55 protein-coding genes, 1 tRNA gene, 2 pseudogenes and 1 riboswitch (2 of these 59 cut by a window edge) are annotated in these 55,411 nt (G+C 70.0%); of the genes and pseudogenes, 29 read left to right on the forward strand and 29 right to left on the reverse strand.

Features of this window, described 5'->3' with window-relative positions; translation table 11 throughout:
• The 3 genes in view from ABZS61_RS21405 to ABZS61_RS21415 are tightly spaced (at most 25 nt apart) and all read left to right on the forward strand, a layout consistent with a single transcriptional unit that may run on beyond the window.
• Positions 1-828, forward strand: the 3' portion of a protein-coding gene (locus ABZS61_RS21405) for a HAMP domain-containing sensor histidine kinase (RefSeq protein WP_356423399.1). 765 nt of this gene lie to the left of the window's left edge; the window shows 828 of its 1,593 coding nt (coding positions 766-1,593); its start codon lies beyond the left edge, outside the window; its stop codon occupies positions 826-828.
• Between the two features lie 25 nt (positions 829-853).
• A complete protein-coding gene (locus tag ABZS61_RS21410) occupies positions 854-2,158 on the forward strand; it encodes a bifunctional glycosyltransferase family 2/GtrA family protein (protein WP_356423402.1) in 1,305 nt (434 codons plus the stop codon).
• Positions 2,155-4,389: a glycosyltransferase family 39 protein gene (locus tag ABZS61_RS21415; RefSeq protein WP_356423405.1), complete on the forward strand. Its 2,235-nt coding sequence runs from the start codon at positions 2,155-2,157 to the stop codon at positions 4,387-4,389. The genes ABZS61_RS21410 and ABZS61_RS21415 overlap by 4 nt, the downstream gene beginning before the upstream one ends.
• Here ABZS61_RS21415 and ABZS61_RS21420 read toward each other — a convergent pair.
• Positions 4,368-5,237, reverse strand: a complete 870-nt coding sequence (locus tag ABZS61_RS21420) for an endonuclease/exonuclease/phosphatase family protein (protein WP_356423408.1) — start codon at positions 5,235-5,237, stop codon at positions 4,368-4,370. The two genes, ABZS61_RS21415 and ABZS61_RS21420, sit on opposite strands and share 22 nt — an antisense overlap.
• A 165-nt stretch (positions 5,238-5,402) precedes the next feature.
• On the opposite strand from ABZS61_RS21420, the gene ABZS61_RS21425 reads away from it, so the two are divergent.
• Both ABZS61_RS21425 and ABZS61_RS21430 read left to right on the forward strand, forming a co-directional pair.
• Positions 5,403-6,950: an MFS transporter gene (locus ABZS61_RS21425; RefSeq protein ID WP_356423412.1), complete on the forward strand. Its 1,548-nt coding sequence runs from the start codon at positions 5,403-5,405 to the stop codon at positions 6,948-6,950.
• A 108-nt stretch (positions 6,951-7,058) separates the two neighbouring features.
• Entirely contained in the window at positions 7,059-7,829 is a 771-nt protein-coding gene (locus ABZS61_RS21430; RefSeq protein ID WP_356423415.1) for a TetR/AcrR family transcriptional regulator, read from the forward strand.
• Positions 7,830-7,838: 9 nt separating this feature from the next.
• On the opposite strand, the gene ABZS61_RS21435 is transcribed toward ABZS61_RS21430, so the two are convergent.
• From ABZS61_RS21435 to ABZS61_RS21455, 5 genes are all read right to left on the reverse strand, one after another.
• Positions 7,839-8,795, reverse strand: coding sequence for an NAD(P)-dependent oxidoreductase (locus ABZS61_RS21435; RefSeq protein WP_356423418.1), 957 nt, complete (start codon positions 8,793-8,795; stop codon positions 7,839-7,841).
• A gap of 11 nt (positions 8,796-8,806) precedes the next feature.
• A complete protein-coding gene (locus ABZS61_RS21440) occupies positions 8,807-9,277 on the reverse strand; it encodes a PPOX class F420-dependent oxidoreductase (RefSeq protein ID WP_356423421.1) in 471 nt (156 codons plus the stop codon).
• 10 nt (positions 9,278-9,287) lie between these two features.
• Complete coding sequence (locus ABZS61_RS21445; RefSeq protein WP_356423424.1) at positions 9,288-10,103, reverse strand: YceI family protein; 816 nt, start codon at positions 10,101-10,103, stop codon at positions 9,288-9,290.
• Between the two features lie 180 nt (positions 10,104-10,283).
• Positions 10,284-12,782, reverse strand: coding sequence for an MFS transporter (locus ABZS61_RS21450; RefSeq protein WP_356423427.1), 2,499 nt, complete (start codon positions 12,780-12,782; stop codon positions 10,284-10,286).
• A 23-nt stretch (positions 12,783-12,805) separates the two neighbouring features.
• Complete coding sequence (locus ABZS61_RS21455; RefSeq protein ID WP_356423430.1) at positions 12,806-13,318, reverse strand: MarR family winged helix-turn-helix transcriptional regulator; 513 nt, start codon at positions 13,316-13,318, stop codon at positions 12,806-12,808.
• Positions 13,319-13,712: 394 nt separating this feature from the next.
• Here ABZS61_RS21455 and ABZS61_RS21460 point away from each other — a divergent pair, with 394 nt between their 5' ends.
• Positions 13,713-13,928 (forward strand): hypothetical protein, encoded by a 216-nt coding sequence (locus tag ABZS61_RS21460; RefSeq protein ID WP_356423432.1) that lies wholly within the window; start codon positions 13,713-13,715, stop codon positions 13,926-13,928.
• 294 nt (positions 13,929-14,222) lie between these two features.
• Here the strand turns inward: ABZS61_RS21460 and ABZS61_RS21465 are convergent, their stop codons facing one another.
• The 8 genes from ABZS61_RS21465 to ABZS61_RS21500 form a co-directional block, all read right to left on the reverse strand.
• On the reverse strand, positions 14,223-15,089 hold the full coding sequence (locus ABZS61_RS21465) for an RNA polymerase sigma factor SigF (protein WP_329208907.1): 867 nt from the start codon (positions 15,087-15,089) through the stop codon (positions 14,223-14,225).
• A gap of 234 nt (positions 15,090-15,323) precedes the next feature.
• Entirely contained in the window at positions 15,324-16,181 is an 858-nt protein-coding gene (locus ABZS61_RS21470; RefSeq protein WP_329208905.1) for an RNA polymerase sigma factor SigF, read from the reverse strand.
• Between the two features lie 188 nt (positions 16,182-16,369).
• Positions 16,370-16,663 carry a Dabb family protein gene (locus tag ABZS61_RS21475; RefSeq protein ID WP_351182305.1) on the reverse strand — a complete coding sequence of 98 codons (294 nt, stop codon included), beginning with the start codon at positions 16,661-16,663 and terminating at the stop codon, positions 16,370-16,372.
• 10 nt (positions 16,664-16,673) lie between these two features.
• Positions 16,674-16,838, reverse strand: coding sequence for a hypothetical protein (locus tag ABZS61_RS21480; protein ID WP_164494166.1), 165 nt, complete (start codon positions 16,836-16,838; stop codon positions 16,674-16,676).
• 442 nt (positions 16,839-17,280) lie between these two features.
• Positions 17,281-17,365, reverse strand: a tRNA-Ser gene (locus ABZS61_RS21485).
• Between the two features lie 79 nt (positions 17,366-17,444).
• Entirely contained in the window at positions 17,445-17,873 is a 429-nt protein-coding gene (tadA, locus tag ABZS61_RS21490) for a tRNA adenosine(34) deaminase TadA (protein WP_356423719.1), read from the reverse strand.
• 81 nt (positions 17,874-17,954) lie between these two features.
• Positions 17,955-18,536, reverse strand: a complete 582-nt coding sequence (locus tag ABZS61_RS21495) for a hypothetical protein (protein WP_356423722.1) — start codon at positions 18,534-18,536, stop codon at positions 17,955-17,957.
• A gap of 218 nt (positions 18,537-18,754) precedes the next feature.
• Complete coding sequence (locus ABZS61_RS21500) at positions 18,755-19,003, reverse strand: hypothetical protein (RefSeq protein WP_329208900.1); 249 nt, start codon at positions 19,001-19,003, stop codon at positions 18,755-18,757.
• A gap of 103 nt (positions 19,004-19,106) precedes the next feature.
• Between ABZS61_RS21500 and upp the strand changes: the two genes are divergently transcribed.
• Complete coding sequence (upp, locus tag ABZS61_RS21505; protein WP_329208898.1) at positions 19,107-19,742, forward strand: uracil phosphoribosyltransferase; 636 nt, start codon at positions 19,107-19,109, stop codon at positions 19,740-19,742.
• A gap of 13 nt (positions 19,743-19,755) precedes the next feature.
• Here the strand turns inward: upp and ABZS61_RS21510 are convergent, their stop codons facing one another.
• Entirely contained in the window at positions 19,756-20,355 is a 600-nt protein-coding gene (locus ABZS61_RS21510) for a LytR C-terminal domain-containing protein (protein WP_356423725.1), read from the reverse strand.
• Between the two features lie 141 nt (positions 20,356-20,496).
• Complete coding sequence (locus ABZS61_RS21515; protein WP_003955420.1) at positions 20,497-20,793, reverse strand: type II toxin-antitoxin system VapB family antitoxin; 297 nt, start codon at positions 20,791-20,793, stop codon at positions 20,497-20,499.
• Positions 20,794-20,896: 103 nt separating this feature from the next.
• On the opposite strand from ABZS61_RS21515, the gene ABZS61_RS21520 reads away from it, so the two are divergent.
• Both ABZS61_RS21520 and ABZS61_RS21525 read left to right on the forward strand, forming a co-directional pair.
• Positions 20,897-21,076, forward strand: a complete 180-nt coding sequence (locus tag ABZS61_RS21520) for a hypothetical protein (RefSeq protein ID WP_356423437.1) — start codon at positions 20,897-20,899, stop codon at positions 21,074-21,076.
• A pseudogene (locus ABZS61_RS21525) lies at positions 21,022-21,738 on the forward strand (helicase HerA-like domain-containing protein); the annotation flags it as partial. The gene ABZS61_RS21520 and the pseudogene ABZS61_RS21525, both read left to right, overlap by 55 nt.
• A gap of 40 nt (positions 21,739-21,778) precedes the next feature.
• Here the strand turns inward: ABZS61_RS21525 and ABZS61_RS21530 are convergent.
• Both ABZS61_RS21530 and ABZS61_RS21535 read right to left on the reverse strand, forming a co-directional pair.
• On the reverse strand, positions 21,779-23,302 hold the full coding sequence (locus ABZS61_RS21530) for a M28 family metallopeptidase (protein WP_356423728.1): 1,524 nt from the start codon (positions 23,300-23,302) through the stop codon (positions 21,779-21,781).
• Positions 23,303-23,430: 128 nt separating this feature from the next.
• Positions 23,431-24,051 (reverse strand): HhH-GPD-type base excision DNA repair protein, encoded by a 621-nt coding sequence (locus tag ABZS61_RS21535; protein ID WP_356423439.1) that lies wholly within the window; start codon positions 24,049-24,051, stop codon positions 23,431-23,433.
• A gap of 119 nt (positions 24,052-24,170) precedes the next feature.
• Between ABZS61_RS21535 and ABZS61_RS21540 the strand changes: the two genes are divergently transcribed.
• Complete coding sequence (locus ABZS61_RS21540) at positions 24,171-24,944, forward strand: NAD(P)H-binding protein (protein WP_356423441.1); 774 nt, start codon at positions 24,171-24,173, stop codon at positions 24,942-24,944.
• 75 nt (positions 24,945-25,019) lie between these two features.
• Here ABZS61_RS21540 and ABZS61_RS21545 read toward each other — a convergent pair whose 3' ends face one another.
• From ABZS61_RS21545 to ABZS61_RS21555, 3 genes are all read right to left on the reverse strand, one after another.
• Complete coding sequence (locus tag ABZS61_RS21545) at positions 25,020-26,255, reverse strand: sigma-70 family RNA polymerase sigma factor (protein ID WP_356423443.1); 1,236 nt, start codon at positions 26,253-26,255, stop codon at positions 25,020-25,022.
• Between the two features lie 25 nt (positions 26,256-26,280).
• Positions 26,281-26,688: a YciI family protein gene (locus ABZS61_RS21550; protein WP_356423445.1), complete on the reverse strand. Its 408-nt coding sequence runs from the start codon at positions 26,686-26,688 to the stop codon at positions 26,281-26,283.
• A gap of 147 nt (positions 26,689-26,835) precedes the next feature.
• Positions 26,836-27,600 (reverse strand): sensor domain-containing protein, encoded by a 765-nt coding sequence (locus ABZS61_RS21555; protein WP_356423448.1) that lies wholly within the window; start codon positions 27,598-27,600, stop codon positions 26,836-26,838.
• A 224-nt stretch (positions 27,601-27,824) separates the two neighbouring features.
• On the opposite strand from ABZS61_RS21555, the gene cbiE reads away from it, so the two are divergent.
• On the forward strand, positions 27,825-29,114 hold the full coding sequence (gene cbiE / locus ABZS61_RS21560) for a precorrin-6y C5,15-methyltransferase (decarboxylating) subunit CbiE (RefSeq protein WP_356423451.1): 1,290 nt from the start codon (positions 27,825-27,827) through the stop codon (positions 29,112-29,114).
• Positions 29,111-29,860 carry a precorrin-4 C(11)-methyltransferase gene (cobM, locus tag ABZS61_RS21565; RefSeq protein WP_356423455.1) on the forward strand — a complete coding sequence of 250 codons (750 nt, stop codon included), beginning with the start codon at positions 29,111-29,113 and terminating at the stop codon, positions 29,858-29,860. Before cbiE ends, cobM begins: the two co-directional genes overlap by 4 nt.
• A gap of 42 nt (positions 29,861-29,902) precedes the next feature.
• Here cobM and ABZS61_RS21570 read toward each other — a convergent pair whose 3' ends face one another.
• Positions 29,903-31,021 (reverse strand): cobalt-precorrin-5B (C(1))-methyltransferase, encoded by a 1,119-nt coding sequence (locus ABZS61_RS21570; RefSeq protein ID WP_356423458.1) that lies wholly within the window; start codon positions 31,019-31,021, stop codon positions 29,903-29,905.
• 15 nt (positions 31,022-31,036) lie between these two features.
• Between ABZS61_RS21570 and ABZS61_RS21575 the strand changes: the two genes are divergently transcribed.
• Complete coding sequence (locus ABZS61_RS21575; RefSeq protein ID WP_356423461.1) at positions 31,037-31,837, forward strand: cobalt-precorrin-6A reductase; 801 nt, start codon at positions 31,037-31,039, stop codon at positions 31,835-31,837.
• Between the two features lie 5 nt (positions 31,838-31,842).
• Here the strand turns inward: ABZS61_RS21575 and ABZS61_RS21580 are convergent, their stop codons facing one another.
• From ABZS61_RS21580 to ABZS61_RS21595, 4 genes are all read right to left on the reverse strand, one after another.
• Positions 31,843-32,355: a DinB family protein gene (locus ABZS61_RS21580; RefSeq protein ID WP_356423464.1), complete on the reverse strand. Its 513-nt coding sequence runs from the start codon at positions 32,353-32,355 to the stop codon at positions 31,843-31,845.
• 92 nt (positions 32,356-32,447) lie between these two features.
• Complete coding sequence (gene cobJ, locus ABZS61_RS21585; RefSeq protein WP_356423467.1) at positions 32,448-33,962, reverse strand: precorrin-3B C(17)-methyltransferase; 1,515 nt, start codon at positions 33,960-33,962, stop codon at positions 32,448-32,450.
• Complete coding sequence (locus ABZS61_RS21590) at positions 33,959-34,585, reverse strand: precorrin-8X methylmutase (protein ID WP_356423470.1); 627 nt, start codon at positions 34,583-34,585, stop codon at positions 33,959-33,961. Before ABZS61_RS21590 ends, cobJ begins: the two co-directional genes overlap by 4 nt.
• Positions 34,586-34,652: 67 nt before the next feature.
• A complete protein-coding gene (locus tag ABZS61_RS21595) occupies positions 34,653-35,936 on the reverse strand; it encodes a cobalamin biosynthesis protein CobG (protein ID WP_356423474.1) in 1,284 nt (427 codons plus the stop codon).
• 326 nt (positions 35,937-36,262) lie between these two features.
• Positions 36,263-36,336, forward strand: a riboswitch (cobalamin riboswitch).
• A gap of 91 nt (positions 36,337-36,427) precedes the next feature.
• On the opposite strand from ABZS61_RS21595, the gene cobN reads away from it, so the two are divergent.
• The 3 genes from cobN (at position 36,428) to ABZS61_RS21610 (ending at position 41,443) form a co-directional block, all read left to right on the forward strand.
• The gene (gene cobN / locus ABZS61_RS21600; protein ID WP_356423477.1) at positions 36,428-40,030 is read left to right on the forward strand and encodes a cobaltochelatase subunit CobN; all 3,603 of its coding nucleotides are present in this window, start codon (positions 36,428-36,430) and stop codon (positions 40,028-40,030) included.
• Positions 40,031-40,108: 78 nt separating this feature from the next.
• A complete protein-coding gene (locus tag ABZS61_RS21605) occupies positions 40,109-40,867 on the forward strand; it encodes an IclR family transcriptional regulator C-terminal domain-containing protein (RefSeq protein ID WP_356423480.1) in 759 nt (252 codons plus the stop codon).
• Between the two features lie 144 nt (positions 40,868-41,011).
• Positions 41,012-41,443, forward strand: coding sequence for a DUF393 domain-containing protein (locus tag ABZS61_RS21610; RefSeq protein ID WP_356423483.1), 432 nt, complete (start codon positions 41,012-41,014; stop codon positions 41,441-41,443).
• Between the two features lie 258 nt (positions 41,444-41,701).
• On the opposite strand, the gene ABZS61_RS21615 is transcribed toward ABZS61_RS21610, so the two are convergent.
• Positions 41,702-42,286: a TetR family transcriptional regulator gene (locus tag ABZS61_RS21615; RefSeq protein WP_356423486.1), complete on the reverse strand. Its 585-nt coding sequence runs from the start codon at positions 42,284-42,286 to the stop codon at positions 41,702-41,704.
• Between the two features lie 142 nt (positions 42,287-42,428).
• On the opposite strand from ABZS61_RS21615, the gene ABZS61_RS21620 reads away from it, so the two are divergent.
• The 5 genes and pseudogenes from ABZS61_RS21620 to ABZS61_RS21640 all read left to right on the forward strand — a co-directional run bounded on the left by ABZS61_RS21620 (position 42,429) and on the right by ABZS61_RS21640 (position 48,107).
• On the forward strand, positions 42,429-42,986 hold the full coding sequence (locus tag ABZS61_RS21620) for a hypothetical protein (protein WP_356423489.1): 558 nt from the start codon (positions 42,429-42,431) through the stop codon (positions 42,984-42,986).
• A gap of 128 nt (positions 42,987-43,114) precedes the next feature.
• Positions 43,115-43,398, forward strand: a pseudogene (locus tag ABZS61_RS21625) (helix-turn-helix domain-containing protein).
• 631 nt (positions 43,399-44,029) lie between these two features.
• A complete protein-coding gene (locus ABZS61_RS21630) occupies positions 44,030-46,933 on the forward strand; it encodes a hypothetical protein (RefSeq protein WP_356423491.1) in 2,904 nt (967 codons plus the stop codon).
• A 218-nt stretch (positions 46,934-47,151) separates the two neighbouring features.
• Positions 47,152-47,538, forward strand: a complete 387-nt coding sequence (locus tag ABZS61_RS21635; protein ID WP_356423494.1) for a GntR family transcriptional regulator — start codon at positions 47,152-47,154, stop codon at positions 47,536-47,538.
• Complete coding sequence (locus ABZS61_RS21640) at positions 47,535-48,107, forward strand: HD domain-containing protein (RefSeq protein WP_356423496.1); 573 nt, start codon at positions 47,535-47,537, stop codon at positions 48,105-48,107. Before ABZS61_RS21635 ends, ABZS61_RS21640 begins: the two co-directional genes overlap by 4 nt.
• Here ABZS61_RS21640 and ABZS61_RS21645 read toward each other — a convergent pair.
• Positions 48,095-48,568 carry an NUDIX domain-containing protein gene (locus tag ABZS61_RS21645; RefSeq protein WP_356423499.1) on the reverse strand — a complete coding sequence of 158 codons (474 nt, stop codon included), beginning with the start codon at positions 48,566-48,568 and terminating at the stop codon, positions 48,095-48,097. The genes ABZS61_RS21640 and ABZS61_RS21645 overlap by 13 nt on opposite strands.
• A gap of 2 nt (positions 48,569-48,570) precedes the next feature.
• Positions 48,571-49,329 (reverse strand): helix-turn-helix transcriptional regulator, encoded by a 759-nt coding sequence (locus ABZS61_RS21650; protein ID WP_356423502.1) that lies wholly within the window; start codon positions 49,327-49,329, stop codon positions 48,571-48,573.
• A gap of 659 nt (positions 49,330-49,988) precedes the next feature.
• Between ABZS61_RS21650 and ABZS61_RS21655 the strand changes: the two genes are divergently transcribed.
• From ABZS61_RS21655 to ABZS61_RS21690, 8 genes are all read left to right on the forward strand, one after another.
• On the forward strand, positions 49,989-50,285 hold the full coding sequence (locus tag ABZS61_RS21655) for a hypothetical protein (protein ID WP_356423505.1): 297 nt from the start codon (positions 49,989-49,991) through the stop codon (positions 50,283-50,285).
• Complete coding sequence (locus ABZS61_RS21660; protein ID WP_356423508.1) at positions 50,282-51,289, forward strand: DUF2637 domain-containing protein; 1,008 nt, start codon at positions 50,282-50,284, stop codon at positions 51,287-51,289. Before ABZS61_RS21655 ends, ABZS61_RS21660 begins: the two co-directional genes overlap by 4 nt.
• A complete protein-coding gene (locus ABZS61_RS21665) occupies positions 51,286-51,933 on the forward strand; it encodes a GGDEF domain-containing protein (RefSeq protein WP_356423512.1) in 648 nt (215 codons plus the stop codon). Before ABZS61_RS21660 ends, ABZS61_RS21665 begins: the two co-directional genes overlap by 4 nt.
• 145 nt (positions 51,934-52,078) lie before the next feature.
• Positions 52,079-52,291, forward strand: a complete 213-nt coding sequence (locus ABZS61_RS21670) for a hypothetical protein (protein WP_356423515.1) — start codon at positions 52,079-52,081, stop codon at positions 52,289-52,291.
• Positions 52,292-52,385: 94 nt separating this feature from the next.
• On the forward strand, positions 52,386-54,608 hold the full coding sequence (locus tag ABZS61_RS21675; protein ID WP_356423518.1) for a cell division protein FtsK: 2,223 nt from the start codon (positions 52,386-52,388) through the stop codon (positions 54,606-54,608).
• A 139-nt stretch (positions 54,609-54,747) separates the two neighbouring features.
• Complete coding sequence (locus ABZS61_RS21680) at positions 54,748-54,999, forward strand: hypothetical protein (RefSeq protein WP_356423521.1); 252 nt, start codon at positions 54,748-54,750, stop codon at positions 54,997-54,999.
• A gap of 159 nt (positions 55,000-55,158) precedes the next feature.
• A complete protein-coding gene (locus tag ABZS61_RS21685) occupies positions 55,159-55,347 on the forward strand; it encodes a hypothetical protein (RefSeq protein WP_351165938.1) in 189 nt (62 codons plus the stop codon).
• 11 nt (positions 55,348-55,358) lie between these two features.
• Positions 55,359-55,411 carry the start of a hypothetical protein gene (locus tag ABZS61_RS21690; protein WP_356423525.1) on the forward strand. It continues 559 nt past the right edge of the window, so only the first 53 of its 612 coding nucleotides appear in the window; its start codon is at positions 55,359-55,361; its stop codon lies off the right edge, out of view.

Raw genomic sequence — 55,411 nt, forward strand, 5'->3', positions numbered from 1 at the left:
TCGGCCCTCAACCGGATGCTGGGGCACGTCGGTTCGGCCCTGGAAGCGCGGCAGAAGAGCGAGATGCGGGTGCGGCAGTTCGTCGCGGACGCCAGTCACGAGCTGCGGACCCCGCTCACCTCGATCCGCGGGTACGCCGAACTCACCCGGCGGGGACGGGAGTACGCCGGTCCCGACACCCGGCACGCCCTGGGGCGCATCGAGTCCGAGGCGGAACGGATGACGGGCATGGTGGAGGACCTGCTGCTCCTGGCCCGGCTCGACGCCGGCCGGCCGCTCTCGTACGAGAGCACCGATCTGTCACCGCTCGTCGTCGACGCGGTGAGCGACGCGGGCGTCGCGGGCCGGACCTCCGGGGGCATGGCGGGGCCCACGCACCACTGGCGGCTGGAACTGCCCGAGGTGCCCGCGACCGTACGCGTCGACCCGACCAGGATCCAGCAGGTGCTGGTCAATCTGCTGGCGAACGCCCGTACGCACACCCCGCCGGGGACCACGGTCACCGTCCGCGTACGGGAAGCACGCAGGGACCTGCCCTGGGTGACGCTGGAGGTCCAGGACAACGGGCCCGGCATCCCGGCCGGGCTGCAGCCGCACGTCTTCGAGAGGTTCGCGCGCGGCGACGCCTCGCGCTCCCGGAACGCCGGCTCGACGGGACTGGGGCTCGCCATCGTGCAGGCCGTCGTCGCCGCGCACGGCGGCCGGGCCGAGGTGCGGTCGGTGCCGGGGAACACGGTCTTCGCCGTCCACCTGCCCGCGGACGCCGTGTACGAGGGCGGCCCGGCCGCCGGCTCACAGCCGGACCACAGGCTCACCACACGGGTGTGACAGCGCGGTTGGCGAGTGTCGTGTCATGCGAACCGACACCCCTTGGAGCACCTTGCCGGCCCGGGAACATCTCCTGGCCGCAGCGGTCGACGCGGCCGGTGCTCCCGTACTCGACGTGGTGGTCCCCGTCCACAACGAGGAGAAGGACCTCGAGACCTGTGTGCTGCGCCTGCACGACCACCTGGCGCGAACGTTCCCGTACCGCTTCCGGATCACCGTCGCGGACAACGCGAGCACCGACCGTACGCCCCAGGTGGCGGCGCAGCTCGCGGCGCTGATCCCGGAAGTGCGGTCGTACCGGCTGGAGGAGAAGGGCCGGGGGCGGGCACTGCGCACCGTCTGGTCCCACTCGGACTCCCCGGTCCTCGCCTACATGGACGTCGACCTCTCGACGGACCTCAACGCCCTCCTGCCGCTGGTCGCCCCGCTGATCTCCGGCCACTCCGACCTGGCCATCGGCTCGCGTCTCGCGCGCAGTTCGCGCGTGGTGCGCGGCTCGAAGCGGGAGTTCATCTCGCGGGCCTACAACCTCATCCTGCGCTCCTCGCTGGCCGCCCGGTTCAGTGACGCGCAGTGCGGGTTCAAGGCGATCCGGCGTGAGGTCGCCCAGCGGCTGCTGCCGATGGTCGAGGACTCCGGATGGTTCTTCGACACCGAGATGCTGGTGCTCGCCGAGCGGGCCGGGCTGCGCATCCACGAGGTGCCGGTCGACTGGGTCGACGACCCGGACTCCACGGTGCACATCGTGAGGACGGCGACCGAAGACCTCAAGGGGGTCTGGCGGGTGGGCCGGGCGCTGGCCGTCGGCGCGCTGCCGCTGGACCGGCTGGCACGGCCGTTCGGGGACGACCCGCGCGACCGGGCCCTGCCCGGGGTGCCGGGCGGCCTGGCACGGCAACTGGTCGGCTTCTGTGTCGTGGGCGGGCTCTCCACGCTGTTCTACCTCGTCCTGTACTCCCTCTTCCGGCAGGGCGTGGGGCCGCAGTTCGCCAACGGGGCCGCGCTCCTGGTGTCCGCCGTCGCCAACACCGCAGCGAACCGGAGGCTCACCTTCGGCGTACGCGGCCGGGGCGGCGCCGTACGCCACCAGGCGCAGGGGCTCGTCGTCCTCGCCATCGGCCTCGCGCTCACCAGCGGCTCGCTCGCCGCACTGGGCACGGCGTCCGGAGCACCCTCGCACGGCACGGAACTCGCCGTGCTGATCGCGGCCAACCTCGCGGCGACGGTGCTGCGGTTTCTGCTCTTCCGCGCCTGGGTATTCCCGGACCGGCGCACGGACCACCAGGACGCCGGCAAGGCTCCCGCACACGAACTGAGGAACGTCCGATGACCGCCACGCACCCCGACCACCTCCCGGCCCCGCCGGACACCCCCGGGCCGCTCGCGCCACCGGCGGCGTCGGCCGCACGGCAGGGGCACGGCCGCCCGAAGGAGCCGCTGCTGCGCCGCGTCCGGCTGGGCAGGCCCGAGGATCCGCGCTGGGCACGGCCCGCCTTCCTCGGCATGCTGCTGGTGATCACGCTCGCGTACCTGTGGAACCTCAGCGCCTCCGGATACGCCAACTCCTTCTACTCGGCCGCCGTACAGGCCGGCAGTCAGAGCTGGAAGGCGTTCTTCTTCGGCTCGCTGGACTCCGCGAACGCCATCACCGTCGACAAGCCCCCGGCCACGCTCTGGCCGATGGCCCTGTCGGTGCGGATCTTCGGCCTCCACTCCTGGGCGATCCTCGCGCCCCAGGTGCTGATGGGCGTGGCCACGGCCGGTGTCCTGTACGCGGCCGTGCGCCGCCGGTTCAGCGCCGCCGCCGGGCTGATCACCATGGCGGTCTTCGCACTGACGCCGGTCGCCGCCCTGATGTTCCGCTTCAACAACCCGGACGCACTGCTCGCGCTGCTGATGACCGTCACGGTGTACTGCGTGCTGCGCGCCCTGGAGGGCGGCCGGACGACGTGGCTGGTCTGGGCGGGCGTGGCGGTCGGTCTCGCGTTCCTGTCGAAGACTTTGCAGGCGTTCCTGATCCTGCCGCCGCTGGCGGTCCTGTACGCGGTGTCCGCGCCCGTGTCCGTACGCAGGCGCTTCGGTCAGCTCGGCCTGTCCGCCCTCGCGACGGCCGTCGCGGGCGGCTGGTGGGTGGCGATCGTCGAGCTGTGGCCCGCCTCCTCGCGGCCCTACATCGGCGGCTCGCAGAACAACTCCTTCCTCGAACTCACCTTCGGCTACAACGGACTCGGCCGGATCAACGGCGAGGAGACCGGCAGTGTCGGCGGTGGCGGTGGCGGAGGCGGTGGCGGAGGCGGCGGCGGTGGCGGCGGCTGGGGCGAGACCGGCATCGGCCGGATGTTCAACTCCGAGATCGGCGGCCAGATCGCCTGGTTGCTGCCTGCCGCGCTGCTCCTGCTGGTCGCGGGAATCTGGCTGACCTGGCGGGCGAAGCGGAAAGACACGGCGCGTGCGGCATTCCTCGCCTGGGGCGGCTCGCTGCTGATGACGGCGTTCGTCTTCAGCTTCATGGCCGGGATCTTCCACCAGTACTACACCGTCGCCCTGGCGCCCTACGTCGCTGCGCTCGTCGGTATGGGGGCCACCGTCCTGTGGGAGGAGCGGACCAAGTGGTGGGCGGGAGCAGCGCTCGGCGGGACCGTCGCGGTGACGGCCCTCTGGTCGTACGTCCTGCTGGGGCGCACCCCGGACCACGTCCCGTGGCTGCGCTGGGCCGTACTGATCGGCGGCCTCGTGGGAGCGGTGGGTCTGCTGCTCGCCGCACGGCTGGGGCGAGTGCTCGCCCTGACCGCGGTGGGGCTGGGCCTGGCCGCGTCGCTCGCCGGGCCGACCGCGTACACGGTCAGCACGCTGAACACCGGGCACCAGGGCTCGATCGTCACCGCCGGACCGGCGGGCGGGAGCATGGGCGGCCCCGGTGGCGGTGGCGGCCGGGGCGGCGGCCCCGGCGGTGGCGACGGCGGTACCGGTGGGGGTCCCGGTGGCGGGACGCCTCCTGGGCAGGGCACGCAGCAGGGCGGTCAGGCTCCGGGCAACGCCCAGGGCGGCGGCTTCCCGGGCGGTGGCCTGCCGGGTCAGGGGCAGCCGGGCCAGGGGCAGCAGCAGGGGCAGAACGGCAGCCCGCAGGGCGGTATGCCCGGCGGTGCCACGGGTGAGCGCGGCACGGTCGGCGGTGGCGGCATGGGCGGGCTCCTGGGCGGTTCGTCCGTCGGCGCCGAGGCCGAGAAGCTCCTGGAGAAGGACGCCGACGACTACACCTGGGCCGCTGCGGCCATCGGCTCGCAGAACGCCGCGAGCTACCAGCTGGCCACCGGTGACCCGGTGATGGCGATCGGCGGCTTCAACGGCAGCGACCCGTCCCCCACGCTCGCCCAGTTCAAGGAGTACGTCGAGGACGGGAGGATCCACTACTTCGTCTCGAGCGGCGGTGGCGGCGGTGGCGGCATGGGCGGCAGCGGTGCCTCCTCCCAGATCTCGACGTGGGTGCAGGAGAACTTCGAGGAGGTCACGGCGGGCAGCGCGACCTTCTACGACCTCACTCAGCCGACGAGCGGGAGCTGACGCCGCAGTTCGAGATCGGCGACGACAGGGCGGTGGTCCGAGGCGAGCGTCTCGGCCACCGCCCCTTCGCGTACCCGCACGGCCCCGGCGCCGGACTTCGACACCGCCACGAAGTCGATCCGCTTCACCGGATCCTTGGCCGGGAAAGTCGGCGACCCCGGATCGGCGTCCGTCAGCTCCTGCCAGAGCGGGGCCAGTTCCGGCGCGTCCGGCTCCGCGTTGAAGTCGCCGAGGAGGATCTGCCGGGCGCCCCGGTCCTCGGCCATGATGCGCCGGGTGTCGGCGACCTGGGCGATGCGCACGGACGGGTCGGGCCGGTAGTCCAGATGCGTCACGTACACGTGCACGGGCAGCCCCCGCACCCGCAGCACCGCCTCGGCGAAGCCCGGCGCGGGCGCCGGGACCGGGTTCTGATCCTGGGTCGAGAGCCGCGTGATCTCGTGGTTCTCGGCGCTGGTGATCCGGTACCGGGACAGCACCGCCACCCCGTACTCACGCCGGGGTTCGCCGGGTGTCACCGGGTCGAGGCTGTAGATCGGTGCGAACGACACCTGCATGTGCAGCCGCCGGGCGAGCTCGCCCGCGAGGTCCCGCCACCCGCTGCGGGCGCCCCAGTGGGCGTCGACCTCCTGGAGGCCGATCACATCGGCGTCCAGTGCGCGCAGTTGGGCGGTCTGACGGTCCAGGTCGAAGACCTCGTCCATGCCCGCACCGGCATGGATGTTGTACGTCGCGACGCGGAGCGGGACCGCGTGCCCCTCCTCGGCGGCCCCCGCGGGCGGCGCGAGTGCGGCCACCGACAGGCCTGCAGCGATCAGTACACCCACCGTACGACGACGCACGTCCATGTCACTCCACTCGTATCCGCTCGACGCTTGTCAGGTCTGCGTCGACAGAGCTACCCGTCCCGACGCCGCGCGCAAACGAGTTGTACGCCGTACGGGAAGTGCCTTACGGTGTACGACGCCACACTCCCATACACCGTACAAGCGCACCGGAAACCAGGAGCCCGCATGACGGCGACCGCCGCCGAGCAGAACGATTCCGCCCCCCGGGGAGGCCATGCGCAGCGCTGGCTGATCCTCGGCGTCATCTGTCTCGCCCAGCTCACCGTGCTGCTCGACAACACCGTCCTGAACGTCGCGATCCCCTCCCTCACCACGGAACTGAACGCCTCCACCGCCGATGTGCAGTGGATGATCAACGCCTACTCGCTCGTCCAGTCGGGCCTGCTGCTCACGGCGGGCAGTGCCTCCGACCGCTACGGCCGCAAGAAGATGCTCGTCACCGGCCTCGTGCTGTTCGGAATCGGCTCGCTGGTGGCCGGACTCGCCCAGTCCTCCGGGCAACTGATCGCCGCCCGCGCGGGGATGGGCATCGGCGGCGCCCTGCTGATCACCACCACCCTGGCCGTCGTGGTGCAGATCTTCGACGACACCGAACGCGTCAAGGCGATCGGCATCTGGTCCACCGTCAACTCCCTCGGATTCGCCGTCGGTCCCCTCGTCGGCGGCGCGATGCTCGACCACTTCTGGTGGGGCGCGATCTTCCTGGTCAACATCCCCGTGGCGGTCATCGGCGTGATCGCCGTCGTCCGGCTCGTCCCCGAGTCCAAGAACCCCCGGGGCGACCGTCCCGACCTGCTGGGCGCACTGCTCTCCACCCTCGGCATGGGCGCCGTCGTGTACGCGATCATCTCCGGCCCGGAACACGGCTGGGGCTCCGGCCAGGTGCTGCTGACCGCCTTCACCGGGGTCGCCGTCCTCACCGGATTCGTCCTGTGGGAGCTCCACATCCCGTACCCGATGCTGGACATGCACTTCTTCCGGAACCAGAAGTTCATCGGCGCGGTCGCGGGCGCGATCCTGGTCGCCTTCGGGATGGGCGGCTCGCTCTTCCTGCTCACCCAGCACCTGCAGTTCGTGCTCGGGTACGGGCCGCTGGAGGCCGGTCTGCGCACGGCACCGCTCGCACTCACCGTGGTGGCCCTCAACCTCACCGGGCTCGGCGCCCGCCTCGTCCCGAAGATGGGGACGCCCGCCACCATCGCCGCCGGGATGAGCCTGCTGGCCGCCGGGCTCGGGGCCATCGCCCTGCTCGGCCGCCAGGGGTACGGCGGCATGCTGCTCGGCCTGGTCGTCATGGGCGCCGGCATCGCGCTCGCCATGCCGGCCATGGCCAACGCGATCATGAGCGCCATCCCGCCGGAGAAGGCGGGCGTCGGCGCCGGGGTCAACGGCACGCTCGCCGAGTTCGGCAACGGGCTCGGGGTCGCCGTGCTCGGGGCGGTACTGAACTCGCGGTTCGCCGCTCTCGTACCGGCGGCCGTCGGGGCGGCCTCGCTGCCCGCGGCGCTCGCCGCCGCCGACGGCGAGGAGGAACGGCAGCGGATCACCGACGCCTTCGCCTCGGGCCTGGAAGCCAGTCAGCTGGTCGGTGCGGTGGCGGTTCTGGCGGGCGGCCTGCTGGCCGCCGTACTGCTGCGCCGGGCGGAGCGCGCGGAGGCGGCGGAGCCCGCCGAAGACCTTCGGCCCGAGCAGCGGGCACCGGAGCGGGCATAGCATCGGACGGAGTGCCGTACGGAGGGGTGCCACCCGCTCCGTACGGCAGCCCGTCGAGGCGGACACCCAGGGCAGTCCGTGCCGTCGGCAAGTCGAGGAGAGTGCGTCATGGAGTCCGCGGCGGACGGTGCGAACAACCCTGTACGGATCAGTGTGTGGCTGGACCGGCGAACCCCTTCGCGCGGCCGCAGGACCGATCAGCCGGCCGGCCTCGACCGGGACAGGATCACCGCGGCGAGCGTAAGGCTGCTGGACTCCGAGGGGCTCGCCAAGTTCTCCATGCGCCGCCTCGCCGCCGATCTCGACGTCACGGCGATGTCCCTCTACTGGTACGTCGACACCAAGGACGACCTGCTGGAACTGGCCCTGGACACCGTCTTCGGGGAGCTCGCGCCGCCCCAGGAGGAGACCGGCTGGCGCGAGCGGCTGCGCGAACTGGCCACCGACTACCGGCAGATGCTGGTCCGGCACCCGTGGGCCTCGGCGCTCGCCGGCAACTTCCTGAACATCGGACCGCACTCGATGCTGTTCTCGTACGCGGTCCAGGACGTCATCCGGGCCACCGGACTGCCCCTGGAGCACCAGACGGGCGCGACGTCGGCCGTCTTCCAGTTCGTCTACGGGTTCGGCACCATCGAGGGGCATTTCCTGCAGCGCTCGGCACAGGCCGGGCTGAGCCAGGAGGCGTACTACCAGCAGGCCATGAGCACGATCCGCTCCCAACCTGAGCACCGGCACATCGTGCAGACCTCGGAAGCCATCATGGCCGCACGCGGCGGGGACACCGTCGAGGAGATGCGCGAGCGGGACTTCGTGTTCGCGCTGGACCTCCTGATCGCCGGCATCGAAGCGATGCGCGATCGGGCAGTCCGCCCGTAACCCCGCGCGTCAGTACCCGCGCCCCGTGTCCACGGCGAGTGCGGGACGGCGCCCCTCGGCCACCGCCTCCCAGCAGGCCGCGAAGTCCGTGACGACGTCCTCGTCGGCCGTGATGCCCGCCGAGTGCGAGGTGATCACCGTGCGCGGCAGCCGCCAGGCGGTGTCGTCGGGACCGGCCGGCTCGTCGGGCAGTACGTCGAGGACGGCCCGTCGCACCGTCCCGGCACGCAGGGCGGCTTCCAGCGCCGCCATGTCCACGCACGCGCCCCGGCCGACGTTGACGAAGGAGGCGCCCCTCATCGCGGTGAACCGTGCGCCGCCGAAGAACCGCTCCGTGCCGGCCGTCAGCGGGAGCGCGGACACCACCCACCGGGCTTCGGCCAGCGCCGCCCTCTCCTCGTCCCCGCCCGCCGCGACCACCCGGTCGAAGCCCGGCGGTACGCCCTGAGGCGTGCGGCAGACGCCCACCGTGTGCAGCGAACACGCCCTCAGCAGCCCGGCGACCGCCGAGCCGATGCGCCCGGTGCCGTGGACGACGACGGTCCGACCGGCGGCGAGTTCGGACGGGATGCGGCGCCACCGGGCCGCGGTGTGCTGTGCGGTGTGCTCCGGCACGGACTGGCATTCGGCGAGCACCCAGGCCAGCACGTACTGGGCGATCCGCTCCCCCATCCGGCCCACGGTCCGGGTCAGCAGCGCCCCTTCGGGCCACGGACCGGCGGCCAGCAGCGCGTCCGTCCCCGCGTTGACGCTGTGGAACCACAGCAGCTGTCCCGTGCGCAGGGCCCGGGGCAGCGTGTCACCCACGTACAGGAACGGCCCCTCGGGCGCGGGGCCGGACGCGCGTCCCGCCGGGCGCCCGGCGATCCGCTCCAACTCCGCGGCCACGGACGCGTCGAGGGAGGGCGAGGCCAGGAGCGCGGCCCGCGCGAGCAGATCGGGACGTGGCACAGGTCGGGACGGCATCACGGGAGGTGTCAGCCGCCGGTGGCCGGACGGGCGGGGAAACCGCCGGTGGCGACCGGGCCCCAGCGCTCCGGGGTGATCCGGATGATGGACTTCCCCTGCTTCACCATCGCCGCCCGGTACTCGTCCCAGTCCGGGTGCTCACCGGAGATGTTCCGGAAGTACTCGACGAGCGGCTCGACCGACTCCGGTGAGTCGATCACCTCGGCCGAGCCGTCGATCTGTACCCACGGGCCGTCCCACTCGTCCGACAGGACGATCACGCTGACCCGCTCGTCCCGCTTGGCGTTGCGGGTCTTGGCCCGTTCGGGGTAGGTCGAGACGACGATCCGGCCCTCGTCGTCGACGCCGCAGGTCAGCGGGGAGCCCTGGGGGCGGCCGTCGGCCCGGGTGGTCAGCAGGATCGCCCGGTGCCGCGGCCGTACGAAGTCCAGCAGTCCGGCGAGCTCCACGGTGGTGTTGGTCGCGATGTTCGGTGCCATGCGGCCAACCCTATGCCGGTACGGATCCCCCCTGCACGGCCTGGATGTCCAGCTCCACCCGCAGCGTCGTACCGATCGCGGAGATGCCCGCCTGCACCACCTGGTTGTAGTTCATCGCGAAGTCCTCGCGGCGCAGTTCGGCCGTCGCGTGGAAGGCCGCCCGCACCCCGCCCCACGGGTCGGGGCCGGTGCCGAGGTAGCTGAGGTCCAGGTCGACGTCGCGGGCCACGCCGTGCATCGTGAGCACACCGTCGACCGTCCAGCGGTCCGGTCCTGCCGGGGTCAGGGCGCGCGAGCGGTAGGTGATCTCCGGGAACCGCTCGACGTCCAGGAAGTCGGGCGAGCGCAGGTGCTTGTCGCGCATGCCGTTGCCCGTGTCGATGCTGGCCGGGGTGATGAAGGCCTCCACCCGGGAGCGCTGGACGTCCTGTGCGATCTCGATCCGGCCGCCGAATTCCGTGAACCGGCCGTGCACGCTGGAGATTCCCAGGTGCTGCGCGACCGCGGCCACCGAGGAGTGCACCGGGTCCAGCGACCAGGTACCCGGCGGCGGCAGCTCCACACCGCCCTGCCGGGTGAGCACCACGGTGCCGGCCTCGACCCGGCCACTGGCCGTGACGAGGGCGGTGGAGGCGGCGGGTGCGTAGCCGACCGCTGTGACGATCACCGTGTACGCGCCGGCCTGCAGACGGTCGTCGGTGCGGACGGAACCGTTCTCGTCGGCGGCGGCCCGGAGCACCTGGGCGCCCGTCATGTCGGTCACCGTGATGACCGCGTGCTGGACCGCCCAGCCGTCCCGCGTCCGTACCTGTGCGCGAAGTCCCATCTGTGCTCTCTCCTTGCTCCATCACTCAGTTGCTCAGTGACTCAATGAGTCGGGCCCCGGGCGGGGACAGCAGGCCGTCCCCTGCCTGCCGTCCCCACCACGGGGCCCGTTTCCGCCGGCGGGCACAGCCTCTCCGCTCGAAGTGCTGTTCCGCCAGGGGTCTTTGTGGATCTTCCGTGTCTACTCGCCGGGGTGGGCGAGTTCGATGTCGTGGCTGTCGACTCCGGCACCCGTCACGGTCAGTGCGGTGGCCACCGGCGGGTAGCCGGTCGCGATGACCGAGTACTCGCCCGCGTCCAGGTCGGTGAAGGCGTACGCCCCGTCCTCCCCGGTCGTCGAGCCCGCGACCACGTTGCCTGCCGCGTCGACGAGGGTGACCCGGGCGTCGTGCAGCGGGGCCCGGCCGGAGCCGGCCCGGACGACACCCTGGACCAGCGCGCCGGACCGCAGTACCGCGTCGACCCGTGTGACTCCCTGGCCGCCGATCTCCACCGGCAGGGCCAGCGGACGGAAGCCGGCGGCGGTCACGGCCACGGTCACGGTGCCGGGGATCAGCTCGCCGAAGGTGAAGTCGCCCGCGTCGCCCGAGGTGCCGGTGGCCAGCACGTCGCCGCGCACATCGGTCACGAGGACCATCGCGCCCTGGACCGGGGCGCCGCCCTCGGCGGTCCGTACGGTCCCGGCGAGACCGCTCGTCCCGGAGAGCAGGATGTCGTACGCGAGCGGCTCCTCGCCGACCACCACGGTGGAGGCCTGCGGCTGGAAGCCGTCGGCGGACGCGATCAGGACGTAACTGCCGGAGCCCGGCGCGTCCAGTGCGTAGCCGCCGTCGGCCTGGGCGACGGAGCGCCCCAGCTGCCGGCCGCCCAGCGAGATCAGTGTGACGGCCGCCCGGGCGACGGGCGCGCCCTCGGCGCCGCGCACCACTCCGCGTACGGGCGTTCCCTGCGCGGTCACGACCGGGGCGTTCGGGGTGTTCGGTGCCTCGACCGAGGTGACCCCGGCCGTTGCTTCGGCGACGAGCGCGGTGGTGCCCGTGGTGTCCACGGCGGCTTCCGCGGCGGGTGCCCCGTCGCCGGCCGGGACCTTGTCGTTGCCGGCGTTGGACTTCAGCGCGACCTCCTTGATGAAGATCGTCACGATGAAGGCGACGAGCGCGGCCGGAGCGGCGTACAGGAAGACGTCGGCGACACCGTGGCCGTAGGCGACCTCCATGACGGTGCGGAACGGCGCGGGGAGCTTGTCCAGGTCGGGGATGCCCCCGCCGCCGGTACCGCCGTGGCCGAACGCGGCGCCCTGGGGGCCGAGGTCCGCCAGGCCGTCCTTGACGTAGTGGGTGACGCGGTTGGCCATGACGGCGCCCAGCGCGGAGACGCCGATGGCGCCACCGAGCGAACGGAAGAACGTGACGACGGAGCTGGCCGCACCGAGGTCGGCGGGAGCGACCTGGTTCTGCGTGGCGAGGACCAGGTTCTGCATCATCATGCCGACGCCGAGGCCCATGACGAACATGAAGACCGCGATGTGCCAGTACTCGGTGTCGTACCGGATGGTGCCCAGCATCCCGAGGCCCGCGGTGACGAGGAAGCCACCGGCGACCAGCCAGGCCTTCCAGCGGCCCGTCTTGGTGATGACCTGGCCCGAGACGGTCGACGAGAGGAAGAGCCCGGCGATCATCGGGATGGTCATGACGCCGGACATGGTCGGCGACTTGTCGCGTGCCAGCTGGAAGTACTGGCTGAAGAAGACGGTGCCCGCGAACATCGCGATGCCGACGAACAGCGAGGCGATCGAGGCCAGGGTGATGGTCCGGTTGCGGAAGAGACGCAGCGGGATGATCGGCTCACTGGCACGGGACTCGATGAACACGAAGACCAGAGTGAGCAGGGCCGCGCCCGCGAGCATCGTGTAGGTCTGCCAGGAGACCCAGTCGTACTTGTCGCCCGCGAAGGTCACCCAGAGGAGCAGCAGCGAGACGGCGGCGCTGATGAAGAACGCGCCCGACCAGTCGACCTTGACACCCTCGCGCTTGACCACGGGGAGCTTCAGGGTCTTCTGGAGCACGATCAGGGCGATGACCGCGAACGGCACACCCACGTAGAAGCACCAGCGCCAGCCCATCCAGCTGGTGTCGGTGATGACACCGCCGAGCAGCGGGCCGCCCACGGTGGCGACGGCGAAGACCGCGCCGAGGTAGCCGCTGTAGCGCCCGCGCTCGCGCGGGGAGATCATCGCGGCCATCACGATCTGGGCGAGGGCCGAGAGACCGCCGACGCCGATGCCCTGCACGACACGGCAGGCGATGAGCATGCCGCTGCTGGTCGACAGACCGGCCACGACCGAGCCGAGCACGTAGATGATCAGCGCTATCTGGACCAGCAGCTTCTTGCTGAACAGGTCGGAGAGCTTGCCCCACAGGGGGGTGGTCGCGGTCATGGCCAGCAGCGAGGCCGTGACGACCCAGGTGTAGGCGCTCTGGCCGCCGCCGAGGTCGGAGATGATTTCCGGCAGGGCGTTGGAAACGACGGTCGACGACAGGATCGCGACGAACATGCCGAGCAGCAGCCCGGTGAGCGCTTCCATGATCTGGCGGTGTGTCATCGGCGTGCCGTCGGGGGCGTCCGATGCCCCGTGCTTGGCGTGGCCGCCCCGCACACCGGTCGGTGTGGTCGTAGCCATGGAGTTCCTTGTCTTTGCTTCTGTTACACAGGTGTACGGGTGTGCGAATCGTCGGAGTGCCCGGTGCGGCAGTCGCCGCTGTGCTTCCCCGGGGCGCAGCCGACGAGGCTGCGGCAGGAGAAGCTGTCGCGCAGCCGGGACAGCAACGTGTTGAGTTGTCCGACGTCCTCGTCGGACCAGTCGGGGAGGTGGTGGGCGAACATTTCCGTGGTCCGCCTGGACAGCTCGGCCAGCAGGTCGTTGCCCGCGGGGGTCAGCCGCACGATGCGGGACCGCTTGTCCGCAGGGTCCGGGAACCGTTCTATCCAGCCGTTGTCCACGGCGTGGGCCACGTGCCGGCTGGTCACCGACATGTTCACGGCGAGAAGTTCGGTGAGGCTGGTGATCCGCATCTCGCCGTAGCGGGACAGCAGGGTCAGTACGGCGGCCGAACCGCCGGGGCACTCTGCGGGCAGGATGCGGGCGAGGCCCCTTTTGACGGCTCCGATGGCGCTGAGCTGGCGGGCCAGTTCCTCGTACTGGCTCCGTGTGGCCACCGGTCCTCCACCTGTTCTCCCCGGGTCATCTTGTTGCTTAGGGCAACGATAGAAGCTGTTGGTTGCTACAGGCAAACGAAAGGCCCCTTGCAGAAGTAAAGGAAGCCAAAAGCCTGCGTAGGCTCCCGGTCAAGCCTGCAGCGCAGGGCCGGTGAGCTGCGCCGGATGTGTTCCGCGGCACAGTGCGCGAGCGGGTCCGCGCTTCGAGGGGAAGCGGCAGGATCCCCCACGGGAAGCGGCAGGATCCCCACGGGAAGCGGCCGGACGGGCCCGTGGAGGCGGTGCGGAGCGCTCCGGAGGACGGGTGAAGGGGCCGTGGACGGCTTGGACGGGCATCATCCGCTGTGGACCCGGGGGTTGGGCGGCACCCCTGAGTTCGCTAGTGTCCTGGGCCATGGCACACAACCCCCACGCCCCGCAGCCGGGCCCCGAGGGCACTCACGACCCGGCGGGCAGCACGCAGATGTTCCGCGCCTTCGTCGACGAGGGCGAGCCGCAGCGCAGGCAGCAGCCCGCCGCGACGTCTTCCGGACCGAGGGCCGGGGTGATCGCGGTCGTCGTCGCGGTCGTCGTCGTCCTCGGCGCGGTCGCCTGGCTCGCGCTCGGCTGACCGAGGTCCCCGCGGACGGGGGCCACGCTCAGGTCACGTCCCTGTCACTTCCCACGGCGTGACGCCCCGGTCCTTCGGCATGCCTGCCCCAGGACCGGGGCGTCGTGCCGTATCCGCGTGCTGCGGCGTTCTTGCCTTGCCGGGCGCGCTCACGGCCGCCGCCCAGGCGGCGCCGGGCACGCCGCGGCCGCCGGGGCGGTGAACAAGGTGCCCCGGCGGCCGGTGGAGCCGTGTGTCCGGCGCCGTAGGGCGCCGGACCGGCTGATGCGCCGTCAATCACCGACCCGTAAGGGGTCAGTCCGCGATGAGCCCCTCCCTGAGCTGGGTGAGCGTCCGGGTCAGCAGTCGTGAGACATGCATCTGCGAGATGCCGACCTCCTCACCGATCTGCGACTGGGTCATGTTGGCGAAGAAGCGCAGCATGATGATCTGCCGCTCGCGCGGGGCGAGTTTGGCCAGCAGCGGCTTCAGGGACTCGCGGTACTCGACGCCTTCCAGGGCCGCGTCCTCGTACCCCAGACGGTCCGCCAGCGAACCCTCGCCGCCGTCGTCCTCGGGGGACGGGGAATCGAGCGAGGAGGCCGTGTAGGCGTTGCCGACGGCCAGCCCGTCGACCACGTCCTCCTCGGAGACCCCGAGCGCCTTGGCGAGCTCGGGCACGGTCGGCGAGCGGTCGAGCTTCTGGGCGAGCTCGTCACTGGTCTTGGTGAGGGCGAGCCGCAGTTCCTGGAGCCGGCGCGGTACCCGCACCGACCACGAGGTGTCGCGGAAGAAGCGCTTGATCTCGCCCACCACGGTCGGCATCGCGAACGTGGGGAACTCCACGCCCCGCTCGCAGTCGAACCGGTCGATCGCCTTGATCAGGCCGATCGTGCCGACCTGGACGATGTCCTCCATGGGTTCGTTACGGCTCCGGAACCGCGCCGCCGCATACCGCACGAGCGGGAGGTTGAGCTCGATGAGTGTGTCCCGCACATAGGTCCGCTCCGGACTGTCCGTTCCGTCGGGACCCGATGCGGGACCCAGCGCGGCGAGCCGCAGGAACAGGGAGCGGGACAGAGTGCGGGTGTCGATGGCTTCCGATGAGCTGGTGAGCACGGCAGGTGCTGGTGCGCTCTTCGTGAGCGTGAGCACCTTCGAGCTGCCCTGTTCTGCGGACATGCCACCCCCTTGAGGTCGCGGACGGTCGCGGTGGCCACGACCATCGGAGGAACGCAGCCTCCACCTGAATACCGGAGGTGGAGCTGCGGCAAACGCGGTTCCAGCAGAATGTCACATGTCGGCAACGCGCTGTAGTGACATGTCGACAAGTTAGCGGCAAAACTGCCCTGGAAACAGGGGGTGTACGGCTTTTGCACCGCCGGAACCGGTCTCCGTGCGATCTACCCGTTCCGGTTACGCCTCGATCCTGTTTGCGGATCTCAGACGGGCAAAACTTCTGGCCAGGAGCCTTGACACATGCATCTGGGAGACACCGAGTTCGGCGCTGATCTGGGACTGGGTCAGGTTGTTGTAGTAGCGCAGGAGCAGGATCCGCTGCTCGCGCTCCGGCAGCTGGACGAGCAGATGCCGTACCAGGTCGCGGTGTTCGACCCCGGCGAGGGCCGGATCCTCGTAGCCGAGCCGGTCCAGGAGCCCCGGCAGGCCGTCGCCCTCCTGGGCGGCTTCCAGGGAGGTCGCGTGGTAGGAGCGGCCCGCCTCGATGCAGGCGAGCACCTCGTCCTCGGAGATCTTCAGCCGCTCGGCGATCTCGCCTGTCGTGGGCGAGCGGCCATGAGCGGTCGTCAGATCCTCGGTCGCGCCGGTGACCTGGACCCAGAGCTCGTGCAGCCGCCGCGGGACGTGCACGGTCCGCACGTTGTCACGGAAGTAGCGCTTGATCTCCCCGACCACGGTGGGCATGGCGAACGTCGGGAACTGGACGCCGCGTTCCGGGTCGAAGCGGTCGATGGCGTTGATGAGGCCGATGGTGCCGACCTGGACGACGTCCTCCATCGGCTCGTTGCGGCTGCGGAAGCGGGCCGCGGCGTACCGCACGAGGGGCAGGTTCGCCTCGATCAGGGCGGCGCGCACCCTGCGGTGTTCCGAGGTGCCCGGTTCGAGGCCCTTGAGCCGGCCGAACAGCACCTGGGTGAGCGCCCTGGTGTCCGCGCCCCGGGTTCTGGTGGGCGTGGAGGGATCGGGCGTCTCGGTCTGGATGTCGTCCGTCTGGACGTTCTGGGGCGGGACTTGAGGCGCTGTACTGGCCGGCACGGTGTCGCCACCCCTTTGCGGTCAACTACGGTCAACTCATCCGTCAAAAGCGGTCATAGCATCACAAGACATGTCCACTGTGTGCAAGCACCGAGAAAAGTCGTGTTGAGCGCGATTCGGTTTAAACATGCCGAAAAGCCCCTCTCCTGAAAGGCGAGGGGCCCGAAGGGCCGAAAGGCGGGAACGCGTCAGAACGGGTAGTCGGCAATCACCCAAGTGGCGAATTCACGCCACTGTCCGGCAGCCGCCTGATGTGCCGGGTGCTCGATGTAGCGCTTCAGGGAGTCCTCGTCCGCGACCGCCGAGTTGATGGCGAAGTCGTACGCGATCGGCCGGTCGGTGATGTTCCAGGCGCACTCCCAGAACTCCAGCTCGGGGATCGTTCCGTCGAGCGCCCGAAAGGCCTGTACGCCCGCGACGACCCGCGGATCGTCCCGTTCCACACCGTCGTTCAGCTTGAACAGGACCAGGTGGCGGATCATGGGGGTTCTCCTACTTCACGAGCTCGGACATGAAGTCCCCGACGCCCTGTGCGGCGCTCGAAACACCTTCGAAACCGACTTGGACGAGGTCGGCGGCCCGGGCGGGAGACGTGATGATCGTGTACAGCACGAAGACCACAATCAAGTAGAGCGCGATCTTCTTCGCTTGCACCACAGCCCCGCCTCTCCCTTTCGATCACCTGTGCAGTCGGGTGATTCTAGCCGCACGTTTGGCCGTATCCGCTGGCTGTTTCCGATCACTGATGTGGCTTTTAAGGACGAAGGACCCCCCGATCCGGGCCCTTTGCCCCCGGCTGCGGCTTCTGCCGGGAGGCAGGATGGGAAGCGAGCCCGCCGTATGCAACCGAAACGTGCGGGCCGAGGAACAGGACCTCTCCGGGGTCCACACCGCGAGATTCCCCCCTGACCGCGGCGAGGGCCCCTGGTCCCTGTTCTCACCGGGGGAAGCGGCTTGTCCCCCCGATGCCGCTTCCCCCGACCTCGAACCTGATGCGATGCATGACTGTGGCCCCGGCTTCCGAGCCGGGGCCACAGTCATGTCCTGCGTGAGAAACGCCCGAAGGGCCCGGCGCAGTGCGCCGGGCCCTTCGTAAGAGCGGTAGCGGAGGGATTTGAACCCTCGGTGAGTTTCCCCACACTCGCTTTCGAGGCGAGCTCCTTCGGCCGCTCGGACACGCTACCGAGAGAGAGCTTAGACCATCCCGGGCCATGGTTCGAAATCAGATTCCCGCCGCCCGGCAGGAGCGCGTGCGCGGCGGGCTCAGCGCTCGCGGAAGAAGGCGGTCAGCTGGGCCGCACAGGCGTCCTCCAGCACTCCGTGGATCACCTCGGGGCGGTGGTTGAGCCGACGGTCCCGTACGACGTCCCAGAGCGAGCCGGCGGCGCCGGCCTTCTCGTCCCGTGCCCCGTAGACCACGCGGCCGATCCGGGACTGCACGAGGGCGCCCGCGCACATGGTGCAGGGCTCCAGGGTGACCACCAGCGTGCAGCCGGTCAGCCGCCAGGCGCCGAGAGCGGCTGCGGCGCGGCGCAGCGCGAGGACCTCGGCGTGCGCGGTCGGGTCGCCCGTCGCCTCGCGCTCGTTGTGGCCGGTGGCGAGCAGGACGCCGTCCGGACCCAGGACAACGGCGCCGACCGGCACATCGCCGGCCAGCGCCGCCTGCGCTGCCTCGTCCAGGGCATGGCGCATGGGTGCCTGCCACGGATCCCGTACGGGATCGGGGGGAGGCGGTGAGGAGGGCGGGGGTGGTGGTGCGTTCACCCGCGGACCCTAACGGACGGTCTCCAGGACCTCGGCCGCGCCGAGCGCGTCCGCGATCTCCACCAGCGCGTCGGTGCGCAGGGTCAGCAACTGCTTCTCGGACAGTCCGAGGTCGGCGAGGACCCCGAGTTCTCCGAGCGGCCCCGCCGGTACGGCGTCGGGGTCGTGGTCGGGGTCGGGGTCCGGGTCGGGGACAGCGGCGCCGGCCCGGCCGTCGGCGCTGTCCTTGGCTTCGTCCGGTTCGCCGTCCTCCGTACCGTCGAGGTCCACGAGTTCCTCGAGTGCGGCGATCTCGTCCTCGGCCCCCGGTTCGCGGCCGAGCAGTTCGTCGGTGAGCAGGATCTCCCCGTACGAGGAGCGGGCGGCTGCGGACGCGTCCGAGATGTAGATACGGGGGTCCTCCTCACCGTCCACGCGGACGACGCCGAACCAGGCGTCCTCCTGCTCGATGTAGACCAGGACCGTGTCCTCGTCCACCGAGGCCTCTCGGGCCAGATCTGTCAGGTCGGACAGGGTTTCCACATCGTCGAGCTCTGTATCGCTCGCTTCCCACCCGTCTTCGGTGCGCGCGAGCAGTGCGGCGAAGTACACCGTGACTCTCCCACTGGTCATAGGCGAATCGGTCCGACGGGAGGGCAGACGGTCTTCCGGCTGCTCTGGGCCCCGCCCAATCGGCATCGTGGCAGAAACGAGCGCGAAGCGAGACGTCTTCGACCGTTGCGTCGGCCATGAGTTCCGGGAGTGCCTGCTCGGAGGTGGTCTCCGCGCGGGCATCCGGGGAGGGGCGCGGAGGTGCGTACGCCGGGTGATCACCAGCGGAACGTGCGCATCCGCATCTGTTGGCGCATACGGGCCGCGCGGGCGCGGCGGGGCTGGACCCGGTCGCGTAGCTGCTTCGCCTCATGGAGCTCACGGAGGAACTGGACCCGGCGCCTCCGGCGCGCCGCGTCACTCTCCTGCGCGTCCGGCACGTTCTCCTGCACGTCGGGCAGGTCGCGCGCGTCGCGTCCGGCCTGCCGCTGTTTCCGCTGCTCCCCGTCGGGCAATCGACACACCACCCCAAGCCTGGGTCCGTATGCCCCCACCTTCCCCCCGAACAGGTGCTTGATGCCAGTGCAGACGTGCGGGAAGCCCGTCCGGGGCCCCGCTACTGTTGACGGCATGCGGATCCACGTCGTCGACCACCCGCTGGTCGCGCACAAACTCACCACGCTGCGCGACAAGCGCACCGACTCCCCGACCTTCCGGCGGCTCGCCGACGAACTGGTCACCCTCCTCGCGTACGAGGCCACCAGGGATGTGCGGACCGAGCAGGTCGACATCGAGACCCCGGTGACCGCCACGACCGGAGTGAAGCTGTCGTACCCGCGGCCCCTGGTCGTGCCGATCCTGCGCGCCGGTCTCGGCATGCTCGACGGCATGGTGCGGCTGCTCCCGACCGCCGAGGTCGGCTTCCTGGGCATGATCCGCAACGAGGAGACCCTCCAGGCGGAGACGTACGCGACGCGGATGCCCGAGGACCTCTCAGGGCGTCAGGTCTACGTCCTGGACCCGATGCTGGCCACCGGCGGCACGCTCGTCGCGGCCATCAGGGAGCTGATCAAGCGCGGCGCGGACGACGTCACCGCCGTCGTGCTGCTCGCGGCGCCCGAGGGTGTCGAGGTCATGGAGCGCGAGCTGGCCGGCGCCCCGGTCACGGTGGTCACCGCCTCGGTCGACGAGCGGCTCAACGAGAACGGCTACATCGTGCCGGGGCTCGGCGACGCAGGCGACCGGATGTACGGCACCGTCGACTGACGGGGCCGCCCGGTCACCGGCAGGGGGACGGAGCCGGGGCGGGCTTCGTCAGGGCGGTGAGCGCGGAGGCGGCCGCCGCGGGCGGGCTGAACGCCGTGAACTTCGTACCGATGATCAGATCGACGTCCGCCGTCCGGCGGGCGTCGGTCTTGCGTACGGCCCCGGGCAGCTGCGTGCCGAGCACCGGGAAGGAGCCGTTCGTCGCCGTCGGAGCCCCGAGCAGCAGTGCGGTGCCCGGCACCTTCTTGTCGTACGCGGCCGTGGCGTTGCCCACCTTGCCGATGGTGAAGCCGCGCTTCTTCAGTTCGTCGGCGGCGGCCTTGGCCAGCCCGCTGCGCGGCGTCGCGTTGTAGATGTTGACCTTGATGGTGGCCGGCTCGGGGAGCGCCTCGACGGGTGCCGAAGCCGTCGGTGAGGGGCAGGCCTTCGTGCGCTCGGCCGCGTTCGCCCGTCCGTCGCCCCCGGTGAAGACGTCGATGAGCTGCAGCGTGCCCCATCCGGCCAGGCCGAGGGCCGCAACGGCAGCGACGGCCGACAGGACGAGCCTGCGGCGATGACGGGGGCGGCGCATGCGCGGGTAGGTGTTGCCCGTGATGCGGTACTTTCCGCCCATGCCGGGAGGGGTCAGCATGCTCATGGGCGCAGCGTAGTGCGACCTGGTGATGATGCCTACTAAACGATCAACAGATGGCACCCGTATGTGCATAAAAGCACTCGAAAGGCCGGAAATGGGCCACGGGTGGGAGTGGCGCGGTCAGCCGAGTTCGAGGACGCGGGCGTGCAGCACCTGGCGCTGCTGCAGTGCGGCGCGCACGGCGCGGTGCAGCCCGTCCTCGAGGTAGAGGTCGCCCTGCCACTTCACGACGTGCGCGAACAGGTCGCCGTAGAACGTGGAGTCCTCGGCGAGCAGGGTCTCGAGGTCCAGCTGTCCCTTGGTGGTCACCAGCTGGTCGAGGCGGACCGGGCGCGGCGCGACATCCGCCCACTGTCGGGTGCTTTCCCGGCCGTGGTCGGGATATGGCCGCCCATTTCCGATGCGCTTGAAGATCACACGGAAAGCCTACCGGGCAAGGACCTCCGGGCGCAGCCACGGGACGGGACTGCGATGCTTGGCGAACCGTAATGAATCGGGTGAAACAGGAACGGGGGCTGTCATGAGTGAGAGCGAGAGCGGGGGCGCACTGCCGCAGCAGGCTCAGGACATCGCCGCCGGGTACGAGGTCTCCGGTGCCGCACTCGAACTGGGTGCGCTCCTCTGGGACGGTGCGGCCCTTCCCGGTTCAGCGACGCGTCCAAGGCGTTCCTGGACGCGATCACGCAGACCGTGCGGCTGATTCGCTCGAAAGGAGTCGGGATCTTCTTCGTCATGCAGACACCGAAGGATGTCCCCGCCGAGGTGCTGGGCCAGCTCGGCAACCGGGTACAGCACGCGCTGCGCGCGTTCACCCCGGACGACGCGAAGGCGCTGCGGGCGACGGTGAAGACCTTCCCCGACTCCCCGTACGACCTGGAGGAACTGCTGACCGGGCTGGGTACGGGCGAGGCTGTGATCACCGTGCTGGGCGAGAGGGGCGCGCCCACCCCGGTGGCGGCGACCCGGCTGCGGGCGCCGCAGCCACTGATGGGGCCGGTGCCGGCGGACGTGATGGAGCGGGCGGTGAACGGGTCCTCGCTGTACGGGCGTTACGCCGAGGCCGTGGACCGTGAGTCCGCGTACGAGAAGCTCGCACCGGGCCAGGAGGAGGCCGGGCGGGCCGACCGGGACGCGGGGGACCGTGCGGCCGTGGAGGAGGCGGTGGCGGCGGGCGCGCCCGAGACCCGGAAGGGGGCGCCCGGAGAGTCGGAACCGGCGCCCGAGGAGCGGAAGGAAGAGGGTTCGCCGGTCCGGCAGGTGGTGGGGAGCAGCATGTTCAAATCCCTGGCCAGGAGCGTGGGAACGCAGGTCGGGCGGGAGATCTCGCGGTCGCTCTTCGGCACGTCACGCCGCAGGCGGTGAGGCGGGGCTCGCCGCCTGCGGCGTGAGGGAGCGGTGCGGGTTACTCGGTGACGCCGTGCGCGTGGCCCTCGCGCAGGCCGCCGCCGCTGCCGGGCTCACCGGTGCTGGGTGCCGAGGGGACCGGGCGGGTCAGGGAGCGCAGGTCGTAGGCGTAGGTGCCCACGGCGTTGGCGATCACATCGATGTTGGTGTCGAAGTGCGCCATGTCGACGTTGTCCAGGTCGTCACAGGCCGCGTGGTAGCACGGGTCGTACGCGATGCCGGCCGTGCCGCCGAACGTCGTTGCCTGGTCGGCCGTCTTGATGCCCTCGGCGCCCGTGTCCGTACCGCCGGACGGGATGCCGGCTTCGATGAACGGCCCGTAGTCGGAGCGTCCGGTGAAGTCCGTGCCGGTGTGGGGCTTGGCCTTCCCGTCCAGGAACCGGTTGATGTCACGTTCCAGTTGGGCGGAGCCCTCGGGGCCGGGGCCCTCGCCGACATTGTCGGAGTTGTCGCCGTCGAAGACGAACTGCACACCGTTCGGCGAAGCGATCATGTCGAAGTTGAGGTACAGCACGACCTGCTTGCGCTGCTCCTCGGAGAGCTTCGTGACGTACGCCTCCGAGCCCAGCAGGCCGTTCTCCTCCGCCGACCACCAGGCGAACCGCACCTTGTTGGCGGGCTGCTTGTGTGACTTGGCGAGTTCCAGGGCGACTTCCAGGAGGCCGGCCGAGCCGGATCCGTTGTCGTTGATCCCGGGGCCGTCGGTGACCGAGTCGAGGTGAGCGCCGAGCATGACGGTCTTCGCCGGGTTCCCGCGGCGGGTCTCGGCGACGACGTTGCGGGTGGTGCGCTCCTCCTGGAACTCACGGATCTCGAAGTCGACCGTCACCTCGCCCTCGGCCAGGTCCGCGACGAGCTTCTCGCCCTCTGCCTGGAGGAGTCCGCCGGTGGGTATCTTCCCCGACGCGACGTCCCCGAGGGTGCCGGAGAGCACGCCCTCGGTGTTGTTGTAGATCACCGCGCCGGCCGCGCCCGCGACGCCGGCCGCCGCCTGCTTCTCGGCGAAGGAGCAGCCGCCGCGCTTGATCAGCGCGATCTTGCCGGTGAAGGTCGCGGAGGCGTAGTCGGCCGCCTCGCAGCCGGTGGTGGCGTCGGCGGGAACGGCGACGAGGGCCGCGCGGATCCCGCCCTCCTTCGTGGACTTCGTGTACGTCATCGCCTTGATGGAGATGTCACGGGGCGTGGGCGAGACCACGGAGAGCTTCTCGGCCAGCGTCTCGGTGTAGACGAAGTCGAAAGCCTGGTAGCCGACCTGGTATCCGGCCTTCTGGAGCTGCCGGTAGACGTAGGCGGCGGAGGCGTCGTGGCCCAGCGAGCCGGCCGCGCGGTGGCCGTCCGCCGAGTCGGCTATCGCCTGGAACTGCTCCAGATGCCGGTGGGCGTCCTTCGCGGACGAGTTCTTGACCAGGGTCCGCGACAGCTTGGCGGCATCTTTGGCCGGGCCGTGGGGAGCGTGGCCGTGGTGCGGGGACGCGGCGAGGAGGAGCGGTGTGGCCAGGGCGGTGGCGGCCACAACCGCCATGGCTCTGCGACGAGTTGCGTGCACAGGAGTCCTTCCGATGCGAACGGATGTGCGTGAAAGCTAGCGAGTGCTCCGGCATCTGTGAACCGCGGCGGCCGGTTGTGATCGCTTGTGTGGCTCGTTCGTGATCACGTGGCCCCTCCCGTCGCCTTCGCCGCCTTGGCCGCCGCCTTCGCTTCCTGCTTGTACGCGCGCACCTCGGCGAGCGAGTCGGGTCCGGTGATGTCGGCGACGGAGCGGTGCGAGCCCGCCTCTCCGTACGGACCTGCGGCCTCCCGCCATCCGGTCGGGCGGACCTCGAACTGCTTGCCGAGCAGAGCCAGGAAGATCTGCGCCTTCTGGGTGCCGAACCCGGGCAGCGCGTTGAGGCGTTTCAGCAGCTCGGCGCCCGTTCCGGCGCCCTCCCACACGGCGCTCGCGTCTCCCTCGTACTCCGCCACCAGGAACTGGCACAGTTGCTGCACCCGCTTGGCCATGGAGCCGGGATAGCGGTGCAGGGCGGGTTTGGAGGTGAAGAGCTCGGTGAAGGCCTCCGGGTCGTAGGCGGCGATCTCGTGCGCGTCCAGATCGTCCGAGCCCATGCGTCCGGCGAGGGTGAACGGGCCGGTGAACGCCCACTCCATGGGAACCTGCTGGTCCAGCAGCATGCCGACGAGGGCTGCGAGCGGGCTGCGCCCGAGGAGCTCGTCCGCGTCGGACTGCTGGGCGATGCGCACCGTGAAGTCCTTGCCGTCGTTGCTCTTGGTCATATCTTCGATGATCGCGAGAGCGGCGGGGATCGGCGAGTCCAGCGGTGCCGGGCGGGGAGCCCGGAGGCGTCCGGGAAGCGGGGATGTCAGCTTCTCGGAGCGCCGTCGGTTCCAGGAGCATGAACGACAACGAGAAGCTGACCATTGCCGTCGTCGGCGGAACCGGGACACTGGGCCGGGGGGTCGCGGGCACGCTGCGTTCGCGCGGCCACCAGGTGCGGGTGCTCAGCCGTCGCTCGCAGGAGTACCCCGTCGACCTGACCACGGGGGAGGGTCTGGACGGAGCGCCGGCCGGCTGCGACGTCGTGGTGGACGCCAGTAACAGCACCTCCTCGAAGGGTGCGGCGCGGACGCTCGTCGAGGGTTCGCGGCGCCTGCTGGCCGCCGAGGAGGCCGCCGGGGTCCGCCACCACGTCTGCGTCTCCATCGTCGGCTGCGAACGCGTTCCCTTCGGGTACTACCGGGCGAAGGTCGCACAGGAGCGGGTGGTGGAGGCGGGGCCGGTGGACTGGACCCTGGTGCGGGCGACGCAGTTCCACGAACTGGTGGCCTGGGGGTTCAGGTCGATGGCCCGCTTCGGAGTGTTGGTCCTGCCCAGGATGCTCCTGCGGCCCATGGCCTCCGCGGAGCTGGCCGTGGCGGTGGCCGGTGCCGCCGAGGGGCCCGCGCTCCGGGGTCGTGTCGAGGTGGCCGGACCCGAGACCGCCGATGTCAGGGACCTCGCCCGGCAGTGGCGTTCGGTCACCGGCAGCCGCGCGCGGATGGTGCCGTCGGCGCTGCCGGGCGCGGTGGGCAGGGCCGTCCGGTCGGGTGCGCTGACCCTGGACCGGCCGGACGTGACGGGCACGACGACGTTTGCGGACTGGCTCGAGCAGCGGAAGCACCGGGGCTGAGGGCGCGGGGGCGACGGGCCGCAGGGCTTCGGGGTCGCAGGGCCGCACGGCACAGGGCCGCCGGGCCGTAAGGCTTCAGGGCTGCAGGCGGGCGGCGCGCATCCGTAGGTAGCGGACCTCCGGCGCGCTCAGCGTGCGGTCGGCGGCCAGCCGGTAGGCGGCCCGTGCACCGTCACGGTCTCCGGCCTTCTCCAGCAGGTGGGCCCGTACGGCGTCCACCCGGTGGTTCCCGGCCAGCCGGTCGCTCAGCGCCTCCACTTCCGCCAGCCCGGCCCGTGGGCCGTGCACCATGGCGACGGCCACCGCGCGGCCGAGCCCGGCCATGGGGTCCGGGGCGCGGGCCACGAGGAGGTCGTACAGGGCGAGGATCTGGGGCCAGTCGGTGTCCTCGGCGCGCTCCGCCTCGCAGTGCAGTGCCGCGATCGCCGCCTGCAGCTGGTAGGCCCCCGCGGGACCCTCGGCCAGCGCCTCCTCCACCAGGGCGGCGCCCTCCGCGATCGCGGCACGGTCCCAGCGGGTGCGGTCCTGCTCGTCGAGCGGGATCAGCTCCCCGTCCGGGCCGCTGCGGGCCGCGCTGCGGGCCTCGGTGAGCAGCATCAGCGCCAGCAGGCCGGCCACCCGGCCCTCCCTGGGCAGGAGCCCCCGTACGGAACGGGTCAGCCGGATCGCCTCGCGGGCGAGGTCCGCGCGGTGCAGATCACTGCCGGAGGTCGCCGTGTACCCCTCGTTGAAGATCAGGTAGAGCACCTGGAGCACGGCGGCGAGCCGAAGATCGCGGTCGGCGGGCCCCGGCCGGCGGAACGGTGTTCCCCGGACCTTCTGTTTCGCCCGGCTGATCCTCTGGGCCATCGTCGCCTCGGTCACCAGGTGTGCCCGGGCGATCTCGGCCGTGGTGAGGCCGCCGACGGCGCGCAGGGTGAGCGCGACCTGAGCGGCGGGAGTCAGCTCCGGGTGGCAGCAGAGGAAGAGCAGGGTGAGGGTGTCGTCCTCGGACGGTGCCCGGCTCTCGCCGGGCGGCGGGGCGGTGAACGCGTCCCGCGGGGTGAGGGCTGCGGCCGTCCTCTCGCGCCGGTGCCGGGCGGAGTCGCTGCGCAGCTGGTCCGTCAGCCGCCGGGACGCGATCCTGATGAGCCAGCCGCGCGGGTTGTCCGGCAGCCCCTGCTCCGGCCACTGCTGCGCTGCCGCGAGGAGTGCTTCCTGTACCGAGTCCTCGGCGGCGTCGAAGTGTCCGTACCGGCGCACGAGCGCGCCGAGGACCTGCGGCGCGTGCCTGCGCAGCAGGTCCTCGACGTCCGTCGTCCTACGGTCCACTCGTCACCTCTGACCAGGCGGTTCCTCAGGCACCGCCCGAGTCGATCGGGCGGATCACCACGGGGTACTCGGGAGCACCCTCGGGCTGCGGGCAGAGCGCGATGCGTGCCGCGATCTCGGTCACCCGTTCCAGGCTCTCGCAGTCGAGGACCCAGTACCCGGCGAGGAGCTCCTTGGTCTCCCCGTACGGACCGTCGGAGATCACCGGCTGACCGTCGGAGCCCGCGCTCACGAAACGGGTCTTCGCGGGTTCGACCAGTCCCTGGCCGTCCACCATCTCACCGGACTCGGCGAGGTCGTTGTTGAGTCCCTCCATGAAGGCGAACATCGCCTTCACGTCCTTCTCGTTCCAGGCCGGGCTGCTCGCGGACGCCTTGCCGCGCATCGCCTCGTAGTCGGCCTGCGATCCCTGCACCATCACCAGGTACTTCATGATTCGCTCCTCGGGCTGCTGTGCTGCCCTTCGTGGGCAACTCTCACAGGGGACGTCGGAGCCGCAGGCGGGTTCTCGACACCACGCGGAGGGTTTTCCTGAATCACTCCAGCAGGTGCGGCCCTCGGCAGACAGGTGCGCTGTGCCCTACCGCGACGGGTTCCGGCCGAGCAGCGAGCGCACCGCCGCGCGGTCGACGTTCGTCAGGGCGCGGACGAGCTTCGGGGTGAGGAAGACGATCACGAGGCCGAGGAGGGAGGCCGCGGCGATCTGCAGGGGGGAGGAGAGGTAGTACTGGTGGCGGACGCCGTCCGAGGTGTAGTCGAAGACCTGGTACCCGGGCCAGCCCACGTAACGGGGGAAGACCCAGGCGTAGAGCGGGTAGAGCGCGACCGTCCAGCCGGTGACGAGGAAGGTCAGCGTCAGGCAGAAGCTCGCCACCCGCCACGGAAACATGACGACCTGGAAGAGCAGCGCCTTCCAGCCCGCCGCGTCCGTCAGCCGGGCCTGGACGCCCGCCCACCAGCCGGTCCGCTTCGCTGCGGGGATGCCTGCCGGCGCCGTGGCGTCCAGGCCGAGCAGTGCGCCCGCCCGTCGCCGTTCGGTGGCACCGAGGCCGCGTGCGGCGGCGAGCAGGGCGGCGAGGACCGGCAGGCCGAGCACCGTGAGGGAGAGTCCGGCGCCGAGCGAGAACAGGGTCACGGAGAGGACGAATCCACCGATGGCGATCGGCAGCGAGGTCAGCGCGTAACCGATCTCCCGGTACGTGGCCGCGGCGAACGGGCCGCGCCGGAACGCCGTCGTGGGCGCGGCCCGCGTGGCCCCTGTGGCGGGCGCGTCGGCGGTGGACGGTGCTGCGGGCACGTCGGCGGTAGCCGGTGCCGTGGTGCGCGGGAGGGTGCTGGTGGTCATGGCGGCCTCGACATCATCGGGTGGGGATGCTCCGTGCTGACGTGCTCCACACTCGTGGATCCGTGCGCCCAACGGCATGGGGTGACCAGGCCGGTTGGGGGTGGGGTTGCCCCCAGGGCGCCCCGGGGGATCGCAGTGGCCGGTCGTCCGACCTGGCCGGGCCGCGGATCGGACCGGACAGTAGAGTTCGGCAGCGTCATCCCCCGAACACCGAGGTACCGGCCGTGTCCCCCGCACCATCAGAACCACCTGCCCCGCAGCTCCCGCCCGACGCGCGTGCCGTGAGCGTGGTGGGCATCGGTGCCGACGGATGGGCGGGCCTGCCGGACACGGCACGCTCCACGCTCCTGGACGCCGAGGTACTGATCGGCGGTGAGCGCCAGTTGCGGCTGCTCCCGCCCGGCTGCGAGGGCCGGCGCGTGCCCTGGCCGTCGCCGCTGCGGCCCGTCGTGCGCGGCCTGCTCGCCGCCCATGAGGGGTACCGGATCGCCGTACTGGCCAGCGGCGATCCCATGTTCTACGGCATCGGCAGGGCACTCACCGAGGAGCTCGGCCCGGGGGCGCTGCACGTCCTGCCGCACCCGTCGTCGACCTCCTACGCCTGCGCCCGGCTCGGCTGGCCGCTGGAGGACACCGAGGTCGTCACCCTGGTGGGCCGCCCCACGGCCCGGCTGGCCGCCGCCCTGTACGACGGGCGTCGGCTGCTCGTCCTCAGCGCGGACGCCGCCACTCCGGCCGCCGTGGCCGCCCTGCTGCGGGAGCACGGCTTCGGGCCCAGCCGGATGCGGGTGCTCGAACAGCTCGGCGGCGAGCGTGAGGACTGCGTGGACGGCACCGCGGACACCTGGGCGCGCGAGCCCGGAGACCCCCTCAACGTCATCGCCGTCGAGTGCCGCTCCACGCCGGACGTCCTGCGCATCGGCGCCGTACCGGGCCTGCCCGACGAGGCGTACGAGCACGACGGCCAGCTCACGAAGCGCCACGTACGGGCCGCCACGCTCGGCGTACTGGCGCCCGCCCCCGGTGAACTCCTCTGGGACATCGGCGGCGGCTCCGGATCGGTCGCCGTCGAATGGCTGCGGACCCATCCGTCCTGCCGTGCGGTGACCGTGGAGCGCGACCCGGTGCGGGCCCGGCGCATCGCCCGTAACGCGGACCGGTTCGGCGTCCCCGCCCTGCGCGTGGTCACCGGGCGGGCGCCGGACGCCCTCGCCGGACTGCCCGTCCCCGATGCCGTGTTCATCGGAGGCGGGCTCACCGTGCCGGGCCTGCTCGACGCCTGCTGGGACGCACTGCCTCCGGGTGGCCGACTGGTCGCCAACACGGTCACGCTGGAGTCGGAGGCACTGCTCGCCGAGCGGTACCGGTTGCACGGCGGCGACCTGGTGCGGCTCGCGGTGGCCCACGCGGTGCCGGTCGGCGGGTTCACCGGGTGGCGCCAGGCGATGCCCGTGACGCAGTGGTCCGTACGCAAAGCCTCGCCCGACTCACACGCCTCAGGAGACAACAGATGACCGTGCACTTCATCGGTGCGGGCCCCGGCGCCGCAGACCTGATCACGGTGCGCGGCGCGCGCGTTCTCGCCGCCAGTCCCGTCTGCCTGTACGCGGGCAGTCTGGTGCCGCGCGAACTGCTCGCCGAATGCCCGCCGGACGCCCGGCTCGTGGACACCGCCGACCTGGACATCGACCAGATCACCGCCGAACTGGTCCGCGCCCATGCCGACGGTCACGACGTCGCCCGGCTGCACTCGGGCGACCCCTCGGTCTTCAGCGCGGTCAACGAGCAGATGCGGCGGCTCGACGAGGCGGGCGTGCCGTACGACGTGGTGCCCGGGGTGCCCGCGTTCGCCGCGGCTGCTGCTGCGCTGAAGCGGGAGCTGACGGTGCCCACGGTCGGCCAGACCGTCATCCTCACCCGGATCGCCCAGCGCGCGACCGCGATGCCCGAGGGCGAGGACCTGGCCACGCTGGGCCGCAGCGGCGCGCTGATCGTGCTGCACCTCGCTGTGCGGTACGTGGACCGCGTGGTCGACGAACTGCTGCCGCACTACGGCTCCGACTGCCCTGCGGCCGTGGTGGCCATGGCCTCGCGTCCGGACGAGATCATCCTGCGCGGATCACTGGACTCCATCGCGGAGCAGGTCAAGGCGGCGGGGGTCATCCGGACCGCGGTGATCATGGTGGGCCGGACGCTGGGTGCGGAACAGTTCCGTGACAGCCACCTCTACTCCCCTGCCCGGGACCGCCACACCTGCTGACTCAACCCTGTACGGCGAGCACCGAGGGCTCACGGCTCCCGGTCACCGCACCTCGCTCCGCCCCACCACCGTCCCCGCCCGGTCGATGCAGATCACGTCCACCGCCACGGGTGCTCCCCGCAGCACGGACAGTGCCTGGTCCCGCGCGGCCACGGCCACCAGGTCGCCCAGCGGCACATCGGCCGCCGCGCACAGCTGCAGCGCGGCCAGGCCGGTGTTGGCGACCTCGATCTCGGCCGCCAGCGCCTCGCTCGCCCCGCCCTGCCGTGCCAGTCCGGCCAGGAAGATCTTGTCGACCTGGGAGCGGCCCGAGTGCAGGTCCAGGTGACCCGCGGCCAGCTTGGACAGTTTGGCGAACCCGCCGCAGACCGTCAGCCGCTCCACCGGATGCCGACGCACGTACTTCAGCACCGCCCCCGCGAAGTCCCCCATGTCCAGGAGGGCGATCTCCGGCAGCCCGTACTCGGTCACCACCGTCTTCTCCGAGGTCGAGCCCGTGCATCCCGCCACATGGGTGTGCCCGGCCGCCCGGGCGACGTCCACCCCGCGGCGGATCGAGTCGATCCAGGCCGAGCAGGAGTACGGCACCACGATGCCCGTCGTACCCAGGATCGAGAGGCCGCCCAGGATGCCCAGGCGAATGTTCCACGTGAAACGTGCGATCTCCTCGCCGTCGTCCACCGAGACCGTGATCTCGACGTCGCCGGTGCCCCCGTGCTCGGCCGCCACCCGCGCCATGTGGTCCCGCATCATCTGGCGGGGCACGGGGTTGATCGCGGGCTCCCCGACGTCGAGCGGCAGCCCCGGGAGCGTCACCGTCCCCACACCGGGCCCGGCCCGGAAGACCACTCCGGCCCCCGGCGGGAGCAGCCGCACGGTCGCCCTCACCAGCGCACCGTGCGTCACGTCCGGGTCGTCGCCCGCGTCCTTGACCACTCCCGCCATGGCGCAGTCGTCGCCGAGCTCCTCCACCGCGAGCGCGAAGGCCGGGGTCTGCCCCCGGGGCAGGGCGATGGTCACGGGATCGGGGAACTCGCCGGACAGCAGCGCGGTGTACGCGGCCGTGGCCGCGGCGGTCGCACAGGCCCCGGTCGTCCATCCGGGCCGCAGACCGGTGTGCTTGAGTTGGGCGGTGCGCCCGCCCTGCGCCTCACTGCTCATGGATGGACCGATCCGATGCCTCTGCACGTACTCGTCCTCGGCGGCACGACGGAGGCCCGCCTGCTCGCGGAGTCCCTGGTGGCCGCGGACGGACTGCCCGCCGGGGCCCGGGTGACCAGCTCGCTCGCGGGTCGCGTCGGCCGCCCGAGGCTTCCGCCCGGCGAGGTGCGCATCGGTGGATTCGGCGGAGCCGACGGCATGGCCGCATGGCTCCGGGCGCACCGAGTGGATGCGGTCATCGACGCCACCCATCCTTTCGCCGGGAAGATCAGTTTCAACGCGGCCGAGGCCGCCGCCGCAGTCCATGTTCCCCTGCTGGCGCTGCGCCGGCCCGGCTGGGTGCCCTCGGAGGGCGACCGGTGGCATGCGGCCGGTTCGCTGGTGGAGGCGGCCGGGCTCCTCCCGGGACTCGGCCGGCGGGTCTTCCTCACGACGGGCCGGATGGGCCTGGCCGCATTCGCCGGTCTGGACGAGCTGTGGTTCCTGATGCGTTCCGTGGACGCTCCCGAGGCGCCGCACCCGGCACGGATGGAGACGCTGCTGGACCGGGGACCGTTCACGCTGGAGGGGGAGCGGGAGCTGATCCGCCGCCATCGCGTCGACGTCCTGGTCACGAAGGACAGCGGTGGCGAGGCGACCGCCCCCAAACTCACCGCCGCCCGCGAGGCGGGCATCCCGGTGGTCCTGGTCAGGCGGCCACCGGTACCGGAGGGCGTGCCGGTGGCAGGGACCCCCGGGGAAGCCGTCGGCTGGCTGCGCAACCTCGCGGGGCAGACGCCCCGGGAGGCGGGACAGGCGCCCCCGGGCAGCGTCTAGCCGGCTCAGACGCCCGTACGGCCGTCGATCCGTTCGCGTACGAGATCGGCGTGCCCGCAGTGGCGGGCGTACTCGCCGACCATGTGGGTGTAGATCCAGCGCAGGGTGACCTGGCCGCCCATGAAGGGGCTGGTGTCATCGAGCGCGCGGGCCGCGCAGTTCTCCCGCGCCCGGCCGATCTCGGCCTGCCAGACGGGCAGCGCATGCTCGTACGTCGCTCCGTCGGTGAGGTCGAAACCGCCGTCGGTGGCCTCGGGGTCGGCTCCGGGGGTGAAGATCGGCGGCACGTCCTCCTGGGCCAGGACCCGGCGGAACCAGTTCCGCTCGACCTCCGCGAGGTGCTGGACGAGTCCGAGCAGGGTGATCGGTGAAGGCTCCGCAGCCGCTTCGCGGAGCTGGTCCTCCGTCAGGCCCTCGCATTTCCGGGCGAGTGTGGTGCGGTAGAAGTCGAGCCAGCTCTCCAGGGAGGCCCGCTCGTCGGCGTCCAGAGGGGGCATGGGGCGTTCGGGAGCGCTCATGTCCGCCATCGTGGCACGGGGGTCCGACAGCACGGGGGTCCGACGGCGGACGGGCAGCAGCCCGACGCCGTCCGGACCCCACGCGGTCGCGTTCAGCCCTCCGGGTAGCGGCGCGGCGTCCAGACGATCTGCCGGCCGTCGCCCCGCCGCACCCACCGGGTCTGCGAGGACCCCACGATCAGGATCGTCCGCATGTCGACCTCGGCCGGATCGAGATCGGCGAGGCGCACCGTGCGGACACTCTCCGCCGGGCCGCCGACATCGCGCCCGAGCACCACGGGTGTGTCCGGTGAACGGTGCTCCAGCAGCAGGTCGCGGGCCTTGCCGACCTGCCAGGTCCGGCTGCGTGAACCGGGGTTGTACAGCGCCATCACCAGGTCGGCCGTGGCCGCCGCGCGCAGCCGTTCGGCGATGACCTCCCACGGCTTGAGCCGGTCCGACAGCGAGATGGTGGCGTAGTCGTGGCCCAGCGGAGCACCCGCGCGGGCGGCGGCGGCGTTGGCCGCGGTCACCCCGGGCAGCACCCGTACCGCTATGTCCGTGTACGCGTCCTGGGACGCCACTTCCAGTACGGCCGTCGCCATGGCGAAGACCCCCGGGTCACCGCCCGACACGACGGCCACCCGCCGTCCGCGCCGCGCCAGGTCCAGCGCGAACTCGGCCCGTTCCGACTCGACCTTGTTGTCGGAGCCGTGCCGCTGCTGCCCGGGACGTACGGGCACCCGGTCCAGGTACGTCGTGTAGCCGACGACGTCGTCGGCGGCGGCCAGCGCCCCGCGGGTCTCGGGCGTCAGCCACAGCGGGCCGGCCGGCCCGGTGCCCACCACGACGACCTCGCCGGAGCCGGCGGCCCGTTCGGGGCGGGGTGCGTCGATCCGGCTCGGGAGCACCGCGACCGCGAAGTACGGAACCGAGTCCGCGTCGGTGCCTGCCAGGTCGCCGGTGCGCTCCCCGGCCATCGTGGCGCGCTCGACGTAACGCGCCTCGGCGAGCCGCCCGGACGCCTCGAACGCACGGCGCACGGCAGGGAACGTGCGGCCCAGCTTCATCACCACCGCCGAGTCGGTGGCCGCCAGACGTGCCGTGAGCTCCTCCTCCGGCAGCGTGCCCGGCAGGATCGTCAGCACCTCCTCGCCCTCGACGAGCGGGGTGCCGAGACGGGCGGCGGCGGCGCTGACGGAGGTGACACCCGGGATGACCTCGGTGGCGTAACGGTCTGCGAGCCGCTTGTGCATGTGCTGGTACGAGCCGTAGAACAGCGGGTCGCCCTCGGCGAGCACGGCGACGGTGCGCCCCGCGTCGAGATGAACCGCGAGGCGGGCCGCGGCCTCGGTGTAGAACTCGTCCAGCGCGCCCCGGTAGCCGCCGGGATGGTCGGTGGTCTCCGTCGTGACGGGGTAGACCAGCGCCTCTTCGATGTGGTCGGCGCGGATGTGCTGTGCCGCGATGGAACGGGCGATGGACCGGCCGTGCCGGGCGGAGTGGTACGCCACGACATCGGCCTCACCGATGACCTGGACGGCGCGCACGGTCATCAGGGACGGGTCGCCGGGCCCGAGCCCGACCCCGTACAGCCGTCCGGTCTTCTTGTGCTCGCTCACGCTCACTCTTCCTCGCTGGCGATCGCGTTGATGGCCGCTGCCGCCATGGCGCTGCCGCCGCGCCTGCCGCGCACGATCAGGTGCTCGAGGCGGGACGGGTGGGCGGCCAGCGCGTCCTTGGACTCGGCGGCGCCGATGAAGCCGACCGGGACACCGATGACGGCGGCGGGGCGCGGGGCGCCCTCCTCGATCATCTCCAGGAGCCGGAACAGGGCGGTGGGTGCGTTGCCGACGGCGACGACAGCCCCTTCCATGCGGTCGCGCCACAGTTCCAGCGCGGCGGCGCTGCGGGTGGTGCCGAGCTTCGCGGCCAGTTCCGGTACGGCCGGGTCGGACAGGGTGCACACCACGTCGTTGTTCGCCGGCAGCCGCTTGCGGGTGACCCCGCTGGCGACCATGGCCACGTCGCACAGGATGGGTGCACCGGAGCGCAGTGCCGCGCGGGCGCCGGACACGGCATCCGGCGAGAAGGCGAGATCGCGTACGAGGTCGACCATGCCGCAGGCATGGATCATGCGGACGGCGACCTGGCTCACATCGGCGGGCAGCCCTGCCAGATCCGCCTCCGCGCGGATGGTGGCGAAGGACTGGCGGTAGATCGCCGGTCCGTCCTTCTCGTACTGATGCACAGTGCTGTCGCTTTCTTCATCGGGTTGGTGGCCGGCGGCCAGACACAGGTGAACAGGTGATGCGCGGTCAGGTGCGAGAGCCTCGCGCCGCTGCCACCGCGGCGGCCAGCGCGACAGGGTTGTCCCGGACCGTCGCCGTGGCGTCCGACCGGTCCCCCGTCACATGGGAGATCCGGTGTCCGTCCGGGGTGGCGACCACGTCGATCCACTCCCCGTGCGGATGGCCGCACCGGCGTTCGCACCCGGACCAGTACACAGGCAGCCGTCCCGCAGGGCCGACGGCGGCCCCCGCTTCGGCCCGCACGTCGGTCAGCGACTTCGCACAGCCGGGCCGTCCGATGCACGCCCCGACACCGGCCCACGGCGATCCGGGCCCGGTGATCAGACCGGCCTCCGAGAGGGCGGCGAGCAGTTCGTCCGCGTGATCCGGTGCGACGCCGGTGACGACGACGCCGCGCCACGGGGTGAGCCGCAGGTCGCCGGCGCTCGACAGGAGTCGCCACTGGTCCGGGTCCAGGCGCCCCAGCGGTACGCCGACGGACAGCGCGACATCGCGGCGGCGGCGGCGGCCGCGTACCGGGCCGAGGGCAGGCGGGAGGGATGTGTGAGGGCGGGGGAGGCGGTCCTCCGACACGGCGGTACCGGTCCGCCTCAACCGCCGTGCGACGTCGTCGGCCAGTGCGGCGGCTCCGCACGGCAGGTCCTTCACCCGCCAGGCACCGGTGTCCGGGGCGGCGTCGAGGAACGCTTCGGCGGCCAGGAGTGCGGCGCGGGGCCCTTCGGACGCCGGGATACGCAGGACGGTGTCGAGGTCTCCGACGCGCAGCATCGCGTCGCCGTCGTCACGTGCCAGCAGGGTGAGGTCGGCGCCGAGAGCGTCCACGTCACCGCGGCCGTCGTCGAGTGCGAAGAGGAAGCGGCCGGAGAGCGCGGTCGCACGGTCGCTTCCGCACAGAAGTCGGTCAAGTCCGGCCAGCCATACGCCGACCTCCGCGGCCCCGAGGCCGTCGAGTCCCGCGAGGGGGGAGGCGACGATGTTACGTATCCGCTCGTGGCGTTCGGAAGGCAGCAGACCGGCCCTGCCCAGCAGTCCGGCCAACTCCGCACCGCAGTCCGGGGCGAGCCCGCGCAGCTGCACATTGCCGCGCGAGGTGAGATGCAACTCACCGTCGCCCAGCCGGGTCGCGGCCTCCCCGAGGGCGTTCGCACGAGCAACGGTCAGCATTCCGCCGGGCAGCCGGACCCGCGCCAGCGCACCGTCGTCCGCCCGGTGCAGGCGCAGGGTTCCGGGGCAGGCATCACCGCCCGGAGACCGGGGCGGGACGGCGGATGGGGGCATGGCGGCGAGCATACCGACCGTGACCAGGTCACAGTCCTACGGTGACTGTGACCTGCAGGACACCGACCGGGCCGGACCCGGAACCGCGACCGGTCCGGAGCTTCTTCCCGGTTCGTCGCCCCGGTTCGTCGCCCCGGTTCGTCGCCCCGGCCCGGGGTCCCGGTCCGGGGTCCCTTCCGGGTTCGTCGCCCCGGCCCCGGTCGCCGCAGGGCGAAAACCGGCCCGTCCGGCGTCCGGGACAAGTCCCGTCCAGGGGCATCCCGTCACGCCCGGCCACCCGCCGCCTACTATGCCTAGCGGCGGTCCGTTCGGCCCGCCATCGCCAGACGGCGACATGGGAGGAAGCCCGGTGAGATTCCGGCGCGGTCCCGCCACTGTGAGCCCGGTCCAGAGCCGGGCGAGTCAGGAACTCCTTTCCCCAAGCTCTCGGCTCCGCTCGAGCAGGGGAGACCCCATTCCGACACTGCCCGGGGCGTGGACACCCCGAGGAAGGCTGACGCCGCATGATCCTGCTCCTGTCGACGTCCGACACCGACCTGCTCAGCGCCCGCGCATCCGCAGGCCCGGTCAACTACCGCTACGCCAACCCCTCCCGGCTCTCCCTTGGGGAACTCCCGGAGCTGCTGGACGGCACGGACCTTGTCGTCGTACGCCTCCTCGGCGGCGTACGGGCCTGGCAGGACGGCCTCGACCAGGTGCTGGCGACCGGTCGTCCCGTCGTCGTGCTGACCGGTGAACAGGCCCCCGACGCACAGCTGATGGCCGCGTCCACCGTCCCCATCGGCATCGCCGCCGAAGCGCACGCCTACCTCGCGCACGGCGGCCCCGCCAACCTGGAGCAGCTGGCCCGGTTCCTCTCCGACACCGTGCTGCTCACCGGCCACGGCTTCGAGCCGCCCGCCCCCGCCCCCGCCTGGGGGCCGCTGGAGCGGACGGCCAGCGAGGGCACCACCGGGCCCACCATCGCGGTGCTCTACTACCGCGCCCACCACATGAGCGGGAACACGGCGTTCATCGAAGCGCTCTGCACCGCCGTGGAGGACGCGGGGGCCCGCGCCCTCCCGCTGTACGTCGCCTCGCTCCGTACCCCCGAGCCCGAACTCATCGACGAACTCCGGGCCGCCGACGCCATCGTGACCACCGTCCTCGCCGCGGGCGGCACCAAGCCGGCCACCGCGTCCGCGGGCGGCGACGACGAGTCCTGGGACGCGGGCGCCCTCACCGGCCTCGACGTGCCGGTGCTCCAGGCGCTCTGCCTCACCAGCCCCCGCGCCGCCTGGGAGGAGAACGACGAAGGCGTCTCCCCGCTGGACGCCGCCACCCAGATCGCCGTGCCGGAGTTCGACGGCCGCCTGATCACGGTGCCGTTCTCCTTCAAGGAGATCGACGAGGACGGCCTGCCCGCGTACGTCGCCGACGCCGAGCGTGCGGCACGGGTCGCCGGAATCGCCGTACGGCACGCCCGGCTCCGCCACATCCCGGCCGCCGAGAAGCGCATCGCGCTCGTCCTGTCCGCGTACCCGACCAAGCACTCCCGCATCGGCAACGCGGTCGGCCTCGACACCCCCGCCAGCGCCGTCGCCCTTCTGCGCAGGCTCCGGGCCGAGGGCTACGACTTCGGGCCCGAGGAGGAGATCCCGGGGCTGGTCTCCGGCGACGGCGACGAGCTGATCTACGCGCTGATCGAGGCCGGCGGCCACGACCAGGAGTGGCTCACCGAGGAGCAGCTGGCCCGCAACCCGGTCCGGATCCCCGCCGCCGACTACCGCCGCTGGTTCGCCACACTGCCCGCCGAACTCCGCGAGGCCGTCGAGCGGCACTGGGGCCCGGCCCCGGGCGAGATGTTCCTCGACCGGTCCCGCAACCCCGAGGGCGACATCGTGCTCGCCGCCCTGCGCCGCGGCAATCTGCTGATCCTCATCCAGCCGCCGCGCGGCTTCGGCGAGAACCCGATCGCGATCTACCACGACCCCGATCTGCCGCCCTCGCACCACTACTTGGCCGCCTACCGCTGGATCGCCGCGTCCGCGGACGACAACGGTTTCGGCGCCGACGCGATGATCCACCTCGGCAAGCACGGCAACCTGGAATGGCTGCCCGGCAAGAACGCGGGCCTGTCCGCCGCCTGCGGCCCCGACGCCGCACTGGGCGATCTCCCGCTCGTCTACCCGTTCCTGGTGAACGACCCGGGCGAGGGCACCCAGGCCAAGCGCCGGGTGCACGCCACTCTGGTCGACCACCTCGTACCGCCGATGGCGCGCGCCGACAGCTACGGCGACATCGCCCGCCTCGAACAACTCCTGGACGAGCACGCGCAGATCGCCGCGATGGACCCGGCGAAGCTCCCGGCCGTCCGCGCCCAGATCTGGACGCTGATCCAGGCCGCGAAGCTCGACCACGACCTGGGGCTTCAGGACCGCCCCGAGGACGAGGGCTTCGACGAGTTCATCATGCATCTCGACGGCTGGCTCTGTGAGATCAAGGACGTCCAGATCCGCGACGGGCTGCACGTCCTGGGTGGTGCCCCGGCCGGAAAGGACCGCGTCAACCTCGTCCTGGCCGTCCTGCGCGCCCGACAGATCTGGGGCGGTACGACGTCCCTGCCCGGTCTGCGCGAGGCGCTCGGCCTCGACGAGTCCGCGGCCACCCGCACCGCCGCCGACGAGATCGAGGAGCAGGCCCGCACCCTCGTCCAGGCGATGGAGGACGCGGACTGGGATCCGGCCGCCGTCGCCGGCGTGGCCGCCGGACACCCGCGGGCCGTCGCCGACATCCTCGACTTCGCCGCCGAGGAGGTCGTGCCCCGCCTCGCCGCGACGACCGACGAGCTCGACCACACCGTCCACGCGTTGAACGGCGGCTTCGTCCCCGCGGGCCCGTCCGGCTCCCCGCTCCGCGGCCTGGTGAACGTCCTGCCGACCGGCCGCAACTTCTACTCCGTCGACCCGAAGGCCGTCCCTTCCCGCCTCGCCTGGGAGACCGGCCAGGCCCTCGCGGACTCGCTCCTGGAGCGCTACCGCGCCGACAACGGCGACTGGCCCACCTCCGTCGGCCTGTCCCTGTGGGGCACGAGCGCGATGCGCACGGCGGGCGACGACATCGCCGAGGCCTTCGCCCTGCTCGGCGTCCGCCCCGTCTGGGACGACGCCTCGCGCCGTGTCACGGGCCTGGAGCCGATCCCGTACGAGGAGCTGGGCCGCCCCCGTATCGACGTCACGCTGCGCATCTCCGGCTTCTTCCGCGACGCCTTCCCGCACACCATCGGCCTGCTGGACGACGCCGTACGCCTGGCGGCCTCCCTCGACGAGCCCGCCGAGCGGAACTTCGTACGGGCCCACACCCAGGCCGACCTGGCCGAACACGGCGACGAGCGGCGCGCCACCACCCGCATCTTCGGCTCCCGGCCGGGCACGTACGGTGCCGGGCTGCTCCAGCTCATCGACTCCCGCGACTGGCGCACCGACGCCGACCTCGCCGAGGTCTACACGGTGTGGGGCGGCTACGCCTACGGCCGTGAGCTCGACGGGCGCCCGGCCCGGGACGAGATGGAGACCGCGTACAAGCGCATCGCGGTCGCGGCGAAGAACACCGACACCCGTGAGCACGACATCGCGGACTCGGACGACTACTTCCAGTACCACGGCGGCATGGTCGCGACCGTACGCGCGCTGAAGGGCACCGCCCCCGAGGCGTACATCGGCGACTCCACCCGCCCCGAGACGGTCCGCACGCGCACCCTGGTCGAGGAGACGTCCCGGGTCTTCCGCGCCCGGGTGGTCAACCCGAAGTGGATCGAGGCGATGCGCCGCCACGGCTACAAGGGCGCCTTCGAGCTCGCCGCCACAGTCGATTACCTGTTCGGCTACGACGCGACGACGGGCGTGGTCGCCGACTGGATGTACGACAAGCTCACGGAGACGTACGTCCTGGATCCGACGAACCGCGAATTCCTCCAGCAGGCCAATCCCTGGGCCCTCCACGGCATCGCGGAACGCCTCCTGGAGGCCGAGTCCCGGGGCATGTGGGCGAAGCCCGACCCGGCTGTGCTTGAGGCGCTGCGCCAGGTCTTCCTGGAGACGGAAGGCAACCTGGAGGGCGAGGACTGAGGCGCGCGCTCCGGCGCTCCGGGCAGGGCGGATCCGGGACATATTGCCGCTCGACGGTACCGGGTCCAAGCTGGTGGAATGGGTGATCAGGTGGGCCCCACGCCAGTGGCGTCTGTCCAGCAGGCCCTCCGGCTGCTTGAAGCGGCGGGAGCGCACGAGTGCGGCGTTCCCGCGGATCAGCTGGCGAGGGAGGCAGGGCTGTCGCCGGCCACCGCGCACGAGCTGCTGCCCGCGCTCACCCGTGACGGCTACCTGAGGAAGCTGGACGACGGCGGGTTCGTCATGGGCAACGAGCTGTTCGAGCCGCAGACGGGAAGCCCGGCGGAGGGGCTGCTCACGCGCGTCCGCCCGGCACTCGCCACGCTGCGGGACGAGGTGTCGGCCGCCGCCTACCTGACCTTCTACGAGGAGGGCGAGATCCGCGTCGCGGAGATCGTCGACGGACCGCAGGCGCCGAGGGTCGACCTCTGGGTGGGATTCGAGGACGCCGGACACGCCACGGCACTGGGCAAGTGCGTCCTGCGTGAGCTGGACGAGGAGGCGCGCGGCGACTACCTCTCCAGGCACGACCTCGCCGATCTCACGCCCCGCACGATCACGCGGCGTGAGGAGCTCGTGCGACAGCTCGAGTCCTCGCTGCCCGCCCCCGTCGTCATGGACCGCGAGGAGTACTCCCTCGGCACGCTCTGCATCGCGGTGCCCGTGTACAGCGGGGACAAGCTCGGCTCGCTCGGCATCTCCTTCCGGTCGGACCGGATGTACCGGACCAGCCAGGTACGGGAGAGGCTGCTCGCATCGGCGGAGAGGGTGACCAGGGGGCTGTCCCTCACCCTCTGAGAACACGAGGACGGTTCTCGTCGCAGCGCCGTGCGCTCGATCTCAAAGGCCTCCGGCGCTGAGCTGCTGCCCGGACGACCTCTTTGCGCGGACGAGCTGGAAAGCCTCCCGGCGCAGGAGGGTCCGCTCAGGCAGGATGGGCCCATGCCGCATCGATCTGTTCTGGTCTACGACGGTGACTGCGCCTTCTGTACGACGTCCGTGAACTTCATCATGCGGCGATTGCGACCGAACTGCACTGTCACGCCATGGAAGTTCGCGGATCTGGACGCTCTCGGCGTCACCCAGCAGCGAGCCGAACGCGAGCTGCTGTACATCTCGCCGCCGGGCACGGTGTACGGCGGCGCGCAGGCAGTCGCCAAACTCATGTTGAGTGCCGGTGGCCTCTGGGCCTGGCCGGGTGCCCTGCTCACCCTGCCCCCGGCGCGCTGGATCGCCCACGCTGTCTACCGGCTCATCGCCGCCAACCGTGACCGTCTGCCCGGCGGCTCACCGGCCTGTGCGTCGCCTGCGGACCGCAGGCCCGGGTACGGCCTGCCCGATAAGGACGCGGATCAGCATCAGCCCGGACAGTGATCACGCCGAGCGCGGCGAGCGTATCCGGACTCACGCGGAGCGGGCCGGCGCGGACGTGACCGCCTTGCTCGTCAACGCTGCGCCCCCGGCAGATGGCGGAGGCGGAAGCGGCCCGACCTGCATTCGCCCCGACCGGCCGCGGTGATCGGGTAGCTGAGGCGGAGGCCGGCCCGGCCTTCCGGGATGTCTCCGTCGCGTACGTCCCGTAGTGCTGTCGTGCAACCGGCCTCGATCGATCAGTGACCCGGTCGAGGCCGCTCAGGCGCCGCGTGCCCGCAGGATTCCTTCGACTCCCAGGACGAAGGTATCGGCGATCAGCTCCGGGGCGAAGAGGCAGCCGGAGGCCATGGCGCCGTCGCGGAGCATGACGAGGTGCCGGCCGGCTTCGTCGGCGGGCTGGTCGCCGACCTGCGCCAGCATCTCGGTGACGGTGTCCAGGAACCACTGGCGGTGGGCCAGGACGGCTTGGTGGATGGGGTGGGCGGGGTCGGGGTACTCGGCTACCGCGTTGAGGAAGGCGCAGCCGCGAAAGCCAGGGCCCTGAATGCCTTGGGTGATGAACCGGGAGACCGCCCGGACCGCGTCGGCTGCCGACTGCTCGCCCGTCCGCGCGCTCTCGGTCCCCGCCCGGATTCCCCGGTCGGCCCGGTCGAGGTAGGCGAGGACGAGTTCCTCCTTGCCGGTGAAGTGCCGGTACAGCGTGGCGCGGGTGACCTGAGCCTCCGCGATGATTCGGTCGACGCCGACGGAGTGGATGCCCTCCGCGTAGAAGATTCTCGTCGCCGTGTCGAGCAGCCGCGCTCGCGCCGCAGACGTGCTGCTCCCTCCTCTGCCCTCGCTCATGCGGCCAGATTACCCCAGTGGAGAGGGAGAACGTTCGGTCTTGACAGCGTCGACCCGTCCCGCAAGTATCTGGAGAGACCGAACGTTCTCCCTCGTAATTCGGTCGACCTCTATCAATCCGTTTTCCCTGGAAGGAACCTCCGTGGACACACTCGTCGATACCGCTCCCACCAGCGTTCCCACTGCCCTGCGCAAGCTGTACTTCCTGCGCTTCGCGTTCGCCGCGGTGTGGGCCGCCCTGCTGTTCACGACGGCCGACGCGCTGGGCCCGCTCACCGTCACGCTGCTGGTGATCTATCCCTTGTTCGACGTGGTCTGCGCGATCGTCGACATCAGGTCTGCCCGGGCGAACGGTCAACCGGTGCGCGGCCTGTACGTGAACATCGCGCTCAGCGCCCTCACCGGCATCGGCCTCGCCGTCGCCGCCACCTCCGGCATCCCCGCCGTCCTGCGGGTCTGGGGTGCCTGGGCTGTCACCGCGGGCATCGTTCAGCTCGTCGTAGGCGCCGTCCGGCGTCAACTCGGCGGCCAGTGGGCGATGATCGCCAGCGGAGCCATCTCCACGCTCGCAGGCGCCTCGTTCTTCGCCCAGGCGGGCAAGGGCGGCGCCTCCCTGAGCAACCTGGCCGGCTACGCCTTCCTCGGCGGTGTCTTCTTCCTCGTCTCAGCCCTCCGCCTGGGACGTGCCCACAAGGTGTGACGCGTCGCCCCGACGGGTGGCCGGCGCCGACCGGAATCAGCGATCGGGCCGCTGAAGGCCCCGCGAATTCGCCCGAGCTGCCGGTGCCTTCGACGCATCGAGGAGCAACGGTGACCACTGCCCCGCTCATTCAGGAACTTGACCATGGCGTCGACGGCTTCGATCCCACGCAGCTGCTGTTCACCGTTGAAGAGGCAGCACGGCGGCTCCGAATCGGCCCGACGCTTTGCCGCAGCCTCATCCGGACCGGCGAGTTGGAGTCCGTGACCGTTGTGGCCGTCTCCGCAGGGTTCCGCCCGAGGCCGTCCCGGACCATGACGCAGCTACTCGCGGACGCCGGCGAGCGGGATGGCCGCCTGCATGGCGCGCGGCACACCGCCTGGACGGTGCTGCTCCTGCACGGAGTCCCTGACGTGGTCGTGGACGCCATCTTGGGAAGGGGGCCGGGCGGCTCGGATGTGAGGGCGGTAGATGCACGTGACTGATCCGATGCTGAAGAACGTCGCGGAGCAGGTTGGTGACCCGCTCTGTGGCGACTCGGAGCAGGGGAGCGGGCGGGGTGGCCGAGCCCGAACAGGGAGGGCTCCGCAGAACCCAAGTGAGACGGATAACGTCGAAGGCCCCCGCAGCAAGCTGCGGGGGCCTTCGACGTATTGCCCGGTGAGAGCAATGGCGGAGGATACGAGATTCGAACTCGTGAGGGGTTGCCCCCAACACGCTTTCCAACTCTGCACGGTTGTGTTCGTCCTGGTTCGTGTGCGTCCACCCGCCAGATCACGGCCAGGTCTGCCGGGATGATGAACGACCGCGTACGGCTGCGAACGAGACTACGGATGAGACTGCGCCGACCGGCAGCTCCGCACAGCGGTGGCACGAGGGACGGAAGCGGAGGCACGCTTGTGCCCGCCAAGGGCGCAACTTTGACGCTGCGGTCCGGCAGTGGCCCATCCCGAACATCCCAGCCACTCGTGCAGTCCGTAGAGGTACGGCCACTTCTGTAGAAGTGCCTGTGCCCTGGGCTGAGGCAGAGCAAGATGGCGAGTGTGGACTACGACCTGACGCGCCTCGGCACACGCGAGTTCGAGCACCTAACGCAGGCTCTGGCAGCGCAAATCCTCGGGCCCGCGGTGCAGACCTTCGGGGACGGTCCGGATGGTGGGCGGGAAGCAGAATTCCGTGGCGAAATGCGATACCCAATACCGCATCCAGACGGGCCTTGGAGTGGTCACGGCGTCCTGCAATCCAAGTTTCTGCAACGACCGAAGGGAACAAACCCCGACACGACTTGGTTCCTCGGAGTGGTTCGTGCAGAGCTAAGACAATGGGCCAACGATAAATCTAAGCGGGTTCGTAAGGGTGCACTTCCGGACTATCTGCTATTTGCCACGAATGTAGTCCTGTCGCCGGACCCTGAAACGGGGGGGATCGATCTTTTTAAACGGGTTACGCAGGATTTAATTACTGAGCTTGGACTCGATATCAAAGGCTGCGAGGTGTGGCACTTCGACCAAATCTGCCGCTACCTTGACCTTTACCCAAACATCCGTCAAACCTATAGCGCATTGATCACATCTGGTGACGTTCTATTTCGTCTCCAGGAATTGCTTGAAGGGACGGCATCCGAACTTGGTGAACTTCTCACAAATCACAGCAGCAAGGAGTTGGCATCCGATCAGTGGGTGAAGCTTGGTCAGGCCGGAGAAGCGGAAAATCAGCGCCTTCCCCTCGCAGAAATCGCCATCGACCCTACTGCTTCTTACACCTCGCTCGACGGTAACCATGAAACCGTGAGCACGGTCCGCCATATCCTTCGCCATGGCGACAGCGTCCTCCGGCCAAGCCGTCAGGCTGAGGTGCCCTCTCATGTGGCGCTGATTGGCGGGCCTGGCCAAGGTAAGTCAACGGTAAGTCAGATTCTTTGTCAGGCGTACCGAGTTGCGTTGCTGAGGGAAGCGAAGGATCGGCTCGACGTAGATACGGCTGATACGGTCAACTCATTCGATGATGAGATGCACCGCATGGGGCTTACCATGCCCGCAGCTAGACGATGGCCAATCCGTATTAATCTTAGTGAGTATGCTGACGCTGTCGCTGGTGGGGAACCTGTAAGTCTGTTGCGGTATTTCGCGGCTCAAATCAGTCGGCGCACACCAGACATTACTCCAAATCAACTGCGCTCTTGGCTCAAAGCATGGCCATGGCTAGTCGTTCTAGATGGCTTGGATGAGGTCGCTTCACCGCAGGCACGCGATGTAGTGATGGAACGAGTTAACGACTTCATTATCGATGCCCGATCTGCTGATGCAGATCTGCTGCTAGTGGCGACCTCTAGACCCCAGGGCTACCGGGAAGAGTTCTCGCCTCGGCGCTACGTGCATATGCGGTTGGAGCCTCTGGACACGATATATGCGGTTTCCTACGCTAAGCAGCTCACGCAGCTGCGCCACCGTGGAGATCCGGATACTGCAAGCAGAGTATTGAAGCGATTGGAAGAGGCGGCAGAGGATGATTTGACAGCGCGCCTAATGACTACGCCATTGCAGGTAACGATTATGGCCATTTTGCTAGAGCGGCGTCAGCGCGTACCGCAGCAACGGTATAGGCTATTTAGCGACTATTATCAGGCAATCTACAACCGCGAGGCCAGTAAGGCGGGTCCGGTAGCTAAACTAATCGACGACTATCGCACTACCATCAACCATCTCCACGAACGCGTGGGCCTATTTTTGCAGGTTCAGGCAGAGCGCGCTGGAGATTCGGATGCGGTTTTGTCGAAAGGCGAGCTATCGAAAATCACGATCCGATATTTGCAAGATGAAGGGTACGACGATGTAGCAGGGGGCGCGCTTTCTGCTCGAATCGTGGACGCGGCAATGCGGAGGCTCATCCTTCTCGTCCCCCGAAAGCAAGAGTGCGTCGGGTTCGATGTTCGTAGCCTGCAAGAATTTATGGCAGCCCGAGCCATCGTTACTGCCGATGCGGAGCAAACTAGTGGTCTTTTGAAGACTATCGCGGCATCCGCGCACTGGCGTAACACTTGGATGCTGGCGGCAGGATACATTTTTCATGAGCGCCCTACGTATCGCGATAGGCTCGTTACTCTGCTGGATGAAATTCAAGCTGTTGACAAAGTGAGCCTTTTTGTCAAGCCTGCCTCTTCGCTTGCTGTTGATCTGCTCGACGACGATGTGGCGGCGAAAGCGCCGCGCTTCTTGCGTAGTTTTACTAAGCACGCGCTGGAGCTGCTAGATGACCCTATGGAGGAATTTGAGGGTATCCACTTTAGTAACGCACTGTGGAATGTAGCCGAGTTGGATAGTCCGTCACGTGCGGCTATTGAGCAGGCCGTGTCGAAGACTCTCGCGGCTGGTGGTCACGGTGCCGTTAACACTCTATCGCTCATGATGGTCAACTGGGTCGGGCGGCGAGGGAAGCTTGCCTACCCAGTAAAAAGGAATCTCGATAAGTACGGCGGTGCTGACGGTGGGCTTGTGTCCTACATCGGCTGCACGCTTCTAGACCAGAAGTTCCTCATTTCTGGGCTGAATAACGAATCAATTGTCCTCACATATAAGCCGTTCATTGAGGTTGCGGAGCCGTATGTCGACCTGTCTAAGGTGCAAGGTGGGCGCGAAATATACAACCGTATCTTTGCGGGAATGAATATCGGATTCATTGTTACCCCCACCGGGGAGCAGGTGGCAATTGGTGCCAATAATGACGCCGGGGGAAGCCGCATGGATGAGATGGCTGTTCCTGGTATGACAGATGTCTTGATTGCGGCTGCGGAAGACGTACCTATCGACCTTTGGATGGTGCGGCACCAACTGAGAAGGCTGTGTCAGTCATTTCAGGAGCGGCAAGCAGCGGGTGTGCTTCTACTCCGATCCACACCTGAGTTTGGTGAGCTTGCATCCCTGCTGGTAGACGATCTAGCGAACAGCTAGCTATGAAGGTGCAGCCGCTTCCATGCATGGGCTCAGTTTGCTAATGAGGCGCCAAGATCGTTGCCCGTTGGGGGCATTGGGGCTTCTGCCGCCCGCATGGCAGGCTTGAGGTAGTGACAACAACGAGAGGGACAAGCGTGACTCAGCAAGGGAGCCCGAGAGGAACCTTCCTTAGGATCGCTGATCTTGTTAGGGCCCGGATCGAGGCGGACCGGGACATGGTCGAGCTGCCATCTGCTGCAGAGTTGATGCGCACGCATAACGTTTCGCGTGGTGTCGCTCTGCGGGTCTTCGCGCAGCTCCGGAAAGACAGGCTCGCGGAGCCAGTGCCTGGTGGACGTTGGCGTGTTGTCAGGCCCGGACAAGACGTCGACCGTCGGCCCCTGGAAGAACGTCTCGCCGACGTCATGGCAAGTGATGATCTCGCGGTGGGGGCAAGTTTCCCTAGCGCCACGGAGCTGAGTGCTCGGTTCGGCGTCTCGCGGCCCACCGTGACCAAGGCTCTCGTCAAGCTGGAATCCGCCGGCCTGCTGTCCGAGGCGCGGCAAGGCAAGCGGCGCATCGTACGGGCGCTGCCGAAGCGAACGGAGTCTTCTGAATCTTGAAGACCACGGGATTGACCGAGTGGGCGTACTCCCTCGCGGAGAAGCTACTTGCCGAGCCGCTCCCACGCCGGTGGGCGCATTGTCAGGGCGTGGCTGAGCGGGCCCGGAGCCTGGCCCCTATCCTCGGAGACGATGCCGAGCTACTTGAGGTCGCGGCTGTTCTGCACGACATCGGGTATGCGCCGGACCTGGCCAAGACCGGGTTTCACCCGCTGGATGGCGCCCGGTACCTCCGGGACGTTGCGCACGCGGACGAGCGCATCGTGCGTCTGGTCGCTCACCACTCCTGCGCATGGATGGAAGCCGAGGCGCGCGGTATGCGCGAAGAGCTGGAAGCCGAGTTCCCGCGCGAGCACGCTGACCTTGCAGACGCGCTCTGCTACTGCGATATGAACACGACGCCAGACGGCGCGTCGACGAATCCCGTGGACCGGGTGAACGAGATCACCGGCCGGTACGGGCCCGACAGCCTCATCGGTACGTTCATCCGTCGTGCGGAACCGGAGATCCTCGCCTGCACTGCGCGGGTCGTGCTGCGGCTCGCAGAGGTCAAGCGTCAGCCGATATAGGGCGCCGGCCGCGCATCGTCCATGGCGTGCTCGATTCGGAGGCGCATGGTCGAGTGGATGTCGTACGTGGACAGGTCCGCTGGGGCAACCCAGCGGACCTGAGTTGTTTCGTCGCTTGTCCGGACGTCACCACCGACGGGGCGAGCGCGGAAGCAGATGCTGAACTGCTGCCGTGCCTCTCCGTCGTCGTAGAGCATCACGTGCCCGGGGTCGGTGTAGATCCCAGAGATGTCTATGACTTCGGCCTTGATGCCGGTCTCTTCCCAGACCTCGCGCACAACCGTGTCACTGATGGACTCGCCGACGTCGTGGCCGCCACCGGGCAGCGCCCAACGGCCGTTGTCCGAGCGCTGAATGAGCAGGACGGCGCCTTCGTCGTTCCGCACGAACGCCACGACGGACGGCACCACCGAGTTGGCCGGCGGAGCATCCGGGTCGTGAAGGTAGTCGATGCGTCCCATGTTCAGGCTCCCACCATGTCGTCGTCGGTGATCGGGCGTGCGCTGCCCCAGGTCTGTTCGATGCTACGGGCGTAGGTGTCGAAGAGACCGCCGCCCGGCAGTCGGCGCAGGTGCAGGACCGGGGCCATGTAGGCGCCGATTCCGTAGACGTGCGTGTTCACGAGCATCTCGTCGTCGGAACGGAAGAGTGAGTTGTAGAGCGTGGCGTCATGGAGGCGGAAGCCGACATCCGGGTGGCTCGTGAAGAGCGGCTGGTAGTTCACCAGAGCATTGCGGATCTTGCCGTCCATGATGCGGTGGCCCTCGTCTATGCCGCGCTGCCGCACAGCGTTGCAGCCGGGATCCCCAAGCATGATCCGCACCTGTGCGTTGCTCTCGACCTTGGCCTTCAGCAGGTTATGGAAGAGAGGGTCCTCCGAGAGCCAGAGCCCGGAGTAGACCAGCACATCGAGGTGGCTGCGGGCCCGCGCATACAGCTCCCGCCACAGTCCGTTCGGGACCATGTGGCGGTGCGGGTAGACCGTGACGATCTCCGCCTTGCTCAGGTCGGTAGCACTGTCGACAGACCTGCCGTCGTCCCACAACGTCGTGACGTCCACGGCGAGCACGGAGGCCGTGGCGTACTGATGCCGCCGGTACGGCACCTTCCCCTGCGTGATCCAGCGCTCCACCGTCTTGGCGTTCACGTCGATGGCTTCGGCCAGGTCGCGGACGGTCATGCCCTGCGCGAGCAGGGCCGAACGTAAGCGTTCGTTGGTCATCTCTACCCCCGGTGGGACGTCTTGGGACTTCTCGAAGGTAGCCAGATGTACCCAAGGTGTCTACGGAGGGGGTGACCAACGCCCCTGGCCTGCAGTGATGCTGATGGTGCGCCAAGAAGTTCCGGCGCAGAGCCCAGAGGTTCCGTCGATGAGCTTGACGGCAGTCGATGCGGTACCTGTAATAGAGGTACCGCATCACTTTGTAGGGCGATCGCAGTGAACGGCTCTACCTGCGCCCGGAGAGCCCCGTGAAACGGGTTCGAAGGAAGCGCTCGTGGCTTGAGAACTGAACAGCGTGCCAAGAACGAATGACGGGGTGGAAGTCCTCGTTCCCGCGGTGACCGGGTGACGTCACCCGGCGGCCCAACCTTCTGCGCAACGGCTCTGGAGAACACCTGAGAACACCTCTGGGTGCCACCCGTGTGCGCGCCGCCCTGCTGGCGTCAGAGCAGCGACGATGACGCGCCCGATTCCCCAGGCTCGGGACCTGTTGGCCGTGGCTTCGGCCGGCAGGTGAGCCCTGTGTCTCTCCGCTCGGAGGCTGATCGCTTCGCTGATCATCGCCGCCGTCTGATCCCGCTGCACCCGGGGCGGTCGCCTCTCGCCAAAAGACCGCGACCGCCCCGGTTCCCGATCCCTTCGTAGCCTTGGAGTTCCTCATGCGTATGTACATCGGCGGCCACCAGGTCGTCTCGGACACCGACTTCGTAGAACTGGCCCTTGGCACCCCGCTGGATCTCTGGCTGGGTGTGGAGGGCGAGAGCGAGATGGAGCGGGCGGCCCGTCTGGACGCGGCCCGCAGCATCCTCGCCGACAACCCCGACCTGCCCGACCGCGTGAGTCAGGCCGCCGCCGAGGCGATTCAGGCTCACGCCCCGGAGCTCTTCAACGTCGCGTTCCTCCCCATCCGCCGGGCGGCCGGCCGACGGCAGTACCGGGGCGGTGCGGCGGCATGACGACCACAACGCACAGCAAGGATCGGCCGGCGGTTCCGCCGCTGACCCGCCCGGAACTGGGATTGGCTGGTGTCGGTGCGCTCGCTGCGGCCGGTGTCGGCGCGCTCGGTCTGATCTCATCGTTCGACGCGGTCTCGGCCGCGGCGGCCCGGTGGGGGTTCAGCGAAGCGTGGATGGTCCCGGTCGGCATGGACGTGTCCATCCCAGTGTTCTCCGTGGCGAACCTGCTGCTGATCCGGATGGACATGGCGCTTGCCTGGGTCCGCTTCGTGCCCTGGATCCTGACCTTGGTGACCTGCGGACTGAACATCTCGGCAGGTCACGGGCTGTGGGCGAAGGTGGCGCACGGAACGATGCCGCTGCTGTGGGTGGTGTTCTCCGAGATTGGCGCCCACATCTACGCCTCCCGCATCGGCGCCGTCACCGGTCGCCGCATGGACAAGATCCGTGCCTCCCGGTGGCTGTTCGCTTTCCCCTCCACCTTTAGCCTGTGGCGCCGGATGACGCTGTGGGAGGTCACCTCCTACGCCGATGCGCTGGCCCGCGAGCGGGAACGCCTGCTCGCCCGTGCCGAGCTGCGCGAGCGGCACGGCCGCCGGTGGCGCTCGCAGACGCCCCGCCGGGAACGTGTCCTGCTCAAGCTAGGGGAGCTCAACCCGGCCACCGAGCAGGACCCGCCGACCAAGACTGACCCGGTACCGGTCTTGGAGGGCAGCGAGGAACCGCAGGGGCCTGCGAAGCCTGCTCGCCGCATCGCCAAGCCGAAGCCGAAGCCGCGGCGGTCCCCGGACGAGATCCTGGCCGAGGCCCGTCAGGTCACCACGGCGTGGCCGGACGCTGCGCTGACCGCAGACGGCATCCGCACGGCGGTGCGTGTTTCCCAGGCGACCGCCCGTACGTTGCGCGACACCCTCAAGGCCGAGCGCGCCACTGCCCCGCTGCACTCCGTGGACACCGAGCAGGACAACGACGGTGACGAAACGGGTGGGGCGGTGGCGGCATGAACACCCTCTTAACCGCCCTCGCCGCAGCCGGGTCGATCGCGGTCGGATGGTCGGTCCACACGGTGTGGCTGCGTCGCTCCCTGCGTAGCGCTCGTAGAGACCCGCTCACCGGGCTGCACACACGAGACGGCTTTACCCGCCGCGCCGCCGTCCTGCTCAAGGATCCGCGGGCGGTGGTGGTCCTCGCGGACGTCGACCGCTTCAAGCAGATCAACGACAACTACGGCCACGCAGCAGGGGATGCCCTACTGCGGGCGACCGCGGACCGGCTGGCCCACTACGTCGGCCGGGCCGGTGTCGCCGGACGGCTCGGGGGCGATGAGTTCGCCGCCGTCGTGATCGACGACCACGGCACGGTCTCGGATCTGCTTGCTGTCCTGCACGGCGTGCTCTCCCGCCCTGCGGACGGTTTGGATCCGGCAGTGCACACCACGGTGTCGCTCGGCTGGGTTCGTGCCGCCGACCACCCCGGAGAGGACCTCTCCGGTCTGCTGCGGCGGGCGGATGAAGCCATGTACGCGGCCAAGCAGGGCCGGGCGGGGGTGCGGCGGGCTGGGCTCGGCAGGCTATTCGCTACGTGGTCCGGCCGTCGCGCCGGCCGACGCGGTACGGGCGCCGAGGCGGGTTCGCGGGCGGTGGCGTGACCCGCAGCACCTGCCCGAAGCGCCGGCGGCACGACGGGTACTGCATCCCGGTCTCGCTCGGTATGCACCCCGCTTTCCCCTACTTCGAAGAACAGCGCGTCGCCTGACCAACCCCTTTCCTGCTCGGCTTTCGAGGAGATCAGCCATGCCCGTGAACACGACGGTGACGTACGAGTGGCGCGCGACGGTGATGACCGTGAACGGCGTCGGCTCCCGCGAGAGGACCTATGCCGGCAAGGCCACGGGAGGCCCCGGTTACAGCACCGAGGACGCCAAGAAGGCGGTGTCCGCGTGGCTGTGCGACAGCGGCGTGCACGGCGTCCTGTCCTACTTCACCGCCACCCGCACCACGAACTGAACGCGCCAAGTCTGCCCAGCGGGGTCCGGACGGTCGGCCGTCCAAAGCGCCGTCCGGACCCCTTCCAACCCCTGTTGTCCGGGAAGGACAGTCAGTGAATCACGACGACGAAAGCGAACTCTTCAACCGACTCGAAGCCGACATGAACACCACCCCCGACCCCGACCCGGGCGCGGAAGTAGTCGACCTCAACAAGGCACGCTCCGCCCGGACCGAGTCGGCCGACTCCCGCGCCGACCGGTCGCCCGACTCGGCTCCCACCGGGTCGGGTGACCGGTCGGGCGACCCGAACGAGCCGGTGATGGTGGACGGTCAGGCCGAAGCCGGGCCCGGCTTCATGGGCCGGATCATCGGGGCCAAGCGCCGGGCAATCGTCCCCGCCTGGCTGCGCTCCACCACTGAGCTGCGGACCGCCACCCGCTGGGCGGCGGGCCACTACGGGCACCTGGCCGGGTACCACGCGCTGCGCTCCCCGTACTACGCCGCCCGCCTCACCTTCCAATCCCCCGTCGGGGCGGCAAAGTTCGTGGGCGGGACGCTGCGATGGGTCGCCGACCGGGAGGGTGAGCCGGTCCGGCTCGCGTCTGTCCGGCGCGAGGATGCCGCCGAGTACCTCAAGCTCTCCCGGCAACGGGACGGGCGGGTCCGACTCCGCACTCTCGTGACGGTGCTGGGCATGTTCGTCGGGCTCGGTGTCGCGCTCGCCATCTACGTCCTTGCCCCCGGCTGGCTCCAAGCCCTCTCGGTCGGGGCCGTCCTGGTGGCGCTAGGGTCGGCCGGCACCCGGGCCGACGCACCGGTCATCACCCGCGCAATCGAGATGGCCAAGGCGCCCAAGCTCACCTCGGACATCGTGCTGCGAGCCCTCGGTGCGCTCGGGATCACCGCCATCAACCAGGCGCAGAGCAAGGGCCGGGACGGTTTCACCTTCACCGCCCCGATCACGAGGGACGGCCCCGGATGGCGTGCCGAGGGCGACCTTCCGTACGGCGTGACCGTCACCGACGTCATCGAGCGCCGCGACAAGCTCGCGTCCGGCCTGCGCCGCCCGCTCGGGTGCGTGTGGCCCGAAGCCGTTCCGGACGAGCACACCGGCCGCCTGGTGCTGTGGGTCGGGGATCAGGACATGTCGACCGCCACAAAGCCCGCATGGCCCCTGATCAAGGGCGGAGCAGTCGACCTGTTCAAGCCGGTCAGCTTCGGCACGGACCAGCGCGGCCGATGGGTCGACATCACCCTGATGTACATCGCTGGGGTCATCGGGGCCATCCCCCGGATGGGCAAGACGTTCCTGCTCCGCCTGCTCCTGCTCATCGCCGCCCTCGATAACCGGGCCGAGCTGCACACCTACGACCTCAAGGGCACTGGCGACCTCGACCCGGTGGGCGAGCGGGTCTCGCACCGCCACCGGGCCGGAGACGATGACGAGGACATCGAATACGCCCTGGCTGACCTGCGGGAACTGCGCACCGAGCTGCGCCGCCGAGCGAAGGTGATTCGCTCGCTGCCGCGGGATATCTGCCCGGAGTCGAAGGTGACGTCCGAGCTGGCGAACAAGCCCAAGCTCGGGCTCCACCCGATCGTCATCGGCGTGGATGAGTGCCAGGTCTGGTTCGAGCACCCCAAGCACGGGGCCGAGTTCGAAGAGATCTGCACCGACCTCGTCAAGCGCGGCCCCGCCACCGGCATCGTTCTGCTACTGGCGACGCAGCGCCCGGACGCAAAGGCGCTGCCCACCGGGATCAGCGCGAACGCGTCGGCGCGGTGGTGCCTGAAGGTCATGGGCCAGCTGGAGAACGACATGGTCCTCGGCACCTCGAGCTACAAGAGGGGGATCCGGGCCACGATGTTCAGCTGGAAGGACAAGGGCATCCACTACTTCGTCGGTGAAGGTGCCGACGCCCGGATTGTCTCCTCCGTCTACGTGGATGCGCCCACGGCTGAGGTGATCGGGCTGCGGGCCCGCCGCCTGCGCGAAGCAGCCGGAACCCTCACTGGCCACGCTGCCGGGGAGGACTTCGAGGACCGGGAGTCGTCCGGCTTCGATCTCCTCGCGGACATCCTCGCGGTCGTGCCGGCCGAAGAGCCGAAGCTGTGGTCCGAAGTCGTCGTGGCCCGCCTCGCCGAACTTCGGCCGGACGTCTATGGCGGCTGGGAGCCCGAGCAGCTGGCCGCCGCCCTCAAGCCGCACGGCGTCAGCACCGGCCAGGTCTGGGGCAAGACCGAAGCCGGGAAAGGCGCCAACCGGCGCGGTATCGAGCGCTCCCACATCCTCACTGCGATTGCGGAGCGTGACGGAAACCGGGACGCGGGCTAGCCCTGTTCGCCGCTAGACCTAGCAGCACACCCCGCTAGGTCTAGCGGCACCGCTAGCGGCACATCTGCCGCTTGATCAGCGCACTAACTTCTAGCGTCCCACCTGCGCAAACCCCTGAAACAGGCCCGGGAGGCCCTTGATGACCCCTGCCCTGCTCGCTAGCGCACTTCTCCTGTTCGTCACCCTTGGTTACGCATCCCTGTGTGCGGCCAGCCCGTTCGGGGACTGCCGCAAGTGCCGCGGCTGGGGCCACTCGATCAAGACCGACCGCAAGGGCCGTACCAAGCGCGGCAAGGACTGCCGCCGCTGCAAGGCCACCGGCAAACGCATACGCGTCGGCCGCCACCTCTACAACGTCGCCGCCCGCCTCCACCGCGACGGCACCCGCTGACTTCCACGCATGCGAACGGCGACCACCCGTCATGAGACGGGCCCCGCTCCGAGCAGGAGCTAGGCGGGCGTGGTCGCCGGTCAATGTCCCGAGCTTGCCAGCACCCGGGGCGTGCAGAGCGTATCCACCCGTTCCCTCCCACCGGAAGCGAATACCGCCATGGCAGTCACCGTCTCCCTGGTCCTGCTCTTCGGACTGGTCCTGTTCTTCCTGCTCCGCTCCAACACCCTCGGCTACGGCGCCGCGTTCATCGCCGTCATGTTCGGGTTCTTCCTCGCCTCCACCGGCGCCTCCGGACCCATCAACGAACTCACCACCGCCGTCATCGAAGCCATCCCCGACCTGTGAAGGGAACCGTCATGAATGAACCCCTTGTCCAACGCCACTGGGTCGCACTCGCGGCCCCCAAGGT

Source organism: Streptomyces sp. NPDC005566, from assembly GCF_040605575.1.
Classification (GTDB): domain Bacteria; phylum Actinomycetota; class Actinomycetes; order Streptomycetales; family Streptomycetaceae; genus Streptomyces.

Bases quoted from the DNA above. Each gene is read 5' to 3' on its own strand.
- upp (WP_329208898.1), top strand. From the start codon at position 19,107: ATGCGGATCCACGTCGTCGACCACCCGCTGGTCGCGCACAAACTCACC.
- ABZS61_RS21555 (WP_356423448.1), bottom strand. From the start codon at position 27,600: ATGACCACCAGCACCCTCCCGCGCACCACGGCACCGGCTACCGCCGAC.
- ABZS61_RS21655 (WP_356423505.1), top strand. From the start codon at position 49,989: ATGCGTATGTACATCGGCGGCCACCAGGTCGTCTCGGACACCGACTTC.
- ABZS61_RS21645 (WP_356423499.1), bottom strand. From the start codon at position 48,568: ATGGGACGCATCGACTACCTTCACGACCCGGATGCTCCGCCGGCCAAC.
- ABZS61_RS21685 (WP_351165938.1), top strand. From the start codon at position 55,159: ATGGCAGTCACCGTCTCCCTGGTCCTGCTCTTCGGACTGGTCCTGTTC.
- ABZS61_RS21430 (WP_356423415.1), top strand. From the start codon at position 7,059: ATGGAGTCCGCGGCGGACGGTGCGAACAACCCTGTACGGATCAGTGTG.
- ABZS61_RS21680 (WP_356423521.1), top strand. From the start codon at position 54,748: ATGACCCCTGCCCTGCTCGCTAGCGCACTTCTCCTGTTCGTCACCCTT.
- ABZS61_RS21410 (WP_356423402.1), top strand. From the start codon at position 854: ATGCGAACCGACACCCCTTGGAGCACCTTGCCGGCCCGGGAACATCTC.
- ABZS61_RS21440 (WP_356423421.1), bottom strand. From the start codon at position 9,277: ATGGCACCGAACATCGCGACCAACACCACCGTGGAGCTCGCCGGACTG.
- ABZS61_RS21610 (WP_356423483.1), top strand. From the start codon at position 41,012: ATGCCGCATCGATCTGTTCTGGTCTACGACGGTGACTGCGCCTTCTGT.
- ABZS61_RS21520 (WP_356423437.1), top strand. From the start codon at position 20,897: ATGAGTGAGAGCGAGAGCGGGGGCGCACTGCCGCAGCAGGCTCAGGAC.
- ABZS61_RS21450 (WP_356423427.1), bottom strand. From the start codon at position 12,782: ATGGCTACGACCACACCGACCGGTGTGCGGGGCGGCCACGCCAAGCAC.
- ABZS61_RS21615 (WP_356423486.1), bottom strand. From the start codon at position 42,286: ATGAGCGAGGGCAGAGGAGGGAGCAGCACGTCTGCGGCGCGAGCGCGG.
- ABZS61_RS21670 (WP_356423515.1), top strand. From the start codon at position 52,079: ATGCCCGTGAACACGACGGTGACGTACGAGTGGCGCGCGACGGTGATG.
- ABZS61_RS21475 (WP_351182305.1), bottom strand. From the start codon at position 16,663: ATGATCCGCCACCTGGTCCTGTTCAAGCTGAACGACGGTGTGGAACGG.
- ABZS61_RS21665 (WP_356423512.1), top strand. From the start codon at position 51,286: ATGAACACCCTCTTAACCGCCCTCGCCGCAGCCGGGTCGATCGCGGTC.
- tadA (WP_356423719.1), bottom strand. From the start codon at position 17,873: ATGCGCCATGCCCTGGACGAGGCAGCGCAGGCGGCGCTGGCCGGCGAT.
- ABZS61_RS21635 (WP_356423494.1), top strand. From the start codon at position 47,152: ATGGTCGAGCTGCCATCTGCTGCAGAGTTGATGCGCACGCATAACGTT.
- ABZS61_RS21580 (WP_356423464.1), bottom strand. From the start codon at position 32,355: ATGAGCGCTCCCGAACGCCCCATGCCCCCTCTGGACGCCGACGAGCGG.
- ABZS61_RS21575 (WP_356423461.1), top strand. From the start codon at position 31,037: ATGCCTCTGCACGTACTCGTCCTCGGCGGCACGACGGAGGCCCGCCTG.
- ABZS61_RS21550 (WP_356423445.1), bottom strand. From the start codon at position 26,688: ATGAAGTACCTGGTGATGGTGCAGGGATCGCAGGCCGACTACGAGGCG.
- ABZS61_RS21460 (WP_356423432.1), top strand. From the start codon at position 13,713: ATGGCACACAACCCCCACGCCCCGCAGCCGGGCCCCGAGGGCACTCAC.
- ABZS61_RS21540 (WP_356423441.1), top strand. From the start codon at position 24,171: ATGAACGACAACGAGAAGCTGACCATTGCCGTCGTCGGCGGAACCGGG.
- ABZS61_RS21535 (WP_356423439.1), bottom strand. From the start codon at position 24,051: ATGACCAAGAGCAACGACGGCAAGGACTTCACGGTGCGCATCGCCCAG.
- cobM (WP_356423455.1), top strand. From the start codon at position 29,111: ATGACCGTGCACTTCATCGGTGCGGGCCCCGGCGCCGCAGACCTGATC.
- ABZS61_RS21650 (WP_356423502.1), bottom strand. From the start codon at position 49,329: ATGACCAACGAACGCTTACGTTCGGCCCTGCTCGCGCAGGGCATGACC.
- ABZS61_RS21660 (WP_356423508.1), top strand. From the start codon at position 50,282: ATGACGACCACAACGCACAGCAAGGATCGGCCGGCGGTTCCGCCGCTG.
- ABZS61_RS21605 (WP_356423480.1), top strand. From the start codon at position 40,109: ATGGGTGATCAGGTGGGCCCCACGCCAGTGGCGTCTGTCCAGCAGGCC.
- ABZS61_RS21465 (WP_329208907.1), bottom strand. From the start codon at position 15,089: ATGTCCGCAGAACAGGGCAGCTCGAAGGTGCTCACGCTCACGAAGAGC.
- ABZS61_RS21595 (WP_356423474.1), bottom strand. From the start codon at position 35,936: ATGCTCGCCGCCATGCCCCCATCCGCCGTCCCGCCCCGGTCTCCGGGC.
- ABZS61_RS21425 (WP_356423412.1), top strand. From the start codon at position 5,403: ATGACGGCGACCGCCGCCGAGCAGAACGATTCCGCCCCCCGGGGAGGC.
- ABZS61_RS21570 (WP_356423458.1), bottom strand. From the start codon at position 31,021: ATGAGCAGTGAGGCGCAGGGCGGGCGCACCGCCCAACTCAAGCACACC.
- cobN (WP_356423477.1), top strand. From the start codon at position 36,428: ATGATCCTGCTCCTGTCGACGTCCGACACCGACCTGCTCAGCGCCCGC.
- ABZS61_RS21510 (WP_356423725.1), bottom strand. From the start codon at position 20,355: ATGGGCGGAAAGTACCGCATCACGGGCAACACCTACCCGCGCATGCGC.
- ABZS61_RS21445 (WP_356423424.1), bottom strand. From the start codon at position 10,103: ATGGGACTTCGCGCACAGGTACGGACGCGGGACGGCTGGGCGGTCCAG.
- ABZS61_RS21530 (WP_356423728.1), bottom strand. From the start codon at position 23,302: ATGGCGGTTGTGGCCGCCACCGCCCTGGCCACACCGCTCCTCCTCGCC.
- ABZS61_RS21435 (WP_356423418.1), bottom strand. From the start codon at position 8,795: ATGCCGTCCCGACCTGTGCCACGTCCCGATCTGCTCGCGCGGGCCGCG.
- ABZS61_RS21415 (WP_356423405.1), top strand. From the start codon at position 2,155: ATGACCGCCACGCACCCCGACCACCTCCCGGCCCCGCCGGACACCCCC.
- ABZS61_RS21420 (WP_356423408.1), bottom strand. From the start codon at position 5,237: ATGGACGTGCGTCGTCGTACGGTGGGTGTACTGATCGCTGCAGGCCTG.